This window comes from Halomonas sp. OfavH-34-E (assembly GCF_024124525.1).
Classification (GTDB): Bacteria; Pseudomonadota; Gammaproteobacteria; order Pseudomonadales; family Halomonadaceae; genus Halomonas; species Halomonas litopenaei.
Genome location: NZ_JAMXRY010000032.1, coordinates 1 through 57,671, shown reverse-complemented (window position 1 = coordinate 57,671; position 57,671 = coordinate 1). Strand labels below are relative to the sequence as shown.

The following is a 57,671-nucleotide window of genomic DNA, read 5'->3' as shown; positions in this document are numbered from 1 at the left end:
AGCAGCCCCGTCGCCGCCCGGCGACGCTTGTTCGCCGGCGGCGGCGGCGTTACGCTCGTTCCATCGGGGCGCGCGTCGCGCCTTCACCCCACGTCATGTCAGGAGACGAGGATGAGCACGGAACTCTTCAACCAACTCGAAAAGAAGGTCTCCAGCGCCCTTGAGGCCCTGGAATTGCTGAAACTGGAAGCCGAGGAGTTGCGCGAGGAAAACGCTCGCCTGAAGCAGGATCGCGAAGAGTGGGAACGTCGCCTGACCGCCATCCTGGGCCAGCTCGATGAGGTGGAAGGCGAAACGGGCAATACCGAACAGGCGCCCGCCCATAGCCTCTGACCTGCCTTGTGTGCCGGCAGTGTCGACTCGAACGGCCGACTCGAACGGCTGATACGAACGATCGACACGAATGAAAAGGGCTCCCCATGGGGAGCCCTTTTGCATTGCGCGTACGATGAATGCACGGAAGCCGTGCGCTTCAGGCTGTTTCAGTCAAGCGCCAGCGACATCAGCAAGGCATCGACACGCTCGCCGCCATCGGCCAGCGGCGGATAGTAGCCGCGACGCACACCATCCTCGGCGAAGCCGGCGGCTCGGTAGCAGGCGATCGCCGCGCCGTTGTCGGCACGCACCTCCAGCAGCAGTCGCTCCGAGCCCCACTGGCGCGCTACCGCAATCAGGCTTGTCAGCAGCCGTGCGGCAAGCCCTTGGCGGCGAGCTTGCGGGGCCACCAGGATCGCTTCCAGCTCGGCCTCGAAGGGCTGGCGTGCCAGCAAGGCGTAGGCGTGAATAGCCCTCTGCCCCGTCATGCCCGCATCAAGGCCGCCTTCAACGCCGACATCACCCGCCGGACCCAGCCGATCGATCCCCAGCAGCAGGCGCTGGTCATCTTCCAGTGCCTGAGCCAGTGCCTGAGGGCTGGACAACGGCGCTGACGGCATCGCTTCCAGTCGCAAGAGGGCGTCAAGATCGGCGGCGCCGAGGACACGGACAGGACCGTAGACACCGCTATGCGGACAGCTCTGCTGGCCCGCTGTCGCCTCAGGCGCCATCGCTGTCGTCTCTTGCACCATCGCCTCCAGCACCATCACCTTTCGCGCCGTCACCCCACTGCGCCTGCCAATCGCCGATCTGCGCCCACAGCCTGCGCTTGGCCTCGGCACCGACGCCGTCACCGGCGAGCAGTTCATCGAGCCCCGGGCCCTGCCACAATGGCAGCGCCAGGGTCTGGCTGCGCGGAGGCTGCGCGCTGTTGTCGGTGGCGTCAGACGGGGCCAGTGCTTGCATCAGCGCCTCCTGGCGGCCGAATACCAGTACCCGCTCCGGAGCCCAGCCACGACGTGCCCGACCGGCCACAAAGGCCTTCAGCCCCTGACGCGCCTCGTCCAACGGCCGCCTGACCGGCAAGCCTTCTTCCAGTGGCCAGGCAAGGGAGTCGAATACCGGTCGCTGCGACGGCCTGACCCCGGCGGCGGTCAGGATATTGAGCAGAAGCCGCTGGTGCAGGGGCCCCAGCGGTTCGTCACGGGCGACCAGCAAAAGCCAGCGACCGTCGAGACAGGCCACCTGACAGCCGAAGCGCAGCGGCTCGGCGCCTTCCTCCGCCTCATCCTCTGCCGGCATGGCCGTGGGGGCCGTCGCCGCACCGTCGTCTGCATCGGGCACGATATCACCGAGCAGCGCCCTGGCCTTGCGCGGACCAGCCGGCGCCTGGGGTGCAGGAGCCTGGACGGCAGAGGACGAATCAGCGACAGCGGCCTGCTCGGTCGCCCCGGGGGAAGTGTCGCCGCCGGCCGAGGCGGGCATGTCTTCGAGCAGCGCATGCAGGCCCTTGGCACCGGGCTGGGGCCGCTCCTCTGGTACCGGCTCGGGCCAGTCGCAGGCTTCGGTCTCGCGGGCGTTGGGCAGCTGGTAGCGGGCCACCCAGGCGGTCAGCCCCATGGCATCCAGATAGGCGAGCCGTGTCGGCTCCGGCGTCACGAGCGTGAGCCGCCCATGCAGTTGGGCGAGTCCGGACGCGGTGCGCTGCGGCTATCCCATTCACCGGGGGTGTAAAGGTGCAGCGCCAGGGCGTGGACCGGGCCGGACAGTTCATCGGCCAGCAGCGAGTAGATCTGCTGGTGGCGCTTGACCGGCATCAGCCCGGAAAAGCGCTCGGAGACCAGGGTCACCTTGAAGTGGGTTTCCGAGTTCGGCGGCACGCTGTGCATGTGGCTCTCGTTCTCGACCACCAGTTCGGTGGGCTCCAGGGCCTTTAGCTTGTGTTCGATGGTCGCCTGAATACTCATGATGGGTACTCGCGTCTGTGACGGTTAATTTTGTACATACTGTGCCATTGTACGCCCTCGCCCAGCCGCTGACTAAGCCCGATCCGCGACCCGGTTCGGGGAGTCCTCGCCCACTCGTTCGGAGTAGCCGGCGCGCGCGGCCTTCTTCTGCTCCCGCGCCGCACGATACGCACGATGGGCCCGGGGGATACGCACCAGGCTGATCACCAGCGCCAGCAAGGTGGTGGCAGCGCCGACCCACAACGCCTGCTGAACGCCGGCGCCGGCGGCCAGGCACAGCCCGACCAGGGCCACCCCCAGCGACTGTCCCACCGTGCGGGTGGTACTCATCACCCCCGAGGCGTTGGCGCTGCGGGCCTTGGGCACGCTGGTCATCAGTTCACGGTTGTTGGGCGGCTGGAACAGGCCAAAGCCTGCGCCACACAGGGCGGTACGCCACAGGCTGTCGATCGCGCTGGCGTCCTGCGGCAGCGCCGCCAGGCTGACCAGCCCCAGCAACAGCATGACCAGGCCGACGCTTGCCACCACGCTCGGGTTGAAGCGATCGGCCAGACGACCGGACAGCGGCCCGACCACCATGATGGTCAGCGGCCAGGGGGTAAACAACCAGGCGGTATGCAGCGCCGAGTAGCCCATCTGCTGCTGGTAGAGAAACGACAGCGCAACGAAGGTCAGCCCCTGTCCGATGAAGGCGGTGCCCTGGGCGGACACTGCCAGGCTGAAACGCGGTTCACGAAACAGCCCCAGCGGCAGCAGCGGATGGGGAGCCCGCCCCTGGCGACGGATAAAGGCCACCGCCGACACCACCGTCACCGCCAGCCAGGCCAGGATCTCGGCCAGCGGCGCGCGATGACCGACGGCGTCCATGCACATGAACAGTCCCGCCAGCATGGCCATGGAGGCCAGGGCGCCGAAGGCGTCGAAGTTGCCCTCGCGGCGTTCCTCCCTGGGCAGGGCTCGCCAGGCCATGACCGCGGCGGCGGCGCCCAGCGGCACGTTCAGGGCGAACAGCCACGGCCAGTTGGCCACCGACAGCACCAGACCACCGATCGACGGGCCGGCGGCGTAGCCCCCCGCCACCACCAGCGACGACAGGCCCAGGGCGCTGCCGAGCAGGCGCGAGGGAAAGATCGAGCGATAGAGGCTCGGCCCGATCGACAGGGTGGCGGCGGCGCCGACGCCCTGCAGGGCACGAAACACCAGCAGGGTCTCGAAGTTGGGCGACAGCGCGCTGCCTAGCGCCGCCACTACGAACAGGGTGAGCCCTGCCACGTAGACCTTGCGCCGACTGAGCAACTCACTGGCGGCGGCGAACACCAGCAGCATGGCCGCGCAGACCACCTGGAACAGGTTGGTGATCCACACCGCGCGGGCATCGGACACGCCCAGATCCCGCGCCATGGAGGGCAGCGCGATATTGATCATGGTGGTGTCCACCACCGCCATCAGGGTCCCCAGCACCAAGGCGATGACCGCCAGCCGTCGCTCCGGCCCGGGCAGGCCGTCGTCGCCGTCACGAGTGGAGAACAGTCGACTCATCGGGGCAATTCCTGGTGTTGTCTAGGCGGGTGTTGTCTTGCATCGGGGTGGTCAGGCACAGGAGGTCATGCCGGCACGCAACGAGACCGGCCGTGGCCGGTCTCGTCGACACCTGCGGGGTACATCCGGCAGACACTGATCAGCGGCGGCAGGCCGCGCTGTTTCAGTCCTGCTCGAGGTCGGCCAGCAGTTCGTCGTCCACCTCGGAGATCTCAAGCGCAGCCTCGCCATCCAGATCGATCGCCAGATAGCTGTGCTCGACCTGCAAGAAGCGCTGGAACAGCTCCCAGTTCAGGGCCTCGGGCCACTGCCGTTCGTCCTCTTCCCAGGCGCGCAGTTCGTTCTCGAGCACCTCGAGATAGCGCTCGCGAACGAAGGCTTCCAGCGCCTCGGGGGTGTCCATCTCCGGGATCAGGTAGACCGTGCTTTCCCGGTCGACGTCGGCGAGCGTGAGGTCGTCATCGCCCATGGTCGGTTCCAGGGCATTGATCCAGTCAACAAAGTGCTGGGTGGGTCTGACGCTCAGGGCGGAGCGGTTGAGCAGTTTCATCGCGGTCTCCTCGACGTCGAATCGCAGCCATTATGGGTGCTAAGGGCCTCGCTTGCCAGCAAAAGCCCGGCCCCGCCGACAATCCATCGGCCCGACCCCGCCGACAATCCATCGACCCGACCACTGGGGACATTGTCCTCGGTGGCCAGGCCGAACGGCTCAGGCCTCGCCGGCTTCCGGGCGCATCGCCGGGAACAGCAGCACGTCGCGGATCGAGGGGCTGTCGGTGAACAGCATCACCAGGCGGTCGATACCGATGCCCTCGCCGGCGGTGGGCGGCAGGCCTACCTCGAGCGCGCGCACGTAGTCGGCGTCGTAGTACATCGCCTCCAGGTCACCGGCGTCCTTCTCGGCCGCCTGGGCGCGGAAGCGCTCGGCCTGGTCCTCGGCGTCATTGAGCTCGGAGAAGCCGTTGGCGATCTCACGGCCGCCGACGAAGAACTCGAAGCGGTCGGTGACGAAGGGATTGGCGTCGTTGCGCCGCGCCAGCGGGCTGACCTCGGCCGGATACTCGGTGATGAAGGTCGGCTGGTCCAGGCGCGCCTCGGCCACCTCCTCGAAGATCTCGGTCTGCAGCTTGCCGAGTCCCCAACCATCCTTGACCTTGATGCCGAGGCGCTCGGCCAGGGCACGGGCGGCGTCGAGGTCGTCGATGTCCGCGGCCTCGATGCCTTCGCCGTGAGCCAGGATCGCCTCGCGCAGGGTCATCCGCACGAACGGCTGGCCCAGGTCGTAGGTCGCTCCCTGGTAGTTCAGGGTGGTGGTGCCGAGCACCTTCTGGGCGATCTCGCGCAGCATCGCCTCGGTCAGATCCATCAGCGCCTGGTAGTCCACGTAGGCCCAGTAGAACTCGACCATGGTGAACTCGGGGTTGTGGCGGGTGGAGAGCCCTTCGTTACGGAAGTTGCGGTTGATCTCGAAGACCCGCTCGAAGCCCCCCACCACCAGGCGCTTCAGGTAAAGCTCTGGCGCGATACGCAGGTACATGTCGATGTCCAGCGCATTGTGGTGGGTGATGAAGGGACGCGCCGTGGCGCCGCCGGGGATCGGCTGCAGCATCGGCGTTTCCACCTCCATGAAGCCGCGATCCTCGAAGAAGCGGCGCATGGCGCTGATGATGCCGGCACGGGTCTCGAACACCCGGCGCGAGTCCGGGTTCATGATCAGGTCGACATAGCGCTGGCGGTAACGCGCTTCCATGTCGGTGAGGCCGTGGAACTTGTCGGGCAGCGGGCGCAGGCTCTTGGTCAGGAGCTTGGCCTCGCGCATCATCACGTACAGGTCGCCCTTGCCGGACTTGTGCACCGGGCCCTGGCCGGCCACGATGTCGCCGATGTCCCAGCCCTTGATGTCCTCGAGCAGGGCGGAATCCAGCCCCTTCTTGTCGACGTAGAGCTGGATCTGGCCGCTGACGTCCTGGATCACGATAAAGGGACCGCGCTTGCGCATGATGCGCCCGGCGACCGCGGCCTCACGGCCCAGCGACTCCAGCGCTTCCTTATCGTACTCACCGAGTTCCGCCTCGAGCTCGGCGGCCAGGCTGTCACGGCGAAAGTCGTTGGGGAAGGCGCTGCCGCCCTCGGCCTCGGCGCGCTCGCGACGAGCCGCCAGCTTGGCGCGGCGCTCCGCGATCAGGCGGTTCTCTTCGGCAACGGCGTCATTGGTGGAAGGCGTATCCTGGTTGGCCATGGCTACTCGTCTCTGTCACGGCAGGGAAGCCGCCACGGCGGTTCCCCGAACGGCCCCGGCACGGGACCCATGAATGGTGGTGGCGAAACGCCCCGGGGCCACTTGGCTCCCGGGGCGAGGTCGCGACGCGGTGGGCTTGGCGACGGTCGCTTAAAGCCCCTGCTTGAGGCTCGCGACGATGTACTGGTCAAGATCGCCGTCGAGCACCTTGTCGCAGTTGCTCGACTGCACGCCGGTGCGCAGGTCCTTGATGCGCTGGTCGTCCAGCACATAGGAACGGATCTGGCTGCCCCAGCCGATGTCGGCCTTGGAGTCCTCGGCCTCCTGCTTGGCGGCGTTGCGCTTCTGCATTTCCAGCTCCCACAGCTTCGCCTTCAACTGCTTCATGGCGAAGTCGCGGTTGGCGTGCTGGCTGCGCTGGCTCTGGCACGACACCACCACGCCGGACGGCTCGTGGGTGATCCGCACCGCCGAGTCGGTGGTGTTGACGTGCTGACCACCGGCGCCGCTGGAGCGGTAGGTGTCGACGCGCAGATCCGCCGGATTGATCTCGACCTCGAAGCTGTCGTCGATCTCCGGCGACAGGAACACCGAGGCAAAGGAGGTGTGGCGGCGGCCGCCGGAGTCGAACGGACTCTTGCGCACCAGACGATGCACCCCGGTCTCGGTGCGCAGCCAGCCGAAGGCGTACTCGCCCTGGACGTGCACCGTGGCCGACTTGATCCCGGCCACTTCACCGGCCGACAGCTCGATGATCTCGGCCTTGAAACCGTGGGACTCGGCCCAGCGCAGATACATGCGCAGCAGCATGTTGGCCCAGTCCTGGGCCTCGGTGCCGCCGGAGCCCGCCTGGATGTCGAGATAGGCGCTGTTCTCGTCCATCTCGCCGGAGAACATGCGCCGGAACTCGAGCTTCTCGAGGTTGGCCTGCATCGAGGCCAGTTCCTTCTCGACCTCGGCCACGGTGGCCTCATCGTCTTCCATCTCGGCCAGCTCCAGCAGGTCCCGGCTGTCGCCGAGGCCCTGGTCCAGCTCGTCGATGGTGGCGACCACCAGTTCCAGCGAGGCACGTTCCTTGCCGAGCTTCTGGGCGTAGTCCGGGTCGTTCCAGACCGCCGGGTCCTCAAGCTCGCGGGTGACTTCCTCTAGCCGATCTTTCTTTTCGGCATAGTCAAAGATACCCCCTCAGGACGTCTGTCCGCTCAGACAGGTCCTTGATGAGGTTGTGAATCGGGTTGGTTTCCAACATGAAGTTCGCCTTTTGTCGTCCCTCGCCGGGTGCCGGCGTGCGCTCGCGATGCGCCGGTGGCGATGGGCCAGTTGCGATGATCGTCGGCCAGGCCGCGATAAAGGGGATGCATTGTAGCCAAAACGTCTAACCCCGTCATCCTGCTCCTGCCATCGAGCCCCCTTGCCACAAGGGCTCCCACGGGGCTATCGACGAAACGCAAGACGTCATGAAAATTTTCGTCTGGACAGCACCGGAGCCACGGCGCGATGGTCGATATCGACTAAGCGGGCTTAGCCGGTGTCGCACGCCTTGTGCGGCCTTCCCACAATGGCCGTGGTCGCAGCGAACCGCGCTGCCAACGGCCCGGCCCGCGACAACAATGCCAACACGAACAAGGAACTGACATGATCGCGAACCGTGCTCGCTGGGCCCGCCGCCTGGCGCTGGCCTCCGGCCTGACCCTGTCCTCGCTGGCGGCCGCCATCAGCGCACCGGCCATGGCCGAGACCCTCGATCTTGGCGTCACCGGCGAACTCGCCTCCTTCGACACCTCCCAGATCTCTGGCGGCGTGTGGGAGTCCCAGATCCTGATGGACGTTTACGAGGGCCTGGTCAAGAACGCCCCGGACGGCGAGATCCTGCCCGGCATGGCCACCGACTGGGAGGTCTCCGAGGACGGCAAGACCTACACCTTCAGCCTGCGCGAGGATGCCCGCTGGTCCGACGGCGAGCCTGTCACCGCCGAGGACTTCGTGTTCGGCTGGCGCCACCTGCTGGACCCGGCCAACGCCTCCAAGTACGCCTATATGCTCTATCCGGTGGTCAACGCCAGGGAGGTCAACACCGGCGAGCTGCCCCTGGAGGAGCTTGGCGTGGAAAGCCGCGACGAAGGCCGCACCTTCGTGGTCCAGCTGACTCAACCGACGCCCTACTTCCTGCAGCTGCTGACCCACTACACCGGCTACCCCCAGCCACAGCACACCTTCGAGGAGTACGGCCGGGACTACGTGGATCTCGACAATATCGTTACCAACGGTGCCTTCACCCCCACCGAGTGGATCTCCCAGTCGCGCATCACCGTGGTCAAGAATCCCGAGTACTACGAGGCCGACCAGGTGGCGCTGGACGGCGTGCGCTACCACACCATCGAGGATCGCAACGCCGGCGTCTCGCGCTTTCGCGCGGGCGAGCTGGACATCATGACCGAGTACTCCTCGAGCATGTACCCGCTGTTGAAGGAAGAGATCCCCGAGGCCACCCACATGGCCACCTACCTCGGCAGCTACTACTACGTGTTCAACCACCGCGACGGTCATCCCACCGCCGACCCCAGGGTGCGCGAGGCGCTCAACATGGCGGTGCGCCGCGACGTCATCGCTCAGCAGATCATGGGCGGCACCTTCCAGAAATCGCTGTCCTTCGTGCCTGACGGCATCGATCACTACCAGGTGCAGAACACCAGCTTCGAAGACGCCGACGGCAATGACATCACCGATGACATGAACGCCCGCATGGCCCGCGCCAAGCAATTGCTGGAAGAGGCCGGCTACAGCCAGGAGTCACCGCTCGAACTGCGCCTGCGCTACAACACCACCGACGAGCACAAGAAGATCGCGGTGGCGGTGTCGTCCATGTGGCGCCCGCTGGGTGTCGAGGTGGAGCTAGTCAATGCCGAGGCCACGGTGCACTACCAGACCATCGCCGAGGGAGACTTCGATGTGGCCCGGGCCGGCTGGATCGCCGACTACAACGACGCCGAGAACTTTCTGGCGCTGCTGCGTTCCGGCGTCGGCAACAACTACGGGGCCTACGCCAACGAGGAGTTCGACGCCCTCTACGACCAGGCCGCCGCCACCCTGGACCTGGATGAACGCAAGGCCGTCATGGAAAGCGCCGAGGCCCTGGCCATGGACGACGACGCCCTGATCCCGATGCTCTACTACGTCTCGCGCAACCTGGTGAACCCGAAGATCAGCGGCTGGGAAGACAATATCGAGGACGATCACCCGTCTCGCTGGATCTCCTTCGACGAGTAGCAGCGCTGGGTTTGTAGATAGCAGCGCTGGGACTTGTAAACAGCAGCGCTGGGCTATCTTCAAGGACTCGCTTCAAGGACTCGCCTCCACCAGGAGGCGAGTCCCCTACCGATGCTCTGCCTACCCCACAAGGACTTCACTATGGTCTCCATGGACGCCTTTCGTCCGCTGGCACTTGCCGGCCTGATGGCAACGACAAGCCTCGGACTCTGTCTGCCCGCTGCCGACGCCCAGGCCGCCACCCTGCAGGTCGGCAACGGCGCCGAACCCAGCACCCTGGATCCGCAGAAGGTCAACGGCAACTGGGAGAGCCGGATCACCCGCCAACTGTTCGATCGTCTGATCAACTACGGCCCCGACGGCGCGCTGGTGCCGGGCCTGGCCGAATCCTGGGAGCTGTCCGACGACGGTCGGGTCATCACCTTCCGGCTGCGCGAGGCGCAGTGGTCCGACGGCGAGCCAATCACCGCCGACGACGCCGTCTTCGCCCTGCGACGCCTGGTGACGCCGGCCACCGCCAACCACAACGCCAATCTCTACTACCCCATCATCAACGCCCGGGCGATCAACACCGGCGCGGCCGAACCCGAGAGCCTCGGCGTCACCGCTCTGGATTCCCACACCCTGGAAATCCGGCTGTCCGAGCCCACCGCCTACTTTCTTCAGGCCATGGCAATGACCGAGGCCGCACCTCTGCCCCGCCACCTGCTCACCAGCGACGTCGAGGACTGGACCCGGCCAGGCACCCTGGTGGCCAGTGGACCCTTCGTGCTCACCGACTGGAAGCCCCAGGACAAGGTCGAGGTGGCGCGCAACCCTCGCTACTACGCCGTCGATGAGGTGGCACTGGAGGGTGTCGACTTCCACGCCATCGAGGACACCTCGGCGCTGATGAACCGTTTTCGCTCAGGCGAGCTCGACATCGCCTACGGTGCGGTGCCTTCCGCGCGCTTCGAGTGGGCCCAGGAGAACCTGGGCGAGTCGCTGCGCGTCGGGCCGCTGATCGGCAGCTACTTCTATATGCTCAACCTGCGTGAAGGCACGCCGCTCAGCGATGAGCGGGTGCGCGAGGCGCTGAACCTGGCGCTCGACCGCGAGGTGATCACCGAGCGCCTGCTGGGCATGGGCCAGACGCCGTCCTACTGGTTTGTGCCCCGCACCATCGCCTCGCCTACCTCGGCAAGCCTCGACTTCCATGATCAGGACATGGACAGCCGCCGGGCCAGGGCCCGGGAGCTGCTGGATCAGGCCGGCTACGGGCCGGATCGACCGCTTGAACTTGAGCTGTCCTACAACACCCTGGAAGACCACAAGAAGATCGCCGTGGCCATCGCCGCCATGTGGCGCCCGCTGGGGGTGGAGATCGAGCTGGTCAACCGCGAGGCGGCGGTGCACTTCGCCGGCCTGCGCCAGGGCGACTTCGAGATCGCCCGCTACGGCTTCGTGGCCACGGTCAACGACCCCTACGACTTCCTCAACGCCTACGCCGCGGGAGGCTCGGCGGCGGCCAGCACCGGCTACGCGGACCCCGAGTACGACGCCCTGGTCGAGGCCAGCACCCATGAGCTCGACGCGGACCGACGCGCCGCGCTGATGAGCGAGGCCGAGCAGCGCCTGCTGGAAGCCGACGTGATGCTGCCGATCTACGACTACGTGGTCGTCAACCTGGTCTCGCCGGACGTCAAGGGCTGGCAGCCCACGACGCTCGACGTGCATCCGCTGCGCTACGTGTCCGTGGACGCCGACGCGCCCTGACGATCACCCGCTCCAACCCCATCGCGGGCGCGGCCAGGGATGGCCCGCCCTCCATGTCAACCGAGGAACGGCGCCATGCTGAGCTACACCTTGAAACGCCTGGCCCAGGCCATACCGACGATGCTGATCGTCATCACCATCGCCTTCTTTCTGATGCGCATCGCCCCCGGCGGGCCCTTCGACGGCGAGCGCGCCCTGCCGCCGGAGATCGAGGCCAACCTGATGGCCGCCTACCACCTGGACGAACCGCTGTGGCAGCAGTACTTCCGCTACCTGGGCAACCTGGTCCAGGGCGACTTCGGGCCCTCGTTCAAGTACAAGGACTTCACCGTCACCGAGCTGATCATGCAGGGCTTCCCGGTAAGCCTGCAGATCGGCGGCCTGGCGATCCTGCTGGCGCTGGCGATCGGCCTGCCGCTGGGCATCATCGCCGCACTCAAGCGCAATACCGCCGTGGACTACACGGTGATGGGCACGGCGCTGGCCGGCATCGCGGTGCCCAACTTCGTGGTGGCGCCGGTGCTGGCGCTGGTGTTCGGGGTGCTGCTCGGCTGGCTGCCGGCGGGGGGCTGGAACGACGGCGCCCTGCCCAACCTGATCCTGCCGGTGATCGCGCTATCGATCCAGCAGATCGCCTACATCGCGCGGATGATGCGCGCCAGCATGATCGAGGTGATGGGCAGCCACTATATTCGCACCGCCCGAGCCAAGGGACTGACCGAGGCCGAGGTGGTCTGGCGCCACGCCCTGCGCCCCGCCCTGCTGCCGGTGACCTCCTACCTGGGCCCGGCCATCGCCGGCATCATCACCGGCTCCGTGGTGATCGAGCAGATCTTCGGCATCCCCGGCATCGGCCGCTACTTCGTCCAGGGCGCGCTCAACCGCGACTACACCCTGGTGATGGGCACGGTGGTGTTCTACGGCGCCCTGATCGTGTTGATGAACCTGATCGTGGACCTGATCTACTCGGCCCTTGATCCCCAAATCCGCTATGACGACTGAGGCGACGCCATGAGTACCGATTCCCTCGCCCCGACCGCCGCCCCCGTCGGCGACAGCCTCGGCCGCGACGCCTGGCGCCGGCTGAGCCAGAACCGCGCGGCCATGGCCAGCCTGTGGCTGCTCGGCCTGATGACCCTGGCCTGCTTTATCGGTCCCTGGCTGACCCCCTGGGGGCTGGCCGACGTCGACTGGAACGCCTTCGACGTGGGCCCGACCCTGGAAGGCGGCCACTGGCTCGGCACCGACGCCAACGGCCGCGACCTGCTGACCCGCACCCTCTATGGGGGCCAGGTGTCGCTGTCGGTGGCGCTGGTGGCGACCTTCGTCAGCCTGATCATCGGGGTGCTCTACGGCGCCGTGTCCGGCTATGTCGGCGGGCGCGTCGACAACCTGATGATGCGCTTCGTCGACATCATGTACTCGCTGCCGTTCATGTTCCTGGTGATCCTGCTGATGGTGGTGTTCGGCCGCAACATCTTCCTGATCTACGCCGCCATCGGCGCGGTGGAGTGGCTCGACATGGCGCGTATCGTGCGCGGCCAGACCCTGGCGCTCAAGCAGCGGGAGTTCGTCGAGGCGGCCCACGCCCTCGGCGTCAAGGACGGCAAGATCGTCACCCGCCACCTGATCCCCAACGCCATCGGCCCGGTGATCGTCTACGTCACCCTGACGGTGCCCAAGGTCATCCTGCTCGAGAGCTTCCTGTCGTTCCTCGGCCTCGGCGTGCAGGAGCCGCTGACCAGCTGGGGCGTGCTGATCTCCGAGGGTGCCGACATGATGCAGACCTCGCCCTGGATGCTGCTGGTGCCCTCGGTGTTCCTGGCGCTGACGCTGTTCTGCCTGAACTTCCTCGGCGACGGCCTAAGAGACGCCCTGGACCCCAAGACCCGCTGATCGACGACGGAGACGCGACCATGACCGACACACAACCCAAGAACCCCCGTCGTCCCGCCCGCGAGGCGCTGCTCGAGATCGAGGGGCTCAGCGTCAGCTTCGAGCTGCCCCACGGCACCGTCCAGGCGGTCAGGGACGTCAGCTTTGCCATCAATCCCGGCGAGACCCTGGCGCTGGTGGGCGAATCCGGCTCCGGCAAGTCGGTGACCTCCACCGCCGCCATGCGCCTGCTGCCGGAGCTCGCCCGGGCCGAGGGCGTCATCCGCTTCAAGGGCGAGGAACTGCTGGGTGCCACCGCCAAGCGCATGCGCCGGATTCGCGGTGGCAATATCGCCATGATCTTCCAGGAGCCGATGACCTCGCTCAATCCGCTGCACGGCATCGGCGACCAGATCAAGGAGGTGCTCGACCGCCACCAGAGCCTCAAGGGGCGCGCCGCCACCGCCAAGGCCATCGACCTGCTCGAGCAGGTCGGCATCCCCGAACCGGCAAGGCGGGTGTCGAGCTACCCCCACGAGCTGTCCGGCGGCCAGCGCCAGCGGGTGATGATCGCGATGGCCCTGGCCGGCGAGCCGGAGATGCTGATCGCCGACGAGCCCACCACCGCGCTGGACGTCACCGTCCAGGCCCAGATCCTCGAGCTGCTCAAGGACCTGCAACGCCGCTACGGCATGGCGATCCTGTTCATTACTCACGACCTGACCATCGTCAAGCACTTCGCCGACCGGGTCTGCGTGATGCGCCACGGCGAGCTGGTCGAGCAGGGTGAGACCCGGGAGGTCTTCGCCAACCCGCGCCACGAGTACACCCGCATGCTGATCGACGCCGAGCCACGCGGGCGCAAGGCGCCGGTGGCCGACAGCGAGCCCATGGTGCTCGAGGCCAAGGACATGCGCGTACGCTTCGCCCTCAAGAAGCGCCTGTTCGGTCCCAGCGAGTACTTCGAGGCGGTGCGTGGCATCGACGTCAGCATCCGTCGCGGCCAGACGGTGGGCATCGTCGGCGAATCGGGCTCCGGCAAGTCGACCCTGGGCCGCGCCCTGCTGAGGCTGCTCAAGAGCCAGGGCGAGATCCGCTTCCACGACACCCGCCTCGACGTGCTGGACAAGACCGCCATGCGGCCGATCCGCTCGAAGCTGCAGGTGGTGTTCCAGGACCCCTACGGCTCGCTGTCGCCGCGGCTGACCGTTGGCGACATCATCGGCGAAGGGCTCAAGGTCCACGCCCCGCACCTGTCCCGCGCCGAGCGCGAGGCCCAGGTGATGGCGGCGCTCAAGGAGGTGTCGCTGGATCCTTCGATGCGCAATCGCTACCCCCACGAGTTCTCCGGCGGCCAGCGCCAGCGGATCGCCATCGCCCGGGCGCTGGTGCTCAAGCCGGAGTTCCTGCTGCTCGACGAACCCACCTCAGCGTTGGACCGCTCGGTGCAGGTCACCGTCATCGACCTGCTGCGTGACCTGCAACAGAAACACGGCCTGACCTACCTGTTCATCAGCCACGACCTGGCGGTGGTGCGAGCACTGGCCGACACCGTGCTGGTGATGAAGGACGGAGAGATAGTGGAACAGGGCAGCGCCGAGGCGCTGTTCGCCGCGCCGAAGACCGAATACACCCGCAAGCTGCTGGCCGCCGCCATGCTCGATCAGGTGGCCTAGGCCAAGCGATCTACGAGCTCTACCTACGTAACGTAACAGGCGCTGCTTGAGCAGCGCCTGTTGTGCGAAGGCAGCGGCCGCTGCTTTGGCTCGTATGAACGTCTCTACTCTGTCGGATGCTCGCCTGCGTAGACACGCTCGGCCTGGGCCAGCGAACAGCTCATCAAGAGGTCCAGGGCACCCAGCGCCTGGTCGCTGACGAAGGGATGGGGATCGCCGGCTTGCCGCTGCTCCAACGCCTCGATCCGCGCCAGGGTGTTGTCGCGGGTGGGATGGTTGGACAGGAAGACGTCCACGCCCTGCTGTTCAGAGATCGTCTTCATTCGTGAGGCGGAGGCCGAGTACTCCCGCAAGCGGGCCTCGTCCGGCCCGAAGTTGAAACCGGTACCGCCCCACAGCACCGCCCGATGGGTACTGTCGCCATCCTTCAGCGGAATCACCAGCGACAGCGTGCCGAGGGTATGGCCGGGGGTCACGTAGGCCTCGAGGGCGGTATCGCCAAGAGTCAGGGTGTCGCCGTCGGCGATGGTGATATCGCGCACTGGAGGCTCGCCCCAGCGGGGATTGTCGATGGCCAGCTCCGGCTGTTCGAGGGCGGTCCAGTCCGCATCGCTCATGACCACCTGGGCTCCGTAGTTGTCGACCAGGTACTGCTGACCACCGTAGTGATCACCGTGGGCGTGGGTCACCACCAGATAGGTGATGTCCTCGGGATCCAGGCCCAGATCCACCAGCCCCTGCTCGATAAACTTCTGCGCTTCCTCGTTGTTGTTGAGGGCATCGATCAGAATGATCCCCTCGTTGGTGGTCAGCGCCCAGCTGGCGACGCCGGGCGTGCCGACGTAGTAGAGATTGTCGAATACCTGGGTCGGCATCGGCTCGGCCGGGCCGCGCTGGCGCCGGTCATCGCGACTGGACTCACGACGCTCCCGCTCTGCCGCCTCGCCTTTCGGACGCTGGCCCGCCACCTTGAGCCTGGCCGACAGGTCACACAGGCTGGACAGCCCGGGGAAGGCCTGTCCGGCCGCCAGGCCCCGCTCAGCCAGCTGCTCGGCCAGCTGCTCGGGCAGCTGCTGGGGAGGTTCATCCACCGCCAGGGCGGTCTGACTCAGGGTGAGGCTTACCACGGCCCCTGCGATCATCGCTTTCATGGTCCTTCCTGTTCGCTGCTGTTCGTTTAGGTGGATCGCTGCGCGCTTTAGAACTCCAGGTCGAGCCCGACCCAGTAGCGCCGTCCATCGTCCACATGACCGAAGTTATCGAACTCGATGTCCTTGTCGGTCAGATTGTAGATGCCGGAAAGCACACGGATCTGTCGTGTCGCCTGCCAGCTGAGCCCCGCGTCCCAGGTAGCGTAGGATGGGGCCCGGATGGAGGTGCTGCTGTTGCTTGAGAGGTTCACCGGCTGGCTTTCTTCGCCGCGGAAGGTAAAGCGCAGCCAGGGAACGAGGGCCTCGGTGGCCTGCCAGTTGACGGTGGTATTGAACAGGTGGCGAGGCACCTGGGTCAGCGGCTGACCCTCGTTGTCACCGCTCTTCTGTTCGGAATCGGTGTAGGTGTAGGAGGCCTGGGCCTGCCAGCGTTCGCCGATCGGCATCTGGACACCAGCCTCGATGCCCTTGGTGATGGCGTCATCGATATTGACGTTGGTGCGGGCGTCCGGGTCGCCGGCCGCCGCATCACCGCAGTCGCGATCGCCACAGGCGATGGTGGAGATCTTGTCATCGAAGTCGTTGTAGAACAGCGTCAGGCTGGCCTGAAGGCCGTTGGCGCCGTCATGGACCAGCCCCATCTCGTAGCTACGGGACTCTTCCGCGTCCAGATCCGGGTTGCCGTAGATATCGCCGCCCCGGCTCTCCTGGACCCAGTCGCCTGACAGCTCGCGCAGGTTGGGCGCGCGGAACCCGGTGGACATACCGCCCTTCAGGGTCCAGTCGGGCAGCAGGCTCCAGACACCGTAGAGTCTTGGGCTGTAGTGGTCGCCGAAGAACTCGTGATCGTCCATGCGCAGCCCGGCGGTCAACGAGAAGCTGTCGGTCAGATACCATTCGTCTTCGAGAAACAGCGCGTACTGGTAGACGGTGATCTCGTCGGTGCCTGCCAGGGCGTTGGTGGTGGTGTCCTCGAGTTTCTCGTCCTCCCAGGTGCCGCCGAAGGTCACGAAGTGGTCGCCCAGCGGCAGTACCCAGCGTGAATCCGCCACCGTATTGTGAATCTCGATATCGCGACCGACGTTGTCGGTTTCCTCCAGCTGCACGTAGGAATCCGAGGTCAGCAACCCCCAGTTGCCCTGGTGGGACAGCGCAACGGTCTTGTGTCGATTTTCGGTCTCGGCGTCGCTCGAACGCTCGGGCAGCGAGAATCCGGCACGACTGGTGCGATCCTGCTCTCGTCGACTGACATCAAGCGAAAGTGAGTGATCGGGCGTGGCCTCCAGCGACAGCCGCGCGGCCAGGTTGGAAAACTCGCGCTTGGCATAGCCGCGCTCGATCTTGTCCTCCTGGCGATGCTGGTACTGACCGGTCAGCTGCAACCCGAGGACGTCGTCGGCCAGCGGACCGGACACATACAGCTGATTGTTGAATTCGTTGCCGGAGTCACTGTCTTCCTGAATCGTCGCCTCGGTACGCAGTTGGGTGACCCAATCCTCCGCGACCTTGCGGGTGATGATGTTGATGACTCCACCGATGGCATCGGACCCGTACAGGGTCGACATGGGGCCGCGGATAACCTCGATACGCTCGATGGCGCTCAACGGTGGCAGCCAGTCCTTCTGGAAGCCGCCCCCGCCGCTCGGCTGGGATTCCCGCGAAGTCTGCCGGCGACCGTCTACCAGCCACAGGGTGTACTGCGCCGGCATGCCACGCAGGCTGACGTCTTCGCCATCGCCACCGCCGGTCACCACGACGCCGGGCACATCCTGTAGCGCATCGGTGATGTCCCGGTAGGCACGTTTTTCAAGCGATTCCCGGGTCACCACGCTGATCGAAGCCGGTGCCTCGGTCTGCGTCTGCTCATAGCCCGCAGCGGTAACGACGATATTGTCCAGGGCGAGATCCTGTTGCGCCTGAACAGACAGGGAAGCCGCCCCCAGGGGCAGAACAGACCAGCGAATCATCAAGCGAAGGGACATCCGGAGCACCAGGTTGTTGTATTGACCAAATACGATTGATTCGCAATGTTAACCAACCGGGATACGTCCAGACAGCGTTTAGCGATCAGAAAACCGGCAAACCGATGCAACGGGATGTTCGACAATAGTGGACTTCGCCGATTCGCGTGCTATCACCCTGACGGTGAAGCATCGCTGTTGTTACCCCCTGCCCTTCCAGAAAGGCCTCCACTTGCAACGCTGATATCTTCTCTTGGCATGGCTGGCTTCCACGAACGACAGCGCCCCCTCCTGGGAGGGGGCGCTGCGCAGGGTCTGACTATGTTCTAGCGGAAGCCAATATCGGTCGCCTGGACCGAGGTGGTGGCCGGTCAGAAGCGATAGGTCAGAAGCGATAGGTCAGCTGGGCACCGAAGGCCTGGGCGGTGTTTTCGAAGTCCGCCTCGTAGGTGCCGCGATTTTCCTCTTCCTGGGACAGCTCGGCGTCGGATTCGTGGATATAGGAGTAGGCCACGTCCACGGTCAGATCCGGGGTCGGGGTCCAGCCGGCACCCAGCGAGAAGATGATGCGATCATCAGACGGCACACGCACGCTGCGGTACTCGTCCTTGATCGGGGTCTCGTCGTAGGCGAGGCCAGTACGCAGCACCCACTGGGGGTTGAGCTGATAGGCGGTACCGATGGAGTACTGCCAGCTGTCCTCATAGTTCTGGGCCTCGACGATCTCGCGAACATCGTTCTCGACACGCAGCTCATCGAACTCGCTCCAGTTGGTCATGGCGGCGCCGGCCATCACCGTCCAGCGATCATTGAGCTCGTGGGTTACCGAGAAGTCCCACACCTCGGGCAGGGTGATCGACAGATCGGCGTCGACTTGCTGGCTCGCAGTGCCTACAGGGACTACGGGGCCGATACCAGCAACGACCGTCGGGTCACCCTGTCCACGTACATTGGTAAAGCGCGCCTTGCCTTCGAGGTCATACTCCACCTCAGAGTGGTAGGCGAAACCGAAGGTGGTGTGCTCCCAGGGCTTGTACATGGCGCCGAAGGTAAAGCCCCAGGCGTTATCGTCACCCTCGATGTCCACATCCCCTTCGCCTGCGACTCCGGTAGGAGTGAAGGCACCGGTTTGGTCAAAGAAGCCCACCGGGCCTCCCTGAGTATTGGCAGTCAGCTCACCATCGATCTGGTTGTAGGTCAGGCCAAAGCCGGCCGAGAACTGCTCGCTGAACTTCACCGAGATGGTCGGCTGAACGGTGACCACCTCGACCTTGCTGCGATCGCCGAAGAAACGGCCCTGGAACTGGCCTTCGTAGTCGGTGATCAGACCGAAGGGCGCGTAGACACCGAGGCCAAAGTGCAGGTTGTCGTTGATCGGCTGGACGTAGAAGCCGAAGGGAATAAAGGTGTCCGGCACCATATCGCCTTCGTTGGAGCCCGTGGCGCTGCCGTCGGCATTCTTGATGTCGGTGTCCACGGTCAGGAAGGCGGTACCGGCGGTGACCTGGGCACGATCGAGAAACGACATGCCGGCCGGGTTGCCGAACACGATGGTGGCGTCGGTCACGGTGGAGGCACGGCCCGCGTTGGAGGTGCCCTGGCCACTTACACCCTGCTCGTTGAGCTGAAAGGCGCCGGCCATCGCCTGGCCGGAAAGAGCAGCGGTGGCCACGGCAACCGCCAGGGTCAAAGGCTTGAAGTTGTTGTGCATCATGTCGGCGTCCTTATTATCAGCAAGCGTGTCGGCGTACTTGTTATGGCGTAGTGGTTATTGTGCAGTTGCGTCCGCACACTTGTCCGGGCGCAGTTCCTTTCGAGCACTCTTTGTAATTTGTTTGACCTGAATTGCTTGGCCCTGTCGACGGGCCTGCTCGCAGTGTTTGCGAAGGCGCCAAAGAGTTCAAGGCCAAACGTTCGTTTTAATGGCCAAATTACTCATACTTTGGTCAAAGAACATTTGCCAATTCAGTCATTTCAAAGACTTAGACAAGCTAAACAAAACGCTTCCTGCATACTTCAGGCGCCCTTGACCTTTGTGCAACACACAGGTTTTACACTATCCCCATCGTTCTCCCATGCGCAGCGCCGATGGGCGCCGAGGAGTGCACATGAAGGTCAGTGAACTGGCAAGAATCACCGGCGTGACCGCCGAGACGGTGCGCCACTACACCCGCGAGGGCCTGCTGGCGCCCGATCGAGACCCTGACAACGGCTATCACCTCTATGGCGACCGCGATCGCGAGCGTCTGGACTTTATCCAGCGCGCCCGAACCCTGGGATTCAGCCTGGCCGAGATTCGCGACATCCTGTCCCATGCCGATCAGGGGGATTCGCCCTGCCCCATGGTGCGCGACCTGCTGGCCGAACGGCTGCCGCAGATCCGCAGGCGCATCGCCGAGCTCGAGGCCCTGGCAGCGCGCATGGAAGACGCCATGCAGAGCTGGCAACACCTGCCCGACGGCGTGCCGGACGGACACAGCCTGTGCCGTCTGATCGAAAGCGTGCCGACGGCGTCCGTACCACAATCCGCCACGGCCAGACAGCGGGAGTCGTCATGAATCGCCTCGAGGAGCACCAATTTCAGGTGACCGGAATGTCCTGCCAGGGCTGCGTCGGGCGCATGCGCCGGGCCATCCAGGAGCACGACGCCGAAGCCCAGGTCGAAGGCGACCCCGGGAGCGGCACGCTGTCGGTTGCCTCATGCCTCGGCGCCGACGAATTAGCCGCCCTGCTGTCGCAAGCCGGCTACCCCACCGAGGCGAGTGCCACCGATGAGCAGATAGCCAGCGACAGCACGACCACGCCGCTAGCGCCCGCCGAGGCGCCATCGCCTCAGGAAGCGTCCTCAGCGTCGCCGCATAGAGAGACCTCAGCGTCGCTGCAAGAAGCGCCCTCAGCGCCTTCGCAGCGTCTGGCGATCCAGGGCATGACCTGCGCCGGCTGCGTGGCCAGTGTGCAAAAGGCGCTGGCCGCCACCTCAGGGGTCGAGCGCGCCGAGGTCAACTTCGCCTCCCATACCGCGCGGATCCACGGCGACGTCGACGCCGAGGCGCTGGTTCAAGCGGTGGAATCCGTGGGCTACGGCGCCGAACCCATCGTCGACCTGCGCCAGGCCGAACGCCAGCGTGCCGAACGCAACCAGCGCGAATACCGACGCAAGCTCAAGGGCAGCCTGTCCTCGCTGGCGCTGGCGGTTCCGCTGATGGTGATGATGCTGATCCATCACCCTGAGCCGACGGGTCTTGCCCGCCTTGGCTGGGGACTGGTGGGCCTGGCGACGCTGGCCGTGCTGGCGTTCCCGGGACGCGCCTTCTTCGTCGGCGCCTGGAAAGCGCTGCGTCACCACCAGGCCAACATGGATACCCTGATCGCACTGGGCACCGGCACCGCCTGGCTCTACTCCATGGCGGTGGTGGTGGCTGCCCCTTGGCTGCCACAGGCCGCCCGAGGGCTCTACTTCGAGGCCTCGAGCATGATCATCGGCCTGGTGTTGCTGGGCAAGGCGCTGGAACTGCGTGCCCAGGGCAGGACCTCGGACGCCCTGCATCGCCTGCTCGACCTGCAGAGCCAGAGCGCCCGAGTGGTACGTGAAGAGGGCGAGCTGGACCTGCCCATCGACGAGGTTCGCCAGGGCGATCTGATCCGGGTGCGGCCCGGCGAGCGCCTGCCCGTGGACGGTGAGGTGGTCGAAGGCGACAGCCATATCGACGAATCGATGCTCTCGGGTGAGCCCGCGCCGGTGGCCCGAGGCCCGGGCGACGAGGTCAGCGCCGGCACGGTCAACGGCCGGGGGTCCTTGGTGTTCCGCGCGACCCGCGTCGGTGCCGATACCCGACTGGGGCGTATCACCGAACAGGTGGCCAACGCCCAGGGCTCCAAGCCACCCATCGGCAACCTGGCCGATCGCGTCTCGGCGGTGTTCGTGCCCAGCGTGATGATCATCGCCGTGCTCACCGCCCTGGCCTGGTACCACTTCGGCCCCGAGCCGCGGGTCATCCATATGCTGGTCACCGCCACCACGGTACTGATCATCGCCTGCCCCTGCGCACTGGGTCTGGCTACCCCGTTGTCGACCATGATCGGGGTGGGCAAGGCCGCCGAGCACGGCGTGCTGATACGCTCCGGCGAAGCGCTGCAGACCGCCAGTCGACTGACCACCCTGGTGGTGGACAAGACCGGCACCCTGACCGAAGGTCGCCCCAGGGTCACCGACTGCCGCTGGTTCGCTGGCGAAGCCAGCGACGACCGCACCCGGCTGCTGGGTCTGGTCGCGGCCATCGAGGCCCGTTCCGAACACCCCCTGGCCGAGGCCCTGGGCCGCTATGCACACGACCATGGCCATGCTCATGCCCCTGACGATGCCGACACGCACGCCAGCGACGAACTTGGCAACAGCGCCGATAGCGCTTCTTCTTTAACCAACAGCACCATCGAGGCCTTCGAAAGCCTGACCGGACGCGGCGTGCGTGCCCGGGACGCCGAGGGACGACGCCTGGCCATCGGCAACGCGGCGATGATGCAGGAGGAAGGGATCGAGCTTGCTGACCACGATCTCGAGGGCTGGCAGGCCCAGGCCCGCACCCTGGTCTATCTGTCACTGGATGGCGTCTTGGCGGCGGGCTTCGCCATCGAGGACCCGCTGCGCGAGGACAGCCGTGACGCTGTGGCGCGGCTGCAGGCCGACGGACTAAAGGTGGTGATGCTGACCGGCGACAACGCCGCCACCGCCCGCGCGATTGGGAAAGAGGTCGGCATCGATGAGGTCCACGCCGAGCTGTCGCCGGAGGACAAGCACGCCGAGATCGAGCGCCTTCAGGCCGAGGGCGAAGTCGTCGGCATGGTGGGTGACGGCATCAACGACGCCCCCGCCCTGGCCCGGGCCGACGTCGGCTTCGCCATCGGCCAGGGCACCGACGTGGCCATCGAAAGCGCCGGGGTGACGCTGATGCGCTCATCGCTTCACGGCGTCGCCGCCGCCATCGAAATCAGTCAGGCGACCCTTGCCAATATCCGCCAGAACCTGTGGGGCGCACTGGGCTACAACGCCCTGTGTATCCCCATCGCGGCCGGCCTTTTCTACCCGCTCACCGGCACCCTGCTGTCACCGATGATCGCTGGCGCCGCCATGTCGGCCTCGTCGATCACCGTGGTGGCCAACGCCAACCGGCTGCGACTCAAGCGCCTGCGCCCCCAGAACGCGCGAGCGTCACGCCCCGACACCCCGCCATCGCAGGAGGTGCTGTCATGAGCATCGTGGTGACCCTGACGGGACTGGGATTGATCGGCCTGATTGTGTGGTGGTTCTGGCTATCCTGAAGAGACCGCCACGCCGAGGAGCGCCCCATGAGCAAGCCTTCCGTGAGTGACCCAGATTCAAGCCCCTGCCCCCGCCTCAGGTCGGTGCTGGAAACCGCCCTGTACGTGGCCGACATGGCGCGGGCGCGCGCCTTCTTCGAGGAGGTGATGGGGCTTGAGCCCTTCAACGCCGACCATCGCTTCACCGCCTACCAGGTCGGTCCTTCGGTGCTGCTGCTGTTTCTCGAGGGCGAGACCCTGGAGACGGTGGTGCTGCCAGATGATATGGGCACCATCCCGCCCCACGATGGCCGCGGCTGGGTGCATATGGCGCTGGCCATCGACCGCGAGGAGCTCGGTGCCTGGGAGACGCGCCTCGACGCCCACGGGGTCGAGATCGAGGGTCGTACCCACTGGCCCAAGGGCGGCGAGAGCCTGTACTTCCGCGACCCCGACGGGCATCTACTGGAACTCGCCACCCCGGGTATCTGGCCGAACTATTGACGTACCCGGAACCACTCCGGTGGAAAGTACGCGGCGGCTGACCATAGGAAGCCTGCTTGCGAGGTTAATCATCTCCAGAAGGGCAAGTTGATGAACCCCACGGCTCGAACACTGCTTGGCAACTGCATCAAACGCCTGGCCATGGTACCGATGGTGCTCACGATCATGCTGGTAGTGCTGGCGAGCCTTGCTGGACCGACCGACGTGGCCATGGAGGACTGCGCGGGCCCCTGTATCGCACTCCACAGCGACACTCCAGACCACACACACCCGGAGTGCAGCGTCTGTGCCGCCGTCTCGCCGTTGCCGATCATCCACGACACACCGCCAGCCGGCTTGATCGACATCGTCGTCCCGGCTGGCACCAGTCACATCATTGCGCCGCCGAGGCGCCCTCCCCGTTCCTGACAGCAAAAAGCGTCATTTCACCACCGTACACCACAAAGCACCTACCTCGGTGCCACGCTTCTTCTGTCAGGAGTTACACCAATGAGCACGACATGTTTCGCATTTATGGGTTCGATGGGCTGGATCGGTTGGGTGATGCCGATCGCCTGGCTGATCCTGCTGGGTCTCGGCATCTCCGCCCTCGGCAAGTACCTTCTCACCACTCACCGCTCTCGGGAGAAACAGTCATGAGCCACCGTCACGCCTCCCTGCTTTTCCTCGCCACCAGCCTGCTGGCTGCGGCGCCCGCGATGGCGGACCTGCCCGACACTGCCACCTTGTACAAGAATCCACAGTGCGGCTGCTGTGACGAGTACGCGCGCCTGCTGGAACAACGTGGTGTCGACGTGACCATCGTCGAGACTCGAGACATCGGTAGCATCAAGCAACGCCTCGGCATTCCGTTTGGCCTCGGCGCCTGTCATACCATCGAAATGGGGGGCTACGCGGTCGAGGGGCACGTGCCCTTCGCGGCGCTGGATCGACTCTTCGAACAGCACCCCGATACAGCCGGCATCGGTCTGGCCGGCATGCCTGCCGGCACCCCAGGCATGCCAGGCCCTCGCCAGCAGGAGTGGAACGTCTACGAGTTCCGCGATGGTGAGGCCAGGCCATTCATGACGCTCTGAACGCCCTCACGGGCAAGGCCCCGGCAGCTGCCGGGGCATCACCACCAGCGCCACAGCGATCCAGGGCCAGGCAACCCGGTCTTGTCGCCTTGACCTATCTGCTCTCACCTGACGAGTCAAAAGACTCGCTTGTTCGGCCACAGTCTGTCGATGTGAGCGCAACAAGATGGTTACCGTGAAGGAGAAAAGCATGTTCATGACACGCCGCTCGTTCCTGATGGGCTCCTTGCTATCGGGTGGTGCCGTGCTGGCAGCCAACGCCACAGGTCGCTTGTACTCACTGCCGCAACTCAACGAGCTTTACATCCCGGAACTGATCGATGCCCGCAGCCGTCACCAGTCGATTGCGCTGGAAGTTCAGGAGGGCTCGCGCCATTTCTTCCCTGGCCGAGAAAGCATCACCTTGGGCTACAACGGGAGCTACCTAGGTCCCACGCTTCGGGTCCACCAGGGCGACGATTCCGAGGTCACCATCACCAACACCCTGGGTGAAGACACCACCGTGCACTGGCATGGGCTGCTGGTCTCCGGCAACCTGGACGGCGGCCCTCACCAGACGATCCCCGCCGGAGCCACCTGGCGACCGGTACTACCGATACGTCAGCGGGCATGCACTCTCTGGTACCACTCACACGCTCATGGGCGCACCGCCAGACAGGTCTACGCAGGCCTGGCAGGAATGTTGATCGTCAGTGACGACCATGAAAAATCGCTGGGCCTGCCCTCGGATTACGGTGTCGATGACATTCCCCTGATACTTCAGGATAAGCAGTTCGAGCAGGGAACCCTGGTATTACCACAGGGCATGATGACGACGATGCATGGACGACGTGGCGACACTCTCTTGGTCAACGGCACTGTCAACCCAGTAGCAAAGGTTCCTCCCCGGCTGGTGCGTCTGAGGATGGTCAATGGTGCCAACGCCAGGTTTTTCGATCTAGCGTTCTCCGACGCCAGAATCTTTCACTGGATTGCCTCGGAGGGAGGTCTGCTCGAGAAGCCTGTTGCGCTGCGCTCGCTACGCCTCATTCCAGGAGAGCGAGCCGAAATTCTCGTCGATTTCTCCAATGGTCGCCCTGCGACCCTGACTACCGGACCAGACAGTAGTCTGTCGATGATGCGCATGATGACGCCCATGTCAGGGACTAGCGAAACGACCGTCATCGAGTTCATTCCCCAAGGCACCGGCAGCAGTTCCCTTCAGGTACCACAGCGGCTTCACGCCCCTGAACCCCGGATCCCCTCAACGGCACTGCGCAGACGTCGCTTCGAGTTGACCATGGGCATGGAGATGGGCATGGGCATGGGCATGGGCATGGGCATGGGCATGGGCATGGGCATGGGAAACATGAGGAGGGACGAAACACGAATGAGCAGGGCCAGCTTCGGCATCAATGACCGTGCCTTCTCCATGGACAGAGTCGATGAGCGGGTCAACCTGGGTGATAGCGAAATATGGGAGGTGACCGGCGCAATGATGGCCCACCCCTTCCATGTACACGGCGTGCATTTCCAGGTCATCAGCCGCAACGGTTCTGCGCCGCAGATCCGTGACAAGGGCATGAAAGACACTGTGCTGGTGCGCGAGCCCGTCGAACTGCTGGTCCATTTCAACCAGCCTTCGCTGGGTGCGCCCTTCATGTATCACTGCCACATCCTCGAACACGAAGATAACGGCATGATGGGACAATTCACGGTAACCTGAAGCCAGCAGCGCCAGGACCTCCGCAGGCAACGAAGACCGAGGCTTGCCGGGATCACGGACCCTCGTTCGACCGCTTCAGTCGACCGGCTTATTCGACGGGCTCTGCGTGCTCCACCATCAGCTGCAGCGACTCACGCCCGCGAAAGCGGTTGCGATTGAGCTTGTAGGCGCAGTGCAGGGTGGCGCCCACGTCGAAGTCCGGCAACTGGCCGGGGGTCAGGCAGCGAAACCAGATGGCCTTCAGGGTCAGTCCGCGACAGGACAGCTCCAGAGTCAGGTGACTGCCGTCACCCACCGGCTTGAGCCGCTCCACCAGAAAGCGCCCCTCGAACAGCGGCGCCTCGAACTCGCGGCCGAAGGGGCCAAGGCCCTCGATCTCGGCCAGGGTCTCGAGGCTTAGCTGATGCTCGCCGAGTTCACCGTCGGTGTAGAGCCTGGGCACCAGTTCCAGATCGCCAAGCTGTTCGCTGACCGCGATGATCAGCGCCTGTCGGAAGTCGTCGAGGCGTTCCTGTACCACGCCGACGCCAGCGGCGCCCCGGTGGCCGCCGAAACGCGTAAGCGCCTCGGGGGCAAGGTCGTGGGCGCGCTGCAGAGCATCGCGCAGGTGCAGCGCCTCCACCGAGCGTCCGGAGCCGGTCAGCATGCCGGCCTCGGCGGCGGGGGTCAGCACCAGGGTCGGCCGCCCGTAGGCCTGCACCAGGCGCGAGGCGACGATGCCCTGAACCCCCGGATGGCCGTTCTCCAGGTAGACGATGATCACCGGCTCGTCGGCGTCCAGCGCCCGGCGGGCCAGCAGCCTGGCCTCGGCGACCATGTCGGCTTCGATGGCCTTGCGCGATTGGTTGTCGGCGTCCAGGGTCTCCAGGTGACGCCGCGCCACCCCGTCATCCCCGGCGAGCATGAAGTGAAGCGCAGCGTAGGGATCGTCGAGACGCGAACGGGCGTTGATTCTCGGCCCCATCTGGAAGCCCAGGGTCTCGGCGTTGAAGGGCACGCTGTCGGCACCCAGGCGCTCCGCCATTACCCGCCAGCAGGGCTCGCCCATGCGATTGATCAGCGCCAGACCGTGGCGCACCACCGCCCGGTTGATGGCGCTGCCACCCAGCGACACACAATCGGCCACGGTGCCCAGCGCCACGTAGGACAGCCAGGGCGAGAGCTTGGGCGTGGACGGCGACAGTACCGCCTGTTCGATCAGTACCTGGCGGGTCAGCGACATCAACAGCCAGGCCACCATGCAGCCGGCGATGGTGGCGTCCGGGTAGTCGCAGTCGGCTCGGGTCGGGTTGACCGTGGCATAGGCCGAGGGCGGCGGCCCTTCCTGGGGCAGGGCGTGGTGATCGCTGACCACCACGTCGATTCCCGCCGCCTTGAGCCTGGCGATGCGCGCCTCGTCGCTGCTCCCGCAGTCGGCGGTAATCACCAGGCTGGGCCGCAGCGTCAGCTTCAGGGTGCGCTCCACCAACGGCAGACTGATGCCATAGCCGTCATGAATGCGGTGACCGATCAGACTGTGCAGACGTGACTCTGGCACCCCGAACAGTTCGTTCAGGGTGCGCCGGATCACCACGTGGGAGGTGATGCCGTCCACGTCGTAATCGGTGAGGATGCCGATGTGCTCGCCCTCGGCCACCGCCTGAGCGATGCGCTCGGCCGCTCTCGGCGCATCGGCCAGACGCTCGGGATGGACCAGATGACGCAGACTCGGATCGACCAGCGGGCCGAGTTCGCCCTGGTAGTCGGGCAGGCGTCCGGCCAGCAGCCGGGCCTGAAGCTCCGACAGCCCGGCCTCGAGTCCCTGCCGATACAGCCTTTCGTTGCGAGGACGCGGTTCGATACGCGGGCGCGGCTCGACATGCTTGCCCGAGCCGGCATTTGCCGGAGAAGAGTGGGACATCGGATTCTCTGGAAGGTTGAAGCGAGGGTGGCGCAGGAGGGTGCCGGGGACCGAGAAGGTCGGCGCAGATGGCGTGCTGACCGCCACCTGCGCCGACGCGATACCGGCGCGTCCAACGCGGCTGGATCGACTCAACTGATCGGCAGCATCACGTGTTCACGATAGGCACTGCGCTGGGTCAGCTTCTCGTACCAGGCCTCGAGGTTCGGCAGGCTCGGGCGCTCGATATCCAGGGCGAACCACAGGTAGACGTAGGCCCCCAGCGGAATATCACCGATGCCGAATTCCTCGCCGGACAGCCAGGGCTGGCGAGCCAGCGCACCGTCGGCGATACGCAGGCTCTTCTCGAAGGCGGCCAGGGCCCGCTCGACGGCTGCATCGTCGCGGGTCTCGGGGGTGCCACGCACCAGGTTCATGATCAGGTCACGGTAGGGGCCCGCCAGACTGCCCAGTGCCCAGTCCATCCACATGCTACAGCGTGCCCTGGCGCCGGCAGAGTCGGTGGCGAGTCGACCGCCACCGTGTACGTCGGCCAGATAGCGGACGATGGTGTGGGACTCCCACAGCACCAGGTTGCCGTCCTCGAGACAGGGAATCAGACCGTTGGGATTCTTGGCCAGGAATTCCGGCGAATCGAGCCCGCCAAAGGCTCCCCCTAGATCGACCCGCTCAAGCTCGACCCCCAGTTCAGTGGCACACCAGGCGGGCTTCTTCACGTTGACCGAGTTGTTGCGTCCCCACAGCTTCATGGAAGTCTCCCTGTCGGGATGCCCGGCAGCGGGCACCCTTGGCAAAACTGATGGATAAGAACCAATTGGCAAAACACCGAGCCGAACGCCGCAAGGCGCTCGGCCCCATCCCGAAGGCCTCAGCGACGACGATGTTCGGCGACGAAGGCCTGTACCGCTTCGAGTCTAGCCGGCAGCACCTCGTAGCGTTCCTCGCGCTCGAGCAGATCGTCCATATGTGGCGGTAGCGGCACACCCGGGAAGCCGGCCTTGACCACCGCCTCGGCAAACTTGGCCGGGTGGGCGGTGGCCAGGGTGATCATCGGCGTAGAGGCGTCCCTGCGCTCGCGCTCGGCGGCACGATAGCCGGTAGCGGTGTGGGGATCGAGGATCTCCTGGGTGCGGTGGTGGGCCTCGCGGATCACCTCGAGGATGGTGGTGTCATCCACGCTGTGGCTCGAGAACACCTCGCGCAGCCGGCCCAGCGGGGCTTCGGCCAGCACCGTCGGCTCGTTCTGGAAGCGCCCGAGCAGCTCGTCCACGGCGCCGCCGTCGCGGTCGTAGGCTTCGAACAGCAGACGCTCGAAGTTGGACGACACCACGATGTCCATGGACGGCGCCAGGGTGGCCAGCAGCTCCTGCTTGGAGAAGTCGTTGTCGGCCAGGGTGCGATGGAGGATGTCGTTGGCGTTGGTGGCGACGATGAACTGCTTCACCGGCAGCCCCATGCGGTAGGCCACGTAGCCGGCGAAGACGTTGCCGAAGTTGGCCGAGGGCACGCAGAAGCTGACCTGACGCTGGGGCGCACCCACCGCCACGGCGGAGGCTACGTAGTAGACCACCTGGGCCATGATCCGCGCCCAGTTGATCGAATTCACCGCCACCAGCCGAGCCCCGTCGAGGAAGCTCTGGTCGGCGAAGCTGGCCTTGACCATGGCCTGGGCGTCGTCGAAGTTGCCTTCGATGGCGACGTTGAAGACGTTGTCGGCCAGCACCGTGGTCATCTGCCGGCGCTGCACCTCGGACACCCGGTTGTGGGGGTGCAGGATAAAGATGTCGAGGTTGTCACAGTGACGACAGCCCTCGATCGCCGCCGAGCCGGTGTCGCCGGACGTGGCGCCCATGATCACCGCGCGCTCGCCACGCTTCTTGAGGAAGTGATCGAGGATACGTCCGAGCAGCTGCAGGGCCACGTCCTTGAACGCCAGGGTCGGACCGTGGAACAGCTCGAGCAGGAAGTGGTTGGCGTCGAGCTGATTGAGCGGCACCACGGCGTCGTGGCTGAAGGTCGCGTAGGCGTCCTTGACCAGGCCACGGAAGGTGTCGTCGTCGATCTCGCCGCCGACGAAGGGCTTCATCACCCGAAAGGCGATCTCGGCGTAGGACAGCCCGGCCATGTCGGCCAGGTCGTCGGCGCTCAGGTGAGGGAAGTCCTCGGGAACGTAGAGGCCACCGTCGGCGGCCATGCCGGTAAGGACGACTTCTTCGAAGGACAGCGCGGGCGCCTGCCCGCGGGTGCTGATATAGCGCATCTTGTGATTCCTTGCCGCCGCCCGGGGCGCGGCCTGAGATTCCAGCGAAGCGCCCGCGAAAGCGAGCCTGGGCCCGCTCCCGCAGGCATCATCAGTCCTGCTCGTCGAGGCTCTCGACGCGAATGCGGGTCACCGAGCCGGCGATGTCGGCCAGGGACTCTATGCGGCGAATGGCCTCGTTCATGTGCTTCTCGAGGGTACGGTGGGTCAGCAGGATGATCGGCACCAGTTCGCCCTCGGTGGCCTCCTTCTGGATCAGCGCCTCGATGGAGATACCCTCCTCGGAGAGGATGGTCGCCACCCGCGCCAGCACGCCGGGGCGGTCCACCGCCAGCAGGCGCAGGTAGTAGGCCGTGGTGATGTCTTCCATGGGCATGATCGGCAGCTCGTCACAGTCATCGGTGACGCCGCAGAAGGCCAGATAAGGCGTGCGATAGCGGTGCTCGGTGGAGATGTCGCGGGCCACGTCGAGTAGGTCGGCGACCACCGCCGAGGCGGTGGGCTCGTCACCGGCGCCGGCACCGTAGTAGAGGGTCGGACCAACGGCGTCACCCATCACGGCGATGGCGTTCTTGACCCCGTGGACGCTGGCCAGGAGCCGCTCCTTGGGAATCAGCGTCGGATGGACGCGCAGTTCGAGGCCGTCACCGGTGCGCTTGGAGATGCCCAGGTGCTTGATGATGTAGCCCAGGTTGTCGGCCTGCTCGACGTCCTCGGCGGTGACCCGAGAGATACCCTCGGTGTAGGCCTTCTCGAACTGCAGCGGCACACCGTAGGCGATGGACGCCAGGATGGTCAGCTTGTGGGCGGCGTCGATGCCTTCCACGTCGAAGGTCGGATCGGCCTCGGCGTAGCCCAGCGCCTGGGCCTCGGCGAGCACGTCCTCGAACGCCCGGCCCTCGTCGCGCATATGGGTCAGGATGTAGTTGCCGGTACCGTTGATGATACCCGCCACCCAGCTGATGCGGTTGGCACCCAGGCCCTCGCGCAGCGACTTGATTACCGGGATACCGCCGGCCACGGCGGCCTCGAAGGCCACGATCACGCCCTTTTCATGGGCCGCCTTGAAGATCTCGTTGCCGTGCACCGCGATCAGCGCCTTGTTGGCGGTGACCACGTGCTTGCCATTCTCGATGGCCATCATCACCAGCTCGCGAGCCACGTCGTAGCCGCCGATCAGCTCCACCACCACGTCGATATCGGGGTTGGTCGCCACCTCGAAGACGTCCTTGGTGGTACGAATACCGGTAAGGTCACAGGCGGGATTGATGCTGCGATGGGCGACCTGCTCGATCACCAGCGGGCGACCGGCACGCCGAGCGATCTCGTCGGCGTTGCGCGTCAGTACATTGAAGGTGCCGCCACCGACGGTACCCAGCCCACAGATTCCCACTCTCACCGGTTTCAATGTCATTCTCCCTTCTCGACCGTCGCCGCAAGCGACGGCTGTGTCAGCGATTTGGCGAGGCCCGAGTCTGGCTCGAGCCTTCTCGATTGTGTTGTCAGACGGGCTCAGCCGTCGATGCCGAGGCGCTCGGCCAGCCGTTCGGCGGGCACATAGCCCGGGACCATGGTGCCGTCGGGCAGGATGATCGCCGGCGTGCCCTGCACGCCCAGCTCCAGCCCCAGATGATACTGCCGCTCCACCGGATTGTCGCAGCTTGTGGCGCCGCTCGGAACCTCTCCACTCTTGGCGGCGGTCATCGCCTCGCTGGTATTGTCGGCGCACCACACCTGTTCGAGCTGGCGGGCGCCTTCGCTCTGCATGCCGCCACGCGGGAAGGCCAGGTAGTTGACCTGGATGCCCAGCTCGTTGAGGCGCGGCACTTCCTCGTGCAGCTTGCGGCAGTAAGGACAGGTGGTATCGGTGAAGACGTGGATGGTGGCCTTGGGCTCATCGACCCCGCGATAGACGATCTGCTCGGACTCGTTGATGGCCGCCACGCGGCTGGCGCGGCTGGCGTTGCGGCTCTGCTCGGACAGGTTGACCAGGCCGTCCTCGGCGTTCTGGTACAGATCCCCCACCAGGAAGTGGCTGCCGCTCTCGTTGGTGTAAAAGGACTCCCCGGTCTCCAGACGCACCTCGTAGATGCCGTCCATGGGGGTATCCAGCACCTGACTCACCGGCATCTTCTGGCCGTTCACCTCAAGCTCGTTGAGCGCGGCGGGAGGGGCCGCCAGCGCACCGCTGGTCCACAGGGCAGCGGTGAGCAGAGCGGGCAGGGAAAGCACGAACAGAGGGCGTTTCATGGGTCAGCCTCGAGGATGATGGTCGGCGTGCAGGGCTTCCAGTCGCGCCTGCGCCACATGGGTGTAGATCTGGGTCGTCGACAGGTCCGAGTGCCCCAGCAGCATCTGTACGACACGCAGATTGGCCCCATGATTCAACAGATGGGTGGCAAAGGCGTGCCTCAGGGTGTGTGGCGACAGCGGACGATCGATGCCTGCCACACTGGCGTAGTGCTTGATTCGGTGCCAGAAGGTCTGGCGGGTCATGGCGCCGTCGCCCCGCCCGGGGAACAGCGCCGGACGCTGGATATCGCTCATCAGCTCGCTACGCCCCTGGCGCAGGTAGCGCTCCAGCCAGTGGCCGGCTTCCTCGCCCAGCGGCACGAGACGGTCCTTCTGCCCCTTGCCGCGCACCCGCACCACGCCCTGGCGCAGATTGATCGCATCGGTGGTCAGACCGACCAGTTCGCTGACGCGAAGCCCTGCGCCATACAGCACCTCGAGCATGGCGCGATCGCGCAGTCCCAGAGCGGTGGACAGGTCCGGCGCATTCAGCAGGCGCTCGACCTCGTCCTCGTCCAGGGTGTCCGGCAACGATGGCCGCACCCGCGGCAGGCGCACCCGGGCCAGCGGATCCGCTTCGATCATCCCTTCGGCCAGGGCCCAGCGGTAGAAGCGCCTGAGGCTCGACAGCAGCCGGGCATTGCTGGTGAGCTTGTAGCCCTGCTCGCGACGCGAGTCCAGCCAGTCCGGCAAGGTCCGCTCACCCGGCGTGAGCAACGCGCACGACTGACCAGAAAGCCAGTTGGCCCAGGCCTCCAGATCGTGGCGATAGGCGCTCAGGGTATGGTCGCTGACGCCCTGCTCGAGCCATAGCTGGTCGAGGAAGCGGTCGATTGTCTGACGATCGCCGGCGCTCAAGCAACACCTCCTGGGCTGTGGGGCTGGCCATCGAGGGCACTGGTGAAGCACGAGAAGGCCCCCAATGCACCGACACCCCGCCCCACGAAGGTGGTGACGGGGTGTCGGGCAAGGGAGGCAGGGCCTCCCTCGGACTGGCTGACAGCGCTGGCTGTTTTAAGCCAGCTTTTCCTTGATACGAGCAGACTTGCCGCTACGCTCACGGAGGTAGTACAGCTTGGCCTGGCGCACGTCACCGCGACGCTTGACGCTGATGGAGTCGACCAGCGGGCTGTAGGTCTGGAAGGTACGCTCGACGCCGACGCCGTGGGAGATCTTGCGCACGGTGAAAGCGGAGTTCAGACCGCGGTTACGCTTGCCGATGACCACGCCTTCGAAGGCCTGGAGACGCTCGCGGTTGCCTTCCTTGACCTTGACCTGAACGACGATGGTGTCGCCCGGTGCAAAGTCCGGCACCTGCTTGCTCATCTGCTCGGCTTCGAGCGCCTGGATCACCTTGTTCTTGCTGCTCATTTGACTCACTCCTGAAATCGTTGTGATCCATCGATCGGTCGTGGGTGCCGATGGATCGTGATCCCGGCCCTCGAAGCTCGAGCGCGCGGGTCGTTGATGACGCAGGTCCGTCAGCGGCGACTGGCCGCCTCGTCGGAATCCCGACGTTCGTCCTGCACCTCCGCCTTGTCGGCGTGTTCGTCGATGAACTCGTTCAACAGCCGCTTCTGCTCCTTCGACAGCTGCCTGCCCTCGAGCAGGTCGGGCCGCCGTTGCCAGGTACGCCCCAGGGACTGTTTCATCCGCCACTGACGGATCTGTCCGTGGTGACCGCTGAGCAGCACGTCCGGCACCTTGCGACCGTCGATTTCCTCCGGGCGCGTATAGTGCGGACAGTCCAGCAGACCGTCGTTGAAGGAGTCCTCGACCGCGGAATCCTGATGCCCCAGTACACCGGGCACCAGCCTTGCCGCCGTATCGATCAGCACCATGGCGGGCAGCTCTCCCCCGCTCAGGACATAGTCGCCGATCGACCACTCCTCATCGATGTCCGCTTCGACCACGCGTTCATCGATGCCTTCGTAACGCCCCGCCACCACCACCAGGGGCGGTCCGGACGCCAGTTCCCGCGCGCCCTGTTGATCCAGTCTGCGCCCCTGGGGCGACAGGTAGATCACCTTGGGACGCTCGCCGGTGGCCGCCTGGGCTCGGCTGCGGGCGTCGTGGATGGCACTTCTCAGGGTGTCGACCTTCATCAGCATGCCGGGACCACCGCCATAGGGGCGATCATCCACGGTGCGATGGCGGTCGGTGGCGTAGTCCCGGGGGTTCCAGAACTCCAGCGTCACCTGGCCCTTGTCGACGGCCCTGCCGGTCACGCCGTGACGAGTAATCGCCTCGAACATTTCCGGAAACAGTGACACCACCCCTATCCACACGTTATCGATCTCCTGTCGACGCGGTTTTCGAACGCACTGCGCTCAAAACTCCGGGTCCCAGTCGACCAGCATCTCTCCTGCCTCGAGATCGACGCGCTTGACCACGTCATCGGGCAGGTAGGGAAGCAGACGTTCGCGATCGTCCGGGGCGTCGCCGCCCTTCACGACCATGACGTCGTTGGCACCGGTCTCGAACAGGTAGGCCAGGCGTCCCAGAGACACCCCTTCCAGCGTGACGACCCTGAGGCCTTCCAGCTGGTGCCAGTAGTACTCTTCACTGTCGAGTTCGGGCAGGTCTTGCTTGGCCAGCAGGATGTCCGCTCCGGCCAGACTCTCGGCACGGTCACGGTCATCGACACCGTCCAGTTGGGCGACCAGGCCCTGTCCCTGCTTGCGCCCCTGCTTGAGGCGATGGCGCGAAATCTGTCCGTCGTGACGGACCACCCATTCGGCATAGTCGAGAATGCCTTCCATGGGTGAGGTGTAGGAATACACCTTCAGCCAGCCCTTGATGCCGTAAGGACTGGTCAGCTTGCCCAGCACGACGTAATCGTCGCTGTGGCGATCGTCTTGCGCTTGGCGCTGCGCGCTAGGGCGTTGTGGCGATGCCATCTGGGTCAAACCTCTTTCACACCGGGACATTCACAGGCAAGGCTTGCGCCTCAGGCCTGCTTGCGAGCTTCCTTGACCAGCTCGGCGACGCGGTCAGACAGCTGCGCGCCGTGGGACTGCCAGTGGGCGATGCGGTCGAGGTCGATGCGCAGACGCTCTTCCTGGCCACGGGCCACCGGGTTGAAGAAGCCCAGACGCTCGATGAAGCGGCCGTCGCGGGCGTTGCGGGAATCGGTCACGGCGAGGTGGTAGAAGGGACGCTTCTTGGCGCCACCACGTGCCAGACGAATGGTAACCATACGTTGACTGTCCTTCGGTTGGGATTTCAGATAACGGCGACGGCCAGGCCAGCCACCGGTGTTTCGCTCACGACGAGGGCCGCGCCAGGCGCGGTCCTCGAGTGAAGAGGCAGTATTCTACGGAAAACCACCCCCCAAGGGAACCTTTTTTGCCGCTCATCCCTTGACGAGCGGCGCACCAGCGGTGCCAGGGCCGAGAGTGGCGGGCCCAGCGTATTGCATCTTCATCACGCTTGGGCGCTTGGCATTAAAAACAGCATCAGCGAAAAAACTGATTCAGCGCCAGGGCATGCCGCCGGGGCCACCCATGCCACCCATGCCTCCGGGGCCGCCAGGGCCACCTCCGCCCATCATGCCGGACATGCCCCTCATCATTTTCTGCATGCCGCCTTTCTTACCGGCCTTCTTCATCATCTTCTGCATCTGCTTGTGCTGCTTGAGCAGACGATTGAGGTCCGGCACCTGCAGGCCGGCACCGGCGGCGATACGGCGCTTGCGCGAGCCGTTGATGATGTCCGGATTACGGCGTTCCTTCGGCGTCATCGAGTTGATCAGCGCCTCGAGCTTGCCAAGCTCCTTTTCGGGCCCAGGCCCCTGGGCCATCTCGGCCATCTGCCCCATGCCCGGCAGCTTGCCCATCAGGCCGCTCATGCCGCCCATCTTCTTGAGCTGCTGGAGCTGTTCGCGGAAGTCCTCGAGATCGAAGCCCTGGCCTTTCTTGACCTTCTTGGCGAGCTGTTCGGCCTTGCCCTTGTCGACGGTACGCTCGGCTTCCTCGATCAGCGACAGCACGTCGCCCATGCCGAGGATGCGCGAGGCCACACGATCCGGATGGAAGGGCTCGAGGGCATCGACCTTCTCGCCGACACCCATGAACTTGATCGGACGACCGGTGACGTGACGCACCGACAGGGCGGCACCGCCACGGGCATCACCGTCGGCCTTGGTCAGCACTACCCCGGTCAGCGGCAGGGCATCGGCGAAGGCGCGGGCAGTGTTGGCCGCATCCTGGCCGGTCATGGAGTCGACCACAAACAGCGTTTCGGAGGGCTCGATGGCCTGATGCAGCCCCTGGATCTCCTGCATCATCGCTTCGTCGATGGCCAGGCGACCCGCGGTATCGACCAACACTACGTCATGGAACTGGATCTTGGCGTGTTTCAGCGCCGCCGTGGCGATGTCCACCGGGGCCTGATCCGAGCGCGACGGGAAGAAGTCGACCTCGACCTCCTTGGCCAGGGTCTCGAGCTGGTCGATGGCGGCGGGGCGGTAGACGTCGGTGGAAACCACCAGCACCTTCTTCTTTTCGCGCTCGCGCAGATACTTGCCCAGCTTGGCCACCGAGGTGGTCTTGCCCGCACCCTGCAGGCCGGCCATCAGCACCACGGAGGGCGTGCCCTTGAGCGACAGCCCTTCGTTGGCCTCGCCCATGGTGACTTCCAGCTCCTGCTGGACAATCTTGATGAACTGCTGGCCCGGCGACAGGCTGCGGGAGACCTCCTGGCCCACGGCACGTTCGCGCACTCGCTCGATGAACGCCTTGACCACCGGCAGGGCAACGTCCGCCTCGAGCAGCGCCTTGCGCACCTCGCGCAGGGTGTCCTTGATGTTGTCGTCGGTCAGGCGTGCCTGACCCTTGATCGACTTCAGCGTCTGGGACAGACGCTCGCTCAGGTTCTGAAACATGGGCCTCTCCAAATGCGATGGCCTCAAGGCGCCCTTGTCGAGACGCCCCTTGAGACGGCCGCCGGTGCGCGGCCTTGACGATGGCGCAAATTATACGCCTTGTGGCGCGGACTCTCCATGCAGTTGCCGGCAAGACAGCCGAAGAAGGCCGCCCGCTGGCTGTCAGCCGAGGCGCTATCCGGTATAGTCGGTGTCGAGGGGAAGGCATTCCCCGGACCCAGGATCCCTATCTTCAAAGGCGCCGGCAAGGCGCACGGACAGCACAGCATGCAGGCGTTACCTCTGGCTCTACTGGCCTTTGTCTTCTATCTGGCGGCTGCCTCCTGGCAAGGGCTGACCCTGATTCGCCGGGTACCTCCGCGCGACCTACTGGTGCGCGGCTTCGGCACCCTGGCGGCGGCTCTCCACCTGGTCGTCGCCGGCGGCCTGCTTGCCCTCGAGGGCTCGATGCTGCCAGGACTGTCCACCAGCGCAGTGCTGGTCACCGCCCTGGCGGTGGTGGTGCTGCTGGGCGCCAGCCTGTTCAAGCCGGTGCTCAATATCGCCGCCGTGCTGTTCCCCTTTGCAGGCGTGGTGCTGCTGCTCGGTACCGAACTACCGACCCCTACCAGCGCAAACGGCATGACCCCCGGCATCGCCTTCCACGCCGTCAGCTCCGCCCTGGCCTTCGCGGTGCTGGCCATCGCCTCGCTGCAGGCGATACTGGTAGGCGTCCAGAACAAGGCCCTCAAGCATCACCGGATACGCGGCGTGGTACAGGCACTGCCGCCGCTGACCACCATGGAGCGGGTGCTGTTCGAGATGATCTGGGTGGGCATGGCCCTGCTTACGCTGGCCATCGCCAGCGGGTTCGTGTTCCTCGATAACATGTTCGCCCAACACCTGGTCCACAAGACGGTGCTGTCGCTGCTGGCCTGGCTGGTGTTCGCGGTACTGCTGCTGTGCCACTACCGCCTTGGGTGGCGAGGTATGCGGGCGGTGCGCTGGACCCTGGGAGGCTATATCGCACTGCTTTTGGCCTACTTTGGTAGCAAGTTTGTCCTTGAGGTGCTGTTAGCGCACAGCTAGACAGGAGGTCTCCTTGACACTCCCGGCCCGACCCCCTACAACTCGACCCCTACCCGCGACCAAGGATTTCACGTCTTGAACGACGACTTTCCGGTGGGCCTGCTGTTCGGCCTGCTCTTTCTGCTGATTGCCCTATCGGGCTTCTTCTCCAGTTCCGAGACCGGCATGATGTCGATCAACCGCTATCGGTTGAGCCACCAGGCCAACAGCGGACAGCGCAACGCCAAGCGCGTGATGCGCTTGCTCGCGCGTCCCGACCGGCTGATCGGCGTCATCCTGATCGGCAACAACTTCGTCAACAACCTGGCGGCCTCCATCGCCACCATCATCGCCATCCACTTCTTTGGCGATGTCAGCGGCCCCGCCATCTCCACGGCGATCCTGACCATCGTGGTGCTGATCTTCGCCGAGGTTACCCCCAAGACCTTCGCGGCGGTGAAGCCGGAGCGCATCGCCTACCCGGCCTCGATGATTCTGGAGCCGCTGCTCAAGCTGCTGTATCCGCTGGTGTGGGTGGTCAACGTGATCTCCAACGGCCTGCTCAGACTGCTTGGCGTCAAGAATATCGACGGCAATGGTGACAATCTCACCCGCGACGAGCTGCGCACCGTGGTCCACGAGGCCGGCACCCTGATCCCCCATCGCCACCAGGCCATGCTGCTGTCGATTCTGGATCTCGAGAATGTCACCGTGAACGACATCATGGTGCCGCGCCATGAGGTGGTCGGCATCGATCTCGACGACAGTCTCGAGGATATCCTGACCCAGATCCGCACCAGCCAGCACACCCGGCTGCCGGTATTCAAGGGCGACATCAACAGCATCATCGGCATGCTGCACCTGCGCAATGCCGCCCGCTTCCTGTCCAGAGGCGAGGTGACCAAGGCGGCCATCGTGCAGGAAGCGCGGGAGCCCTACTTCATTCCCGAATCGACGCCGCTGCACACCCAGCTGTTGAACTTTCAGAAGCAGAAGCGCCGGATTGGTATCGTGGTGGACGAGTACGGCGACGTGGAGGGTCTGGTGACCCTGGAGGACATCCTCGAGGAGATCGTCGGTGAATTCACCACCGACGTGGCCGGCCAGGAACAGGACATGCTGCCCCAGAGCGATGGCAGCCACGTGATCGACGGCACCGCCAATATCCGTGATATCAACAAGTCGCTGGGCTGGCACTTGCCCACCGACGGCCCCAAGACGCTGAACGGGGTGATACTGGAACACCTCGAGTCCTTCCCCGACGGCCCGGCCTGTCTGCAGATCGGCAACATCCGCATGGAAATCCTCGAGATGCGCGACAACCTGATCACCTCAGTCAGCTGCTGGCCTGGCACTCGCCGCGTCCTGGCAGAATCCGACGCGGGCGACTGACCACCGCAAGGACCAGAGGCACGTCAGTCGCGACGCGACATGCAGGGAAGAAACCGGCGGGCAAGGCACCAGCAGGCAGAGTACTTGCCAGCAAAGTACTGACAAGCAGTACTGACAAGCAAAGCACTGACAAGCAAGGTATTTACGAGAAAGGGACGGCCGAGGCCGTCCCTTTCTGCGTTATCCCTTCCCTAACCCGACCTTCCCTCTGTCGGAGCCTGCGTACCCCGGCGGCGGTTGCCTCAGGGCTTACCGGTCTCGACCCAGCGATCGGCTTCGGCCTTGAGCTCGCGCACCCGGGCCTCCAGCGACTGACGGGTGGCTTGCCCCGGCGGCACCGGCTCGTCGAAGTAGAGCGCCACCCGGGCGCGGCAGCGCCTGGGGAAATGGGCCAGAGCCTTGCCGTGGCAATTGGAGGTCCACGAGCCCCACAGGCCTGACAGCGCGGCGGGAATCACCGGCACCGGGTCCCTCGACAGAATCAGATCGAGGCCCCGGCGGAAGGTCTTGACATCACCATCCGACGTCAGCCGCCCTTCCGGGAACAGCATCACCACGTCGCCGTTTCTCAAGGCGCGGCTGACTTCTTCCAGGGCGCGACGCACATTGCCCGGGTCACGACGATCCGACTCCACGGGTATCGCCCCGACCATGCGGAACAGCCAGTTGAGGCGCTTCGACTCGTAGATCGGGCGATCCATCAAGAAGCGCAGCGGCCTGGGGCTGCCGCCGCCCATCACCAGCGCATCCATGAAGCTGACATGATTGCACACCACCAGCGCCGGCCCGCGCGGGGGCACGAAGCGACGCCCCTGGAAGCGAAGTCGGTACAACACATGGATAAAGGCAAACACGAAACGTCGGATATACACCGCCGGGGCGCGATAGAAGCGCCAGGCAGCGATGCAGGCAAGCAGGCCGACGAGGCCCCAGACGAGTACGTCGATCACGGCGTGTCGTTCACCTGTCTATCGCCCCTCTGGTCACGGCCTATCTGCTTGAGTCCGGCGAGGGTGGTCGACAGCAGTTGATCGAGCAGCTCCTCGACCTCAAAGGCGCCGCCCTGGGAATAGCCAAGACGATCATTGAGCCCCAGCTGCACCAGGCCATGAACGCTGCCCCACAGGGTTCGCGCCAGGCGCTGCGCCTCGAGCGATTCGAGATCCGGTTGATACTCGGTCAGGGTCCCCTCGACCCGGGCAAACAGTGCGCCGATCATATCGGTCTGGCGCTGATCGAGCTCGCCTTCCTGGGCCAGCGGATAGTCGAACATCAGCTGCCAGCGATGGGCGTCTTCGCGGGCGAACTTCCAGTACCCCTGGGCCAGGGCACGCAGCCGGGCCTCGGGCTCGGTGGTGTCCACCAGCAGGGGCTCCATCACCGTGCGCAGCCGACCAAGGCTTTCCAGGTTGACGTGCTGAAGCAGGTTGTTGAAGCTGCCGTAGAGTTTCAGCAGGGTGCTCGGCGCACAGCCCACCTCCCGGGCCAACGAGCGCAGCGACAGGGCATGCACCGGCTGCTCAGCCAGCCAGGCATCGCAGGCGGCCATCACCTGGGCGTGAAGCTCCTCGGGGGCATGCTGTCTTGGACGCGCCATCGCTCTTCTCTCTCGCGGCCGGACATCGGCGGCTTCAGGTTCAGCGGTATCGTTCAGCATACATTAATCGAACACTGTTTTCGACCGCTCATTACGCCCCCTTCGCCGTGACAACGGGCTCAAGGCTTTCCTGACACCGGGAGCTTGGGTACGCTGGCCCTCCAGATCGCAGGAGCCCCCATGACCGGCCGCCTCTATATTCCCGCCCGCGCCATCGAGACCGCCCTCGACGACCTCGATGCTCCGGCCCAGGCCATCAGCGGCGTCAACATGGCCCCGCGCCGTCCACTGTCGATCATCCGCCTGGAAGCTGGACGCCCTACCCTGGGGATCGGTTTCTGGGGCCTGACACCGCCCTGGTTGCAGGTACTCGATCACGCCCCCCACTGCGCCCGCGCCGAAAGCCTCGACTCGCGCCCGATGTTCCGTGACGCCTTCCGCGCGCGGCGCTGCCTGGTGCCGGTAGCCGGCGCCTACGCCTGGCAGCCGCGTCCGAACTACAAGCAGCCCTTCCTGATCACCAGAGCAGACCGCGGGCCGATGCTGCTGGCCGGACTATGGTGTAGGTTTCACACCACCCTTACCGACTATAACGACTCCTTCGCCTTGATCACGGTACCTAGCCCTGGCTTTCTGGCCCCCCTGACCGACCGTCTGCCGGCGGTCATAGCCCCCGGTCAAGCCAGGGCCTGGCTGGACCCGCAGAGTGATCCCGAGGACCTCAAGTCACTGTTGAGCCCCCCTCCCGGGGAACTGTTGGGCGCTTTTCCGGTATCAAGACGAGTGAACAATCCTCAAGAGCAAGACCCATCCTGTGCCCACCCCATCGGCAAGGTGTGGCGCCAGACTTCCAAGGAGACGTGATGGCTTCGACCCTCACACGACGCGGCGCCAGCGCCCTCGTCGCCACCCTGATCGGCCTGTGGCTACCGCTGGCTCAGGCTTCCGCGGCCCCGGCCGCTACCAGCGAGCAACCGCCCACGGCTCAGGCCGACGCCGACGTGGCCACCGCCACGACGCCGATCGTCAGCCCCCACGATGATCGCGACTATCGCGTACTGACCCTGGACAACGGCCTCGACGTCCTGCTGGTCAGCGATCCCGAGGCCGACAAGGCGGCGGCTTCACTCAATGTGTCGGTGGGCAGCGCCCAGGATCCCGATGACCTGCAGGGGCTCGCCCACCTGCTCGAACATATGCTGTTTCTGGGCACCGAGGCCTACCCCGAGCCCGACGCCTACCAGGGCTACATCAGCCGCCACGGCGGGCGCCACAACGCCTTCACCGCCTCGCTGGACACCAACTACTTCTTCGATGTGGAACCCGAGGCCTTCGAAGGCGCTCTGGATCGCTTCAGTCGGTTCTTCATCGACCCGCTGTTCAACGCCGACCGCCTGGGCAGCGAGCGCAACGTGGTGCACTCCGAATATCAGGCGCGCCTGCGCGATGACGCACGCCGCGAGAACGAGGTCCTCGACGCCCTGCTCAATCCTGCCAACCCCACCGTGGGTTTCTCAGTGGGCAGCAAGGAGACCCTGGCCGAGCGGCCCGAAGGGGAGCCCAGCCTGCGCGAGCGGGTCATGAACTTCTACGAGAACCACTACGGCGCCAACGTCATGCATCTGGCGGTGGTGGCGCCGATGCCGTTGGATCAACTGCAGACACTGGTGGTCGAACGTTTCGCCGAGGTGCCCGATCGCGGCCTCGAGGCACCCGTCATCGACACCCCACTGGTGGATCGCTCACGCCTGCCGCTGGCCGCCGAGGCCCAGTCGCTGCGCGACGCTCGCCGCGTCAGCTTTCTGTTCCCGGTTCCCGACCCCGTGCTCAGCTATCGCCACAAGCCGGCCAGCTACATCGCCAACCTGATCGGTCATGAGGGGCCCGGCAGCCTGTTGAGCCGCCTGCGCGAGGCCGGCTGGGCCGACGGCCTGTCCGCCGGCGTCACCCGAGGTGACGGCCGCCATGCACTGCTGGCCGTGGATGTCAGCCTGACCCCTGAGGGTCGCGAGCATCTCGATCGCATCCAGGCCAGTCTGTTTGCCACCATCGAGCAGATTCGCCAACAGGGCATCAGCGAGGAACGCTACGACGAGCAGGCCAGCCTGTCCGAGCAGGCGTTCCAGTTCCAGCAGCACGGTAACGCCCTGGACGAGGCCATGCGCCTGTCCATGAGCCTGACCCACTACCCGCTCGAGGACGTCAACCGCGCCGGCTACCGCATGGACGGGCTCGACGCAGAGGAAGTGCGTCGCTGGCTCGATGCGCTGCGCCCCGACAACATGATCCGCCTATACACCGGCCCCGAGGTCGAAGGCGACCAACGTAGCCGCTACTACGACACCGCCTGGCAGGAGACGCCATTGGCCGACACCGCAGCCGACCCCCTGGCGGGGCTGGCGCTGCCCGAGCCCAATCCCTTTATCGCCGAGGACCTGGCGCTGCTTGAGGCCCACGACGAGCGCCCCTCACTGCTGATCGACACCCCCGAGGCCGACGCCTGGTACAAGGCCGATGCCGAGTACGATACGCCCAAGGCCTCCTGGCGCTTCAGCCTGCAGCACCCTGGCGCCAGCCAGTCCCCGCGCCAGGCCGTGCTGACACAACTGCTGGCCGGCTGGCTCAACGACAGCCTCAACGAGAAGCTCTACGCCGCACGTCTGGCGGGACAGAAGTATGAAGCCTATGCCCACTCGCGTGGCATGACGCTGTCCTTCACCGGCTGGCGTGACCGCCAGGACAGGGTGATACGGGAGGTGATCGACCAGCTCAAGCAGGGTGAGATCCTCGACGCAAGCGTTGCCCGAGTACGCTACGGCCTGGAAAAGCAATGGGGCAATGCACCACGCAATCCGCTCTATCACCAGGGTCAACGCACCCTGTCCGAGGCGCTGATTCGGCCCCAGTGGTCCCCCCAGGTACTGCTGGAGGCGCTGTCCGACCTCGAGCCCCAGGACCTGCGCGACTTCCGCGAGCGCTTCCTCGACGAGCTGCACCTGCAGGCGCTGGTGGTCGGCAACCTGGAAGAGTCGCTGGCACGCGACGAGGCCGAGCAGGCCATCGCGGCGCTTGAGCCCAGCCTTGGCGCGGACGCCATCACCGACCTGCAGGTACTCAAGGCAGTGGATCTGCCGAGCCTGACGCCGGACTCCAGCCGAGACGAGTCGCTGCTGATTCGCTACCTGCAGGGGCCGGACCAGGGTATCGCCACCCAGGCCCGCATCGCGGTGCTCGGCAAGCTGCTCGAGACTCCCTTCTACCAGCAGTTGCGTACCGAACAGCAGCTCGGGTACATCGTCAGCGCAGGCTACTCACCGCTGCTGCACGCTCCGGGCATCAGCCTGCTGGTGCAGTCTCCCTCCACCCAGAGCGACGAGCTCAAGGCCAGGGTCAGCGACTTCCTCGACCGTGTGCCCGAGCGTCTGGACAGCCTGGATGACGACACCCTGGCCACCTATCGCCAGGCGGTCCACGACGAGATTACCCAGCGTGATTCAGGCCTCGAGGAGCGCACCACCCGCCTGTGGCAGGCGCTGTCCTACGGCGACACCGACTTCGATAGGCGTGAGCGGCTGGCCGCCGCGGTGCTCGAGGTCGACGCCGCCAGCCTGAAGGACAGCTGGCAGCGTCTGGGTGGCGCCGCAGTGGTGGACGTGACCTTCGATCCGGGCGCCGCACCCAGCGACGTCATGGCGTTGAAAGGCGACCTGGAAGCCCTGCCCGGTGACGAGGAAGAAGCGCTGTCACCGACGCCGGCGGACACCAGCGCCCAGGCGGCCAAACCCTGACAGGGCTCTGCCAAAAGGCCCTGGCCCACCCCATCGCCCCCTGCTTGGGGGCGATCCCGCCAGGCTGGCGACGCCGCCGCCGACAGCAGTGACGACAAGGCCCGACCGGCATCGCCGGTCGGGCCTTGTCGTTTCACCCGCTTCATCACACCTGATACATGGCACCTGATTCATGGCGCCATATTGATGATGCCCGACACGGCCAGCGCGACGCCGTGCGTCTGCGCCAGGCTGGTCCCCTAGCCGAACGCCTGGGCGGGCATGATCGACTCCACAAACATCACCATCTCCTCGAGGATCTGGCGTTCGCGATCGCTCAGCGAGGTCTGGTTCAGACGTTCGATTTCACGCGCGAAGTCCTTTAGCGTCAGGCTCGCCAGCGCCGAGTCGTTCATCCGCTCCCACCGGAAGGTCTCCCAGCGCGCCTGCTCCTCGCCGGTCAGGGTGTCCGGATAGCTGCGGGCGCGGTAGCGAAACAGCATCTCCTCCAGGCGCGGGTCCTGGAAGGCAAAGCTGGCGTCGACCAGATCCCAGGGATCCATGGCACGCACGCGCTCCATCTGCTGGCGGTCGGCAGGAGAGAAGAACCCGCCGGAGTAGAGCATCAGGTCCGGATCCCTCGGCGGCTCCGGCGGTGGCTCGGCGAACACCTCCTGCACCTTGGCGACGATATCGGGGTCCTTGGCCAGCCGCTGGTAGTGACCGCGACAGGCGTCCATCTCGAGCCCCATGCGCGCCACGATCTCGCCGTACTCGCCCTGATGGGGCCCCGACACATCCTTGAGCGCACTGGGCGGAAAGATCACCGGGCACTTGTTGATGTGCACGACCTTCAGCGGAATCCGGCTTTCGCCCTCGGCCAGGTCGTCATTGCTGACGAATACCCGAGCACGAATCTCCTGGGGCGAGAGACTGAGCATGTCGGCAGGGTCCAGCGACAGGTCGTAGACGATGACGCCGTTGGGATTGGTCGGGTGTTCGGCCAGGGGCATCACCAGAGACCCGCAGGCACGGCTGGCAGGATAGCGCCGGGAAATATGCACCACCGGCTTGCGCTGGGTCGTATCCAGGCGTTTGCGCACCTCACGCTTGGCCCTGAGCGACAGCAGGTAGTCGAACAGGTTGGCATTGGCGCCCCGCAACAGTCGCGCCAGGGCGATGGTAGCGCGTACATCGGCCAGGGCGTCGTGGGCGCCGGCATGCTCGATGCCGTTGGCCGCGGTCAGGTCTTCCAGGCGAAAGCTGGGACTGCCGTCCTCGCGCCTTGGCCACTCGATGCCCTCGGGCCTCAAGGCGTGGAAGGCGCGCACCACGTCGATCAGATCCCAGCGCGAATTGCCGTTCTGCCACTCCCGTGCATAGGGGTCGATCAGGTTGCGGTAAAACAGGTGACGACTGACCTCATCGTCGAAGCGCAGGCTGTTGTAGCCCACCGCACAGGTCCCGGCGACGCTCATCTCGTCGACGATGGAGCCGGCGAACTCGGCTTCGGGCACACCGTTGCGCCTCGCCTGCTGGGGCGTAATACCGGTAATCAGGCAGGCCATGGGGTGCGGCAAGGCATCATCGGCGGGCTTGCAGAACAGCTCCACCGGCTCGCCAATCTCGTTGAACTCTGCGTCGGTACGGATGGCCGCGAACTGCGAGGGACGATCGCGCCGAGGATCGGCACCAAAGGTCTCGTAGTCGTGCCACAGAAAGGTCAGCGGAGCGGCTTTCGGCTGCGCCATGGGATTGCGGTCTCCACGCGTACGTCAAAGGCCCGTCAGCCTAGCACAGGCCAACGCCGGGCTCAGCCTGCACGATCACAGGTCGAGTCCGGCGCGGGAAGGAAATACACGAAAGACGCCCAAGGGGCGTCATCTTGATGGCTGGCATTGTCGATATCGCATCGGCGATGTGGCAGCGACGATATCACGACGTTCAAGCAACACCAGGCGCTGCATCAACTGCTGCGCGGCAGGGTCACGTTGAGCTCGAGCACCGAGCAGTTGTCCTCGCTGTCCAGCGACATATTGATAGCATCGTCGTCCACCTCGACATAGCGGCGGATGACCTCAAGCAACTCCTTCTCCAGCATCGGCAGGAAGTCAGGCTGTCCCCGCTGGCTACGCTGGTGCGCCACGATGATCTGCAGCCGCTCCTTGGCGACAGACGCGGACTTCTTGCGTTCGCGCTTCAGGAAATCGAGTAGTTTCACCGGCGACCTCCTCCTCCGAACATGCGGCTCAGCAGGCTTTTCTTCTGATACTCGTGGAAGCGCAAGGGCACCTCCTCTCCGATCAGCCGGCTGACCGTATCCATATAGGCCTGGCCAGCGTCACTGCTGTCGTCGTGGGTGACCGGGACCCCCTGGTTGGAGGCTCTCAGCACGGCCTCGGACTCGGGAATCAAACCTACCAGGTTGATGGCCAGGATCTCGCGAATGTCCTCGAGATTCAGCATGTCTCCCTGGTCGACCCGTCCGGGGTTGTAGCGGGTGATCAGCAGGTGCTCCTTGATCGGGTCCTTGCCCTGCTCGGCCCGCCGGGTCTTCGATGACAACAGCCCAAGGATACGGTCGGAGTCACGCACCGAAGACACCTCGGGGTTGGTCACCACGATGGCCTCGTCGGCGAAGTACATGGCCAGCTGGGCACCACGTTCGATACCGGCGGGTGAATCGCACAGTATGTAGTCGAAGTCCTTGGTCAGGGTGTCCAGCACCTTCTCGACGCCCTCCTGGGTCAAGGCATCCTTGTCCCGAGTCTGGGAAGCAGGAAGGATATGCAGGTTGTCCACGCGCTTGTCACGGATCAGCGCCTGGTTCAGCCCGGCCTCGCCCTGGATGACGTTGACCAGGTCGTAGACCACACGGCGCTCGCAGCCCATGATCAAGTCGAGGTTCCGTAGACCGACATCGAAGTCGATCACTACCGTCTTGTTGCCTCTGAGTGCCAGCCCGGTGGCAATGGCTGCCGCACTGGTTGTCTTGCCGACCCCGCCTTTACCGGAGGTCACAACGATGATCTTGGCCAAGTGTCGCATCCTGTCGTCGTAAAGTTGTTGGTCCTGTGTGGTCACCGCAGTGACCAGGCACGGCCTTATAAAAATCGCTGTCCCGCGCTAAAGCGCCCGCTGATGCGGCAATGCCCCGCTGAAGGCGCTTCACAAGCCCGGCTGAAGGCTCCTTACAAGCCCAGCTGAAGGCTCACTTCAGCGCGGTGATCCCCAACTGATCGTCCGTCAGCACGACCTGGACGGAGGAGCCGAGCAGCTGGGGGTCGATATCTTCGAGACGCTTGTAGTTGCCCGCCACCGACAACAGCTCCGCATGCAGCTCACGGCAGAAGATGCCTGCCTGGTGGTCGCCGTGAATGCCAGCGAGGGCACGCCCCCTGAGGGCACCGTAGACGTGGACATTGCCCGCCGCCAGTACCTCGGCCCCGGCATTGACCGCACCGATCACGGTCAGGTCGCCGTCGGGAGCGGTGATCTGCTGGCCGGAACGCACGGTGCCACGAAAGATACGTCCGCCATGAGGCGCGTCAGCCTCCACTTCCTCGACCACGGTGACGTCTTCGTCTTCCTGCACCGGAACGCTTTCCAGGGTACGCGCACGGGCGGCATCCTGGGGGGGGAACCAGCCAAGTCCGAGCGCCCAGGCGGACTGCTTGACCGGATCGGCACCACCGCGCACCGCTACCGGCAGCAGCTTGTGCGCCCGGCACACCGCACAGATACGTTCCAGGGCCAGGTGAGGTTCGTCGAGCTTCTCGACGCTGAGCACCACCGGGGTGTGCTGAAAGAAGGCTGGCGACTGCGAGAGCTTGCCCGCGAGCTGATCGCGAATTTCCTCGGGATCCGCACTGGAAAGCTCCATCACCGTCATGGGCAGCATCCCACCCTTGAACGTAAACGCCATGCTGTCCCTGTCCACTTTGAGGCTCATTGCCGAACTCCACGTCGGGTGTTGGTCGGGGGATGATCTCAAGCTAAGTCAGAGCCCCCGGTCCTGCAACCGATCATAAGCCTCAATTGTCCTCCTGTCAGTGTCTCCAATCAGCCACAGCCCTGCGCTGAGGCCTTTTCTGATGGTGGCGCGCATGCTTAGATAAACTTTCTATCTCGACGCCCGGCTTAGCCTGGCGCAATAACAAGATGGTGAAGCCGTTTCGCCACCTTTCTTTATTTCTTTGCAGGAAGCCCCATGCCCGGACTCCTCCGCCGCCTTTTCTCGCCACGCTGGCGACATCCCGATCCACAGGTCCGACGCGACGCCGCCGAACGGCTCGACCCCCAGAGCCAACGCGAGGCCCTCGAGACCCTGGTCCAGGACACCGAGCCCGACGTCCGTCTCGCCGCGGCGAGACGCCTGGACGACCCACAGCGACTGCTGGAGCTGCGCGTCGAGGGTAAAGGATCACGCGAGCTGGATCGTCAGCTCATCGCGCTGCTGATCGGTCGCCAGGGCGGCATCGAACTTGGCCGCCGCCAGCAGATCGTCGAGTCCCTGGACGACGCGGCGATGCTCGAGGAGATCGCCCTCCAGGGCGATAACCAGCAGCTGCGACTCGCCGCCCTGGCCAGGCTCGATGACGAGGCCGCCCTGATTCGCCAGGCCTGCGACAACGGCATCGCCGCCGTACGTCACGCCGCCGCCGAGCGGGTCACCTCCGAGGAAGGTCTCAAGCAGCTGGCCCAGGCGGCCCGCCGGGATCGCCACGTGGTGCGCGACGCCAAGGAACGCCTGGGTCGACTGCGCGCCGACGCCGACGCCGTGGAACAGGCTCGGGAACGACGCGAGCAACTGCTGGCCAGTCTCGAGCAGCACGCCCGTGCCACCTGGGAGCCTCTCTACGCTGGGCGCTTCCGCCATCTGGAGCGCGAGTGGTCTCGACTGGCGGATCTGCCCGACGCCGGGCAGGAGCAGCGCTACCAGGAGGCCAGCCTGCGCTGTCGCAAGGTGATTCACGATCACGAGGCCCAGGAACACGCCCTGCGTGCCGACCGACAGCGCCGCGAGCAGGCCGACCAGGACCGAGAGGCACTGGTCATGGCGCTGGAAGAAAGCCTGGCCGCGCTCTATCAGGGCGAATATGTCGGTGAACAGGACCTGGCCAGCCTGCGCGCTCAGAAGCAGTTGATGGCCAACCGCTGGCAGGCACTGTCCGAGATCCACCTCGCCGACGACGGCCTGCGCCAGCGCTACGACAAGGCCTTGAAGAACTACGACGCCATCAACCAGGCCCACCAGCGCCTGGTCGAGCGCGCCCTGCCGCTGGAGGAAGCCATCAGGGCCGGCGACGAGGCTGCGCTGAAGCAGCTGGTGAGCGACTGCAAGTGGCCCGAAGGTCTGCCGCCAGACCCGAGGCTCGAACGTGCCCGACACCATCTTCGCCTGGAGAAGGATCTTTCCGGAGACGAACCGTCTGAGTCCCAGCTCACACGCTTCGATGAGGAACTGGATCGTCTCGAGGCGCTGCTCGACGAGGGTACCTTCAAGGGAGCAAGCCGCCTGCACCAGCGGCTTCGCCACCTCGCCGATCAGCTGCCGTCCTCGGCCGGTGCCCAGCAGTCTCGACTCAAGCGCCTCGGCGCACGACTCGCCGAACTGCGTGACTGGCGCGGCTTCGTCGCCGGTCCCAAGCGCGAGCAACTGTGCCAGGCCATCGAGGCCCTGGAGCAGGACGCCACCCTCACCGACCGTGACCGTGACCGCCGCCATCGCCAGCTGGTCAAGGAGTGGAAGGCACTGGGCGACGCCGCGGCCAACCGCGAGCAGTCCGAGCGCTTTCGGGCAACCTCCGAACGTATTCGCGAGTCGCTCAAGGCCTGGCGTGAACAACAACAGCGCCTGCGCGAGGCCAACCTGGCAGAACGCGAAGCGCTGTGCGAGCAGATCGAGGCCCTTCTGGAGCAGCCCGCCGCCCAGGCCGACCCCGACGCGCTGCGCGAGATCCGCGACCAGGCCAGGGAACAGTGGCGCCGCACCGCCCCTGTCCCGCGCGATCACGCAGAGGCCATCGGACGACGCTTCGGCCGCATCCGGCACCAGTTGCAGGCGCTGATCGATCGCCGCGCCAACGAGATCGCCGACGCCAAGCGTGAGGTGATCGACCAGGCCCGAGCGCTGGTCGATGCACGACTGCCGGCACGCCAGCGAGCCGACCAGGCCAAGGCACTGCAACAGCGCTGGCGCGAACTGGGGCGCGCGCCCAAGGGCGAGGAGCAGACCCTGTGGCGAGAATTCCGCCAACTATGCGACCAGATCTTCGCCCAGCGTGACGCCGAGCGCGATGATCGTGCCCAGCGTGCTCGCGAGCGGCTGGAACAGATGCAGGCCCTGATCGACCGCATCGATGCCTGGCAACCCGCGGCAAGCAGCGAGGCCGACTGGCTGGACAAGGCGGTGGATGAGGCCAGCGCGCTGGAACCGCTGCCATCGGGCCGGCGCACCGAAGGCATGCGCAAGCGCTGGACCGGCATCGTACGGGCTCGGCGCGAGCGCCTGGAACGGCTCTCCGTGGCAGAGGTCGTCGGTCGTTGGCGCGAGGTCAAACCCCTGATTCTCGAGCACCTTGAGGCCGACGATGACTGCCTCGCCGGTCGCCTCTGCAGTGATGTGGAGATTCCCGCCGCGCTATCGTTGCCGCCGGCGCTGAAACAGGCCCACGCACAGCGCAACGCCGCACGACGCGATCCTGCTCCAGCGGAGGAAGTCGCCGAGCGTCTGGCACGACTGCGGGTGCACCTGGCGCTCCTGGCGGGCCATCCGATCGGCCACCAGGACGAGCCACTGCGCCTGGCGATCCAGGTCGACCGCCTCAACGATAGCCTTGGCCAGGCGCCGAGCCGGGAAGACGAGCTGATCTCGGTACTGTGCGGGCTGCTGGCCACCGGTCCAGTGTCGCGCCAGCAGTGGGAGCGCGAGGTACAGGAGCTCGACGCCCTGCTGGATGGGCTGAGTCAACTGCCACCACCCTGAGCGATGCACGGCTTGCCGTGCCTTCCCCCCTCTTTCAACCCCTGAACTCTTTCAACCCCTGAAAACCACGATGCGAGGCCTTTTGGCCTCGCATCGTGGTTTCTGGCGAAATGTACATCGCCGAGCCTCGTGAGCCCGGCGCGACGTCTGTCAGCCCATGAACTGACCGCCATTGATGTCGATATTGGCACCGGTGATAAAACCGTTGTCCTTGCTGGCCAGGAAATTGACCAGGCGGCCGATCTCTTCCGGCGTGCCGTACCGCTTCATCGGGATGGTCTCGCGAATGGCCTCGCGCACCTTCTCCGGAATCTTCATGATCATGTCGGTGGCGATATAGCCAGGCGAGATGGTGTTGACGGTGATGCCCTTGGTCGCAGTTTCCTGCGCCAGCGCCATGGTCAGACCGTGCATGCCGGCCTTGGCGGCGGAATAGTTCACCTGGCCGAACTGCCCCTTGCGGCCGTTGATGGACGAAATATTGATGATCCGTCCGTAGCCCTGCTCCAGCATGCTCTCGATCACGCTGCGGCAGGTATTGAAGACGCTGTTGAGGTTGGTGTCGATGACCACGTTCCACTGGTCCGCCGACATCTTCTTCAAGGTGCCATCCTTGGTGATACCGGCACAGTTGACCAGCACTGCGATCGGCCCATGCTGGTCCTCGATCGCCTTGACGCCATTCTGGCAGGCCTCGAAATCGGTCAGATCGATGCCGGCGATGTCGATATTGTCATAGCCATCCGACTTCTGGGTCTCCAGCCAGGTCTTGGCCTTGTCAGGATTGTTGTAACCGGCCACTACCTGATAGCCGGCATCCGCCAGTTCGCGACAGATTGAGCTTCCGATACCACCAGTACCACCGGTGACCCACGCGACGGGCTTTTGCTGAGTCATAGACGACCTCCCTGATTGTCCTTCACGCCGCCGCTTGGCGACGGCACTTGTTGTTGCAAGCATGTATAGCAGTGGATGCTCTGGTGCTGCGCATTCGCGCAACCAGGAACCTCGGGCCCAGAGCGATCGCGGGTGGCCTCCTGCCACTGCGACGCCCAGCCCCACCTGCCTACCTCGGCAGGCCTTCGTCGTGGTACTGCGTCGAATCAACGTCCACAACGACTATCCACCAGGCTAGCGTCTAGCACTGACATTTGCATGACAGCCACTCCAGTATGGACCACAGCGCCCGAACGGCACGACCCATCACACCCGAAATCGCACAGGGTTGACGCAGCCAGAATTATCCGTATACTACGTCCTCGTTGATGCGGGGTGGAGCAGTCTGGTAGCTCGTCGGGCTCATAACCCGAAGGTCATCGGTTCAAATCCGGTCCCCGCTACCAAATACGAAAACGAGGCAGTCCTTCGGGACTGCCTCGTTTTTTGTTGGCTGTCCGGTGCTGGCCGAGACCAGCGCTTCGCCATCAGACGCCGTTGCGGCATCGCCGTATTACGAAGCTCGCCTCCTGATTAAATCTTAACTTTTCTGTGCCAATTCGATATTTTTTGGCGCTTCCGTGTCCCCGGATTAGCCATCCCCCCCTCCTTCTTTCGTCGAAGAGCTGACCTCGATCAACCCGAGTCGGTCAAGAATCGACCGTCGCCGCAGCCCTTTACCGCGTCTTGGGCACACCGCTGGCCAGTCATCGATTCCAGGCATGCTCCGGCGTATCGGCAGGCGCCTTGAAGTCGGTGGCCGTCGCCCGCATCTTTAGGGCAATTCACTTTTGACAAGGTTGTGTCCCATGCCCATCGTCGACCCTCGTACAGGCGAACCTCTGAGCAGCGATCCGAGCAGCGAACCCGCCCAGGGTGCCGCCGCGGCGTCCCAGGGGCCGGCCGACAGCGACCTGATCTTCGACGTCGACCGCAGCAACATTCAGCAGGTGCTGGAGCTGTCCATGCGCATCCCGGTGCTGCTGGACTGCTGGGCCCCTTGGTGCGAGCCCTGCAAGAACCTGATGCCGGTGCTGGAAAAGCTGACCCGCGAGTACGCCGGCACCTTCCTGCTGGCCAAGCTCAACATCGACGACAACCAGGACATCGCCGGCCAGCTCGGCGTACGCTCGGTACCCGACGTCAAGTTGATCAGCCAGGGCGGTCTGGTGGACCACTTCCAGGGCGCCTTGCCGGAAAAGGAAATTCGCGAGTGGCTGGGCCGCTACTTCCCGGCCCCGGAAGATGCTCCGGCAAGCCCCGAAGAACAGGCCGAGCAGGCCCTGGCGGCGGGCGACACCGCCACCGCGCTGGAGATCCTGCAGCAGCTGACACAGCAGTACCCCGACCACTTGGCCTACCAGATCCAGATGGCCCGAGTGCTGGTGGCGGAAGGTCGCAATGATGAAGCGCGCGCCCTGCTTGACGCGCTACCTCCGGAAGACCGCGACGGTCCCGAGGCCCGCGGCGTTCGTGCCAGCATCGAGTTCGGCGAAGAAGCGCCCGACGCCGAGACCCTGGCCGCCCTGGAGGGGCGTGACGACAGCGAGGCCAACTATCTGAGGGCGCTGCGCCAGGTGGCCGACGGTGACTATGAACCCGGCCTGGAAGGATTGCTGGCAGTGATGAAGCGCGACCGTGCCTACGGTGACGACCTGGCGCGCAAGACCCTGCTGCGGGTGTTCGACGCACTCGGCGCCGATCATCCGCTGACGGTGAGCTACCGCCGCAAGCTGTTCGCCCTGCTCTACTGAGTGGATCGAGACGTCGAGCGCCTTGCCGCTCATCGCCTGAGCATGAAAACGGGGCCCCTTCGAGGGCCCCGTTTTCGTTGTTGAGGATATTACGCCAGCGCCACTCAGCCGCCCAACACCTGGTCCAGGCGCGCCAGCGCCTCGTCAAGCTGGATGGCCGTGGTGCCGAAATTGAGCCGCGCAAAGCCCGGCCAGCCGAAGTCGGCGCCATCCGACAGCGCGACCCCGGCTCGCTCGAGCAATGCCGAGGCAGGCGATTTTTCGGCCCCCAGGGTCGACTGGCGCAGATCGAGCCAGGCCAGATAGGTCGACTCGGGGGCGCTGAAGCCCACGCCGGGCCAGCCAGCGACACGCTCGACCAGCGTCTGGCGGTGGCCACGCAGTACCGTCAACAACTCCTGACGCCAGGGCTCGCCGTGGCGATAGGCGGCCTCTGCCGCCACCAGCCCGAGCACATTGGCGTCCGGCATCAATCCCTTGGCGGTATCACGAAAGCGCTTTCTCAGGCCGGCGTCGGGGCAAATCGCGCAGGCGGCGGTCAGCCCAGCCAGATTGAACGTCTTGGAGGGCGCCCACAGGGTGATGATGCGATCAGCCAGCGCCGGGAAGGCGGCGGCCAGGGGCTGGTGGCGCGCTCCTTCGTCGAGCAGCAGGTCGCAGTGCAGCTCGTCTGAGACCACAATCAACCGATGACGCTCGACCAGTTCGGCCAGTCCTTCGAGCTCTTCGCGGCGCCAGGCTCGTCCGGTGGGGTTGTGGGGCTGGCACCACAACAGCAGCCGGGTCCGCTCGGTGATCGCCGCCTCCAGCGCCTCGAGGTCCAGCGTCCAGGGCTCGCCCGGCGCCTGGGGCGGGCGCATGGCTGCCTGCTGGGGCAGGCGCCCGGTGCGCCTGGCCACCTGCAAGAACGGCGGATAGATTGGCGTCACCGTCAGCACCCCATCGCCAGGCTCGGTAAAGGCCAGGCTCGCCAGGTGCAACGCCGGAACCACCCCCGGCAGCCAGTGCTGCCAGCGGTCCTCGATGTCCCAGCCATAGTGGCTGGCACTCCAGTCGATCAGCGTCTGTTCCAGACTTTCCGCCACCAGACCGTAGCCAAAGACGCCATGATCGATGCGCGCCGACAGCGCCTCGACCACCGCCTCGGGCGAGCGGAAGTCCATGTCCGCGACCCACAGCGGCAGGACGTCATCACCGTGGCGGTGCCACTTCTGTGACGGCCAATGTGGCGAACGATCATCACCGCGGGGCTGTCGTCGATCGATCGGCGTGGCAAAATCGGGTTTCATGGTCATCTCCCTGACGATGGCTGGTCGGTTGCCAGGATACCCTGGCCAAGCACTTGAAGGACGCTTCCCCCATGACAAGCACCATGCCGCATCACGGATTCTTCGCCAAGGTATGCCGAGGAATGCCTGCCCTGATCGGCCAGTGGCTGGCGCTTGGACGCGGCGACCCCGATCGCCTGGCGCTGATCCTGGCAGAAACCGCCCGGGTCGCCGGCCTCGGCGACCCGGGAGAGACCCCGGACGGCGCCACACTGGAGCGCTGGGCCGCCGCCGACAACGACGAGATCCCACCCCACTGGGCGGTGCGTACCGCGCTGTTCCTGCTGGTCCAGATGCCTGCGCGGCCGACACCCGGCGATGAGCCCGAGGCCTGCGCCTGGGCCTACTGCTGGCTGCGCAATCGCGCCTTCGACAGCCGCGACGCCGCCGTCGATGCCCTGCCGGAACACCTTCGCCAACCGCTGGCGGCCGCGGTGACCGCCGCCTGGGTCGATCGCCAGGGGCTCAGGCTGGTCTAGGCACCGCACTGAAGCCCTAGCCTCTTCGCCGGGTCGGCCGCTTCGGCCGAAACCCATCCGGCTTGGTCGACAGCCATTCGACGAAGGAACGAATCTCCGGATGTGCCAGCAGCGCCTCGCGGCTGCGATAATGGTCGGCCAGCTCACGCTCGCTCAGCAGCGCGTGAAGATGGCGGTGGCAGCCATGGCACACCCACAGGATCGCCGTCAGGCGCTCGACGCGATCGTGGCGCTTGCGATAGCGCGCCTTGCCGTGCAGCGAACGCGGTATCAGATGATGCTTGGTCAGGGGCGCCCCTCGCGCGCACAGCTCGCAGCGCTCCGGCCTCGGGGGCGGCGACAGCTCGGTCATGGTCATCTCGCTTGAACCTGGTCACCAGATACATACGATAACCCAAGGAACCCCCTCCCCTCATGGACGTCCCCCTTCATTGGCAACTGGCCAAACTGCTTATCTCCGTCGGCGTCGTGCTCGGCCTGTCGGTCATCGCCGAGCGGGTCAGCACCCGGGTCGCCGGCCTGCTCTCCGGCTACCCGTTGGGCACCGCCATCGCACTGTTCTTCATTGGCCTGGAGCTGTCGCCCCAGTTCGCCAGCGACAGCGCCGTACACACCCTGGCCGGCTTCACCGCGACCCTGGCGCTGGGCGGCGGCTACCTGCTGGCCGCACGCGGTGACGGGCTCAAGGGCGTGGCCCAGGGAACCGCGGGTGGCCTTGCCG

50 protein-coding genes, 1 tRNA gene and 1 pseudogene are annotated in these 57,671 nt (G+C 65.3%); 22 read left to right on the top strand and 30 right to left on the bottom strand.

The genetic code is table 11. The features are described from left to right. Window positions 1–111 precede the first annotated feature (111 nt). Window positions 112–333, top strand: a complete 222-nt coding sequence (gene zapB / locus NH448_RS14670; protein ID WP_045991307.1) for a cell division protein ZapB — start codon at window positions 112–114, stop codon at window positions 331–333. A 149-nt stretch (window positions 334–482) separates the two neighbouring features. On the opposite strand, the gene NH448_RS14665 is transcribed toward zapB, so the two are convergent. The 7 genes from NH448_RS14665 to prfB all read right to left on the bottom strand — a co-directional run bounded on the left by NH448_RS14665 (window position 483) and on the right by prfB (window position 7,309). Then, complete coding sequence (locus NH448_RS14665; protein WP_253028930.1) at window positions 483–1,064, bottom strand: GNAT family N-acetyltransferase; 582 nt, start codon at window positions 1,062–1,064, stop codon at window positions 483–485. Then, window positions 1,036–1,974, bottom strand: coding sequence for a hypothetical protein (locus tag NH448_RS14660; protein ID WP_253028929.1), 939 nt, complete (start codon window positions 1,972–1,974; stop codon window positions 1,036–1,038). The genes NH448_RS14665 and NH448_RS14660 overlap by 29 nt, the downstream gene beginning before the upstream one ends. Continuing rightward, on the bottom strand, window positions 1,971–2,282 hold the full coding sequence (locus NH448_RS14655) for a BolA family protein (protein ID WP_045991309.1): 312 nt from the start codon (window positions 2,280–2,282) through the stop codon (window positions 1,971–1,973). The genes NH448_RS14660 and NH448_RS14655 overlap by 4 nt, the downstream gene beginning before the upstream one ends. 72 nt (window positions 2,283–2,354) lie before the next feature. Beyond that, window positions 2,355–3,821, bottom strand: coding sequence for an MFS transporter (locus NH448_RS14650; protein WP_108131212.1), 1,467 nt, complete (start codon window positions 3,819–3,821; stop codon window positions 2,355–2,357). Window positions 3,822–3,984: 163 nt separating this feature from the next. Further along, complete coding sequence (locus NH448_RS14645) at window positions 3,985–4,371, bottom strand: hypothetical protein (RefSeq protein WP_045991311.1); 387 nt, start codon at window positions 4,369–4,371, stop codon at window positions 3,985–3,987. A 159-nt stretch (window positions 4,372–4,530) separates the two neighbouring features. Beyond that, window positions 4,531–6,060 carry a lysine--tRNA ligase gene (lysS, locus tag NH448_RS14640; RefSeq protein ID WP_124804943.1) on the bottom strand — a complete coding sequence of 510 codons (1,530 nt, stop codon included), beginning with the start codon at window positions 6,058–6,060 and terminating at the stop codon, window positions 4,531–4,533. A gap of 150 nt (window positions 6,061–6,210) precedes the next feature. Next, a protein-coding gene (gene prfB / locus NH448_RS14635) for a peptide chain release factor 2 (RefSeq protein ID WP_197037043.1) occupies window positions 6,211–7,309 on the bottom strand; the annotation gives its coding sequence in 2 pieces (ribosomal slippage) (window positions 6,211–7,233 and window positions 7,235–7,309; 1,098 coding nt in all). A gap of 386 nt (window positions 7,310–7,695) precedes the next feature. Between prfB and NH448_RS14630 the strand changes: the two genes are divergently transcribed. From NH448_RS14630 to NH448_RS14610, 5 genes are all read left to right on the top strand, one after another. Further along, entirely contained in the window at window positions 7,696–9,327 is a 1,632-nt protein-coding gene (locus NH448_RS14630; protein ID WP_045991314.1) for a peptide ABC transporter substrate-binding protein, read from the top strand. Window positions 9,328–9,468: 141 nt separating this feature from the next. Beyond that, window positions 9,469–11,082, top strand: a complete 1,614-nt coding sequence (locus NH448_RS14625; RefSeq protein ID WP_239452499.1) for a peptide ABC transporter substrate-binding protein — start codon at window positions 9,469–9,471, stop codon at window positions 11,080–11,082. A gap of 75 nt (window positions 11,083–11,157) precedes the next feature. Continuing rightward, window positions 11,158–12,084, top strand: coding sequence for an oligopeptide ABC transporter permease OppB (oppB, locus tag NH448_RS14620; RefSeq protein ID WP_045991315.1), 927 nt, complete (start codon window positions 11,158–11,160; stop codon window positions 12,082–12,084). Window positions 12,085–12,093: 9 nt separating this feature from the next. After that, window positions 12,094–12,978: an ABC transporter permease subunit gene (locus NH448_RS14615; protein ID WP_045991316.1), complete on the top strand. Its 885-nt coding sequence runs from the start codon at window positions 12,094–12,096 to the stop codon at window positions 12,976–12,978. 20 nt (window positions 12,979–12,998) lie between these two features. Further along, window positions 12,999–14,633: an ABC transporter ATP-binding protein gene (locus tag NH448_RS14610; protein ID WP_253028928.1), complete on the top strand. Its 1,635-nt coding sequence runs from the start codon at window positions 12,999–13,001 to the stop codon at window positions 14,631–14,633. Between the two features lie 104 nt (window positions 14,634–14,737). On the opposite strand, the gene NH448_RS14605 is transcribed toward NH448_RS14610, so the two are convergent. The 3 genes from NH448_RS14605 to NH448_RS14595 form a co-directional block, all read right to left on the bottom strand. Beyond that, entirely contained in the window at window positions 14,738–15,784 is a 1,047-nt protein-coding gene (locus NH448_RS14605; RefSeq protein WP_108131208.1) for an MBL fold metallo-hydrolase, read from the bottom strand. Between the two features lie 47 nt (window positions 15,785–15,831). Further along, window positions 15,832–17,766, bottom strand: coding sequence for a TonB-dependent receptor (locus NH448_RS14600; RefSeq protein ID WP_222515704.1), 1,935 nt, complete (start codon window positions 17,764–17,766; stop codon window positions 15,832–15,834). A gap of 364 nt (window positions 17,767–18,130) precedes the next feature. After that, the gene (locus NH448_RS14595) at window positions 18,131–19,459 is read right to left on the bottom strand and encodes an outer membrane protein transport protein (RefSeq protein WP_308812410.1); all 1,329 of its coding nucleotides are present in this window, start codon (window positions 19,457–19,459) and stop codon (window positions 18,131–18,133) included. 394 nt (window positions 19,460–19,853) lie between these two features. On the opposite strand from NH448_RS14595, the gene NH448_RS14590 reads away from it, so the two are divergent. The 7 genes from NH448_RS14590 (at window position 19,854) to NH448_RS14560 (ending at window position 26,325) form a co-directional block, all read left to right on the top strand. Beyond that, on the top strand, window positions 19,854–20,303 hold the full coding sequence (locus NH448_RS14590; RefSeq protein ID WP_045991319.1) for a MerR family transcriptional regulator: 450 nt from the start codon (window positions 19,854–19,856) through the stop codon (window positions 20,301–20,303). Next, window positions 20,300–22,993: a heavy metal translocating P-type ATPase gene (locus NH448_RS14585; RefSeq protein WP_253028927.1), complete on the top strand. Its 2,694-nt coding sequence runs from the start codon at window positions 20,300–20,302 to the stop codon at window positions 22,991–22,993. Before NH448_RS14590 ends, NH448_RS14585 begins: the two co-directional genes overlap by 4 nt. Before the next feature lie 95 nt (window positions 22,994–23,088). Next, a complete protein-coding gene (locus NH448_RS14580) occupies window positions 23,089–23,544 on the top strand; it encodes a VOC family protein (RefSeq protein ID WP_253028926.1) in 456 nt (151 codons plus the stop codon). Window positions 23,545–23,634: 90 nt separating this feature from the next. Beyond that, window positions 23,635–23,952, top strand: coding sequence for a hypothetical protein (locus NH448_RS14575; protein ID WP_146164620.1), 318 nt, complete (start codon window positions 23,635–23,637; stop codon window positions 23,950–23,952). A gap of 81 nt (window positions 23,953–24,033) precedes the next feature. Further along, window positions 24,034–24,183 (top strand): hypothetical protein, encoded by a 150-nt coding sequence (locus tag NH448_RS14570; protein WP_181248578.1) that lies wholly within the window; start codon window positions 24,034–24,036, stop codon window positions 24,181–24,183. Next, a complete protein-coding gene (locus NH448_RS14565) occupies window positions 24,180–24,620 on the top strand; it encodes a DUF411 domain-containing protein (protein ID WP_045991323.1) in 441 nt (146 codons plus the stop codon). Before NH448_RS14570 ends, NH448_RS14565 begins: the two co-directional genes overlap by 4 nt. Before the next feature lie 190 nt (window positions 24,621–24,810). Then, entirely contained in the window at window positions 24,811–26,325 is a 1,515-nt protein-coding gene (locus NH448_RS14560; RefSeq protein WP_253028925.1) for a multicopper oxidase domain-containing protein, read from the top strand. 88 nt (window positions 26,326–26,413) lie between these two features. On the opposite strand, the gene recJ is transcribed toward NH448_RS14560, so the two are convergent. The 11 genes from recJ to ffh form a co-directional block, all read right to left on the bottom strand. Further along, window positions 26,414–28,225 carry a single-stranded-DNA-specific exonuclease RecJ gene (recJ, locus tag NH448_RS14555; RefSeq protein ID WP_253028924.1) on the bottom strand — a complete coding sequence of 604 codons (1,812 nt, stop codon included), beginning with the start codon at window positions 28,223–28,225 and terminating at the stop codon, window positions 26,414–26,416. A 131-nt stretch (window positions 28,226–28,356) separates the two neighbouring features. Beyond that, window positions 28,357–28,974, bottom strand: a complete 618-nt coding sequence (locus tag NH448_RS14550) for a glutathione S-transferase (protein WP_253028923.1) — start codon at window positions 28,972–28,974, stop codon at window positions 28,357–28,359. A gap of 119 nt (window positions 28,975–29,093) precedes the next feature. Then, window positions 29,094–30,485: a threonine synthase gene (gene thrC / locus NH448_RS14545; RefSeq protein WP_124804949.1), complete on the bottom strand. Its 1,392-nt coding sequence runs from the start codon at window positions 30,483–30,485 to the stop codon at window positions 29,094–29,096. 91 nt (window positions 30,486–30,576) lie between these two features. Continuing rightward, window positions 30,577–31,893: a homoserine dehydrogenase gene (locus NH448_RS14540; protein WP_045991328.1), complete on the bottom strand. Its 1,317-nt coding sequence runs from the start codon at window positions 31,891–31,893 to the stop codon at window positions 30,577–30,579. A gap of 104 nt (window positions 31,894–31,997) precedes the next feature. After that, window positions 31,998–32,735 carry a DsbC family protein gene (locus tag NH448_RS14535; RefSeq protein ID WP_124804950.1) on the bottom strand — a complete coding sequence of 246 codons (738 nt, stop codon included), beginning with the start codon at window positions 32,733–32,735 and terminating at the stop codon, window positions 31,998–32,000. 3 nt (window positions 32,736–32,738) lie between these two features. Then, complete coding sequence (xerD, locus tag NH448_RS14530) at window positions 32,739–33,635, bottom strand: site-specific tyrosine recombinase XerD (protein ID WP_253028922.1); 897 nt, start codon at window positions 33,633–33,635, stop codon at window positions 32,739–32,741. Between the two features lie 156 nt (window positions 33,636–33,791). Continuing rightward, on the bottom strand, window positions 33,792–34,148 hold the full coding sequence (gene rplS, locus NH448_RS14525; RefSeq protein WP_045991330.1) for a 50S ribosomal protein L19: 357 nt from the start codon (window positions 34,146–34,148) through the stop codon (window positions 33,792–33,794). A 110-nt stretch (window positions 34,149–34,258) separates the two neighbouring features. Then, window positions 34,259–35,065, bottom strand: coding sequence for a tRNA (guanosine(37)-N1)-methyltransferase TrmD (gene trmD, locus NH448_RS14520; protein WP_108131204.1), 807 nt, complete (start codon window positions 35,063–35,065; stop codon window positions 34,259–34,261). A 42-nt stretch (window positions 35,066–35,107) separates the two neighbouring features. Then, window positions 35,108–35,677, bottom strand: coding sequence for a ribosome maturation factor RimM (rimM, locus tag NH448_RS14515; RefSeq protein WP_045991332.1), 570 nt, complete (start codon window positions 35,675–35,677; stop codon window positions 35,108–35,110). Window positions 35,678–35,727: 50 nt separating this feature from the next. Then, window positions 35,728–35,976 carry a 30S ribosomal protein S16 gene (gene rpsP, locus NH448_RS14510; RefSeq protein ID WP_045991333.1) on the bottom strand — a complete coding sequence of 83 codons (249 nt, stop codon included), beginning with the start codon at window positions 35,974–35,976 and terminating at the stop codon, window positions 35,728–35,730. Between the two features lie 276 nt (window positions 35,977–36,252). Next, a complete protein-coding gene (ffh, locus tag NH448_RS14505; RefSeq protein WP_045991334.1) occupies window positions 36,253–37,662 on the bottom strand; it encodes a signal recognition particle protein in 1,410 nt (469 codons plus the stop codon). 267 nt (window positions 37,663–37,929) lie between these two features. Here ffh and ccsA point away from each other — a divergent pair, with 267 nt between their 5' ends. Next, window positions 37,930–38,730: a cytochrome c biogenesis protein CcsA gene (ccsA, locus tag NH448_RS14500; protein WP_045991335.1), complete on the top strand. Its 801-nt coding sequence runs from the start codon at window positions 37,930–37,932 to the stop codon at window positions 38,728–38,730. A gap of 75 nt (window positions 38,731–38,805) precedes the next feature. Then, complete coding sequence (locus tag NH448_RS14495; protein WP_045991336.1) at window positions 38,806–40,101, top strand: HlyC/CorC family transporter; 1,296 nt, start codon at window positions 38,806–38,808, stop codon at window positions 40,099–40,101. 242 nt (window positions 40,102–40,343) lie between these two features. Here NH448_RS14495 and NH448_RS14490 read toward each other — a convergent pair whose 3' ends face one another. Beyond that, entirely contained in the window at window positions 40,344–41,051 is a 708-nt protein-coding gene (locus tag NH448_RS14490; protein WP_308812411.1) for a 1-acyl-sn-glycerol-3-phosphate acyltransferase, read from the bottom strand. Beyond that, entirely contained in the window at window positions 41,048–41,698 is a 651-nt protein-coding gene (locus NH448_RS14485; RefSeq protein ID WP_108131203.1) for a TetR-like C-terminal domain-containing protein, read from the bottom strand. The genes NH448_RS14490 and NH448_RS14485 overlap by 4 nt, the downstream gene beginning before the upstream one ends. A 180-nt stretch (window positions 41,699–41,878) precedes the next feature. Between NH448_RS14485 and NH448_RS14480 the strand changes: the two genes are divergently transcribed. Both NH448_RS14480 and NH448_RS14475 read left to right on the top strand, forming a co-directional pair. Beyond that, the gene (locus NH448_RS14480; protein ID WP_124804952.1) at window positions 41,879–42,562 is read left to right on the top strand and encodes an SOS response-associated peptidase; all 684 of its coding nucleotides are present in this window, start codon (window positions 41,879–41,881) and stop codon (window positions 42,560–42,562) included. Beyond that, window positions 42,562–45,486 carry an insulinase family protein gene (locus NH448_RS14475; protein ID WP_124804953.1) on the top strand — a complete coding sequence of 975 codons (2,925 nt, stop codon included), beginning with the start codon at window positions 42,562–42,564 and terminating at the stop codon, window positions 45,484–45,486. The genes NH448_RS14480 and NH448_RS14475 overlap by 1 nt, the downstream gene beginning before the upstream one ends. 239 nt (window positions 45,487–45,725) lie before the next feature. Here the strand turns inward: NH448_RS14475 and sbcB are convergent, their stop codons facing one another. The 4 genes from sbcB to minC form a co-directional block, all read right to left on the bottom strand. Next, window positions 45,726–47,216 (bottom strand): exodeoxyribonuclease I, encoded by a 1,491-nt coding sequence (gene sbcB, locus NH448_RS14470; protein ID WP_045991340.1) that lies wholly within the window; start codon window positions 47,214–47,216, stop codon window positions 45,726–45,728. Window positions 47,217–47,431: 215 nt separating this feature from the next. Then, the gene (gene minE, locus NH448_RS14465) at window positions 47,432–47,686 is read right to left on the bottom strand and encodes a cell division topological specificity factor MinE (RefSeq protein WP_045991341.1); all 255 of its coding nucleotides are present in this window, start codon (window positions 47,684–47,686) and stop codon (window positions 47,432–47,434) included. Then, window positions 47,683–48,504, bottom strand: coding sequence for a septum site-determining protein MinD (minD, locus tag NH448_RS14460; protein WP_045991342.1), 822 nt, complete (start codon window positions 48,502–48,504; stop codon window positions 47,683–47,685). The genes minE and minD overlap by 4 nt, the downstream gene beginning before the upstream one ends. A gap of 172 nt (window positions 48,505–48,676) precedes the next feature. Next, window positions 48,677–49,417 (bottom strand): septum site-determining protein MinC, encoded by a 741-nt coding sequence (minC, locus tag NH448_RS14455; RefSeq protein ID WP_045991343.1) that lies wholly within the window; start codon window positions 49,415–49,417, stop codon window positions 48,677–48,679. Between the two features lie 258 nt (window positions 49,418–49,675). Here minC and NH448_RS14450 point away from each other — a divergent pair, with 258 nt between their 5' ends. Continuing rightward, window positions 49,676–52,453 carry a DUF349 domain-containing protein gene (locus NH448_RS14450; RefSeq protein WP_045991344.1) on the top strand — a complete coding sequence of 926 codons (2,778 nt, stop codon included), beginning with the start codon at window positions 49,676–49,678 and terminating at the stop codon, window positions 52,451–52,453. A 150-nt stretch (window positions 52,454–52,603) separates the two neighbouring features. On the opposite strand, the gene phbB is transcribed toward NH448_RS14450, so the two are convergent. Further along, window positions 52,604–53,350: an acetoacetyl-CoA reductase gene (gene phbB, locus NH448_RS14445; protein WP_045991345.1), complete on the bottom strand. Its 747-nt coding sequence runs from the start codon at window positions 53,348–53,350 to the stop codon at window positions 52,604–52,606. Window positions 53,351–53,719: 369 nt separating this feature from the next. Between phbB and NH448_RS14440 the strand changes: the two genes are divergently transcribed. Both NH448_RS14440 and NH448_RS14435 read left to right on the top strand, forming a co-directional pair. After that, window positions 53,720–53,796, top strand: a tRNA-Met gene (locus NH448_RS14440). Between the two features lie 402 nt (window positions 53,797–54,198). Further along, complete coding sequence (locus NH448_RS14435; protein ID WP_045991346.1) at window positions 54,199–55,143, top strand: co-chaperone YbbN; 945 nt, start codon at window positions 54,199–54,201, stop codon at window positions 55,141–55,143. A gap of 104 nt (window positions 55,144–55,247) precedes the next feature. On the opposite strand, the gene NH448_RS14430 is transcribed toward NH448_RS14435, so the two are convergent. Beyond that, window positions 55,248–56,432: a PatB family C-S lyase gene (locus tag NH448_RS14430; RefSeq protein WP_045991347.1), complete on the bottom strand. Its 1,185-nt coding sequence runs from the start codon at window positions 56,430–56,432 to the stop codon at window positions 55,248–55,250. Window positions 56,433–56,515: 83 nt separating this feature from the next. On the opposite strand from NH448_RS14430, the gene NH448_RS14425 reads away from it, so the two are divergent. Continuing rightward, window positions 56,516–56,950 carry a hypothetical protein gene (locus NH448_RS14425; RefSeq protein WP_045991372.1) on the top strand — a complete coding sequence of 145 codons (435 nt, stop codon included), beginning with the start codon at window positions 56,516–56,518 and terminating at the stop codon, window positions 56,948–56,950. A gap of 16 nt (window positions 56,951–56,966) precedes the next feature. Here NH448_RS14425 and NH448_RS14420 read toward each other — a convergent pair whose 3' ends face one another. Further along, entirely contained in the window at window positions 56,967–57,302 is a 336-nt protein-coding gene (locus NH448_RS14420; protein ID WP_045991373.1) for a hypothetical protein, read from the bottom strand. 62 nt (window positions 57,303–57,364) lie between these two features. Between NH448_RS14420 and NH448_RS14415 the strand changes: the two are divergent. Next, window positions 57,365–57,671 (top strand): annotated as a pseudogene (locus NH448_RS14415) (hypothetical protein); the annotation flags it as partial.

Bases quoted from the DNA above. Each gene is read 5' to 3' on its own strand.
- NH448_RS14565 (WP_045991323.1), top strand. From the start codon at position 24,180: ATGAGCCACCGTCACGCCTCCCTGCTTTTCCTCGCCACCAGCCTGCTG.
- minC (WP_045991343.1), bottom strand. From the start codon at position 49,417: ATGAGCCTCAAAGTGGACAGGGACAGCATGGCGTTTACGTTCAAGGGT.
- NH448_RS14485 (WP_108131203.1), bottom strand. From the start codon at position 41,698: ATGGCGCGTCCAAGACAGCATGCCCCCGAGGAGCTTCACGCCCAGGTG.
- sbcB (WP_045991340.1), bottom strand. From the start codon at position 47,216: ATGGCGCAGCCGAAAGCCGCTCCGCTGACCTTTCTGTGGCACGACTAC.
- NH448_RS14450 (WP_045991344.1), top strand. From the start codon at position 49,676: ATGCCCGGACTCCTCCGCCGCCTTTTCTCGCCACGCTGGCGACATCCC.
- NH448_RS14570 (WP_181248578.1), top strand. From the start codon at position 24,034: ATGAGCACGACATGTTTCGCATTTATGGGTTCGATGGGCTGGATCGGT.
- NH448_RS14580 (WP_253028926.1), top strand. From the start codon at position 23,089: ATGAGCAAGCCTTCCGTGAGTGACCCAGATTCAAGCCCCTGCCCCCGC.
- NH448_RS14475 (WP_124804953.1), top strand. From the start codon at position 42,562: ATGGCTTCGACCCTCACACGACGCGGCGCCAGCGCCCTCGTCGCCACC.
- NH448_RS14550 (WP_253028923.1), bottom strand. From the start codon at position 28,974: ATGAAGCTGTGGGGACGCAACAACTCGGTCAACGTGAAGAAGCCCGCC.
- rimM (WP_045991332.1), bottom strand. From the start codon at position 35,677: ATGGCATCGCCACAACGCCCTAGCGCGCAGCGCCAAGCGCAAGACGAT.
- NH448_RS14590 (WP_045991319.1), top strand. From the start codon at position 19,854: ATGAAGGTCAGTGAACTGGCAAGAATCACCGGCGTGACCGCCGAGACG.
- lysS (WP_124804943.1), bottom strand. From the start codon at position 6,060: ATGGCCAACCAGGATACGCCTTCCACCAATGACGCCGTTGCCGAAGAG.
- ffh (WP_045991334.1), bottom strand. From the start codon at position 37,662: ATGTTTCAGAACCTGAGCGAGCGTCTGTCCCAGACGCTGAAGTCGATC.
- NH448_RS14600 (WP_222515704.1), bottom strand. From the start codon at position 17,766: ATGTCCCTTCGCTTGATGATTCGCTGGTCTGTTCTGCCCCTGGGGGCG.
- NH448_RS14610 (WP_253028928.1), top strand. From the start codon at position 12,999: ATGACCGACACACAACCCAAGAACCCCCGTCGTCCCGCCCGCGAGGCG.
- NH448_RS14605 (WP_108131208.1), bottom strand. From the start codon at position 15,784: ATGAAAGCGATGATCGCAGGGGCCGTGGTAAGCCTCACCCTGAGTCAG.
- zapB (WP_045991307.1), top strand. From the start codon at position 112: ATGAGCACGGAACTCTTCAACCAACTCGAAAAGAAGGTCTCCAGCGCC.
- NH448_RS14560 (WP_253028925.1), top strand. From the start codon at position 24,811: ATGTTCATGACACGCCGCTCGTTCCTGATGGGCTCCTTGCTATCGGGT.
- rplS (WP_045991330.1), bottom strand. From the start codon at position 34,148: ATGAGCAGCAAGAACAAGGTGATCCAGGCGCTCGAAGCCGAGCAGATG.
- NH448_RS14420 (WP_045991373.1), bottom strand. From the start codon at position 57,302: ATGACCGAGCTGTCGCCGCCCCCGAGGCCGGAGCGCTGCGAGCTGTGC.
- phbB (WP_045991345.1), bottom strand. From the start codon at position 53,350: ATGACTCAGCAAAAGCCCGTCGCGTGGGTCACCGGTGGTACTGGTGGT.
- NH448_RS14575 (WP_146164620.1), top strand. From the start codon at position 23,635: ATGAACCCCACGGCTCGAACACTGCTTGGCAACTGCATCAAACGCCTG.
- NH448_RS14425 (WP_045991372.1), top strand. From the start codon at position 56,516: ATGCCGCATCACGGATTCTTCGCCAAGGTATGCCGAGGAATGCCTGCC.
- NH448_RS14655 (WP_045991309.1), bottom strand. From the start codon at position 2,282: ATGAGTATTCAGGCGACCATCGAACACAAGCTAAAGGCCCTGGAGCCC.
- NH448_RS14650 (WP_108131212.1), bottom strand. From the start codon at position 3,821: ATGAGTCGACTGTTCTCCACTCGTGACGGCGACGACGGCCTGCCCGGG.
- NH448_RS14435 (WP_045991346.1), top strand. From the start codon at position 54,199: ATGCCCATCGTCGACCCTCGTACAGGCGAACCTCTGAGCAGCGATCCG.
- NH448_RS14615 (WP_045991316.1), top strand. From the start codon at position 12,094: ATGAGTACCGATTCCCTCGCCCCGACCGCCGCCCCCGTCGGCGACAGC.
- recJ (WP_253028924.1), bottom strand. From the start codon at position 28,225: ATGTCCCACTCTTCTCCGGCAAATGCCGGCTCGGGCAAGCATGTCGAG.
- NH448_RS14430 (WP_045991347.1), bottom strand. From the start codon at position 56,432: ATGAAACCCGATTTTGCCACGCCGATCGATCGACGACAGCCCCGCGGT.
- ccsA (WP_045991335.1), top strand. From the start codon at position 37,930: ATGCAGGCGTTACCTCTGGCTCTACTGGCCTTTGTCTTCTATCTGGCG.
- NH448_RS14480 (WP_124804952.1), top strand. From the start codon at position 41,879: ATGACCGGCCGCCTCTATATTCCCGCCCGCGCCATCGAGACCGCCCTC.
- NH448_RS14625 (WP_239452499.1), top strand. From the start codon at position 9,469: ATGGTCTCCATGGACGCCTTTCGTCCGCTGGCACTTGCCGGCCTGATG.
- NH448_RS14535 (WP_124804950.1), bottom strand. From the start codon at position 32,735: ATGAAACGCCCTCTGTTCGTGCTTTCCCTGCCCGCTCTGCTCACCGCT.
- rpsP (WP_045991333.1), bottom strand. From the start codon at position 35,976: ATGGTTACCATTCGTCTGGCACGTGGTGGCGCCAAGAAGCGTCCCTTC.
- NH448_RS14645 (WP_045991311.1), bottom strand. From the start codon at position 4,371: ATGAAACTGCTCAACCGCTCCGCCCTGAGCGTCAGACCCACCCAGCAC.
- NH448_RS14595 (WP_308812410.1), bottom strand. From the start codon at position 19,459: ATGATGCACAACAACTTCAAGCCTTTGACCCTGGCGGTTGCCGTGGCC.
- thrC (WP_124804949.1), bottom strand. From the start codon at position 30,485: ATGCGCTATATCAGCACCCGCGGGCAGGCGCCCGCGCTGTCCTTCGAA.
- oppB (WP_045991315.1), top strand. From the start codon at position 11,158: ATGCTGAGCTACACCTTGAAACGCCTGGCCCAGGCCATACCGACGATG.
- NH448_RS14630 (WP_045991314.1), top strand. From the start codon at position 7,696: ATGATCGCGAACCGTGCTCGCTGGGCCCGCCGCCTGGCGCTGGCCTCC.
- NH448_RS14585 (WP_253028927.1), top strand. From the start codon at position 20,300: ATGAATCGCCTCGAGGAGCACCAATTTCAGGTGACCGGAATGTCCTGC.